This window comes from Vibrio sp. MOR3 (genome assembly GCF_001557775.1).
In the GTDB taxonomy this organism is placed as follows: Bacteria; Pseudomonadota; Gammaproteobacteria; order Enterobacterales; family Vibrionaceae; genus Vibrio; species Vibrio jasicida.
Window position 1 is genome coordinate 115344 of the sequence record NZ_LNRD01000001.1, and the last position, 56864, is coordinate 172207.

A 56864-nucleotide genomic window follows, 5' to 3' on the forward strand; every position below is an offset into this window, starting at 1 on the left:
TGCGTACGGCACTTAGCGCGATTAGGCTATAACACAACAGCTCCATACCTTCTTCTGAGATGTTTTTCACATCGCGTACGTAGTGCTCGCCCATTACGTGTTGCCAGAAGCTACCCATGCCGTACAGGCGAGAGAACACCAACAACAAGATCACTGAGCCGATAAGTAGCTTCATGTAAGGTGATTGTAGAATGGTTGCCATTTCGTTCACGGTGCCTTTACCACCTTGGTAAGCTTTCGCACAAGCCAGTGCCGCTAACGCAAGGGCAGGAAAGACCCAAGAACCGTGGTGGATCATGTCAAACCAGTAATCCATTTCACGGATCATCAATACCGCAAAAAAGCCTGAAATAAGTATCGCGGCATGTGAGACATGAGTCTCTTGTTTAGACATGCGGAAGAAAGACCAAGATGCAACCGCCAGCATGATCAATTGCAGTGTTTCAGTAATAGAGGTTTCGCCCAATGAAGAACCTAATAAAACGTAGTCCACTCGGATACTTAGGTTGACTAAAATACTGATGGCAACAATGGTGAGTGCACTTAGCATCGACTTATAGATGATGCGTTTTGATTCTTCTGTAATGACGTTCGTTTGTGCCGATTCGGCTTGCTTAACAGTATTTGTTTTCATCCTGACCACCCGCTCCGATAAAAATGTGGAAAAAACGTGAAATTTCGTGATGTGTGCAAGGGATTTTATTGACCACTTGGAAAGTAATGTCAGGGGAATGTCAGAATAAAACGCCGTTCGATATCGTATCGCTATGCGGTAAGGCTGGTGGATAAAGGGCTAAGTATCAGAATGTAGGGAAATTTACGGTAAACAAAAAGGAGCTTAACGCTCCTTTGTTGATAAAATTGTAATCTTAGATTGCGTAAATGTTAACTATTAGGGTCTGTTGACCTTTCGAGCTGATTTTTGCAGCGAATTGTTGGATATTTATACAAGGCAGAGACTTTGCTGTGTAGCTAGCCTACATGAGAAGTTGATAACGCAGTAGAAATGGCCAACAAACGCTGCCCAAAGGGTTCGGCTAAAATCGTTTTATGCTTCGTTAAGGAGTATTTGCTTAGAATGACTAGGCAGCATAATCCTTGCCTCGCCTAAAACGATTTTATCTCGAACAAAATTTAACCGCGAAAGATCAACAGACCCTATTACGACTCGCCATCTTCTTTGTGGTTGTTGCGGTAGTATTCCCACTGCTCAAAGCGCTCGTTTTCAGACAGTTGGCAGTAAGTTACGCGTTCACCATTTTCCGTTACTGTATCTAGCTCGCCGCCTTGCTGTACGCAGTATACCGCTGCTGGGTTTGCTGCTGATGTGTATTCATTTGAGCGAGTCGCACCTTCATAAGTTGAACAACCTGCCAACACCATCGCTGCTGCCACTGCCGTTACTAAAGTTGTCTTTTTCATTCTTGATCTCCGCATGGGATTAACGAGTAGTGTGTTGATTATAGGAGAGTTTCAGAAAAATATTGTCTTATGTTTGTTAAAAGCACGACGCTTGTAAGGGAATTCTGTGCAATTTTAGAATTTGCTCACTGTTCGCCTATATTTGTTTCAGACGTGCTCAAATTGAAACTTGGGAATGCGCATGAATTTCGGTAGTATGCGCGCAAAACATTCACAGCGGAATCTGCGATGAGACATTTGAAAACCACCACGCACCCAGATATCGAACATCTGGATGACAAAATCATCTTCCAACGCAATGCGGCGCGCGCCATTGTATTAGATGGTGAAGATGTCCTGCTTCTTTACACAGAGCGTTACCACGATTACACCCTGCCTGGCGGTGGCATCGATGACGGTGAGGATGTGATTGCAGGTTTGGTTCGTGAGTTGGAAGAAGAAACGGGTGCGAAGAACATTCACAACATCAAGCCTTACGGTATCTTCGAAGAATTTCGTCCTTGGTACAAAGACGATGCCGATGTGATGCACATGACGTCTTATTGCTACACGTGCAAAATTGACCGTGAGCTAGGTGAAACGGCTTATGAAGATTACGAAGTGAAGAACGGCATGCGCCCAGTTTGGATGAATGTTCACGACGCGATCGCGCACAATGAAAAGACGATGGCAGAAAGTCCGAAGAAAGGCATGAGCATTGAACGCGAAACCTTCTTGCTACAACTTATCGCAAAAGAGTTGTTGTAACCCTCCTCAGATCAAAATTGTAACTTCCAAGCAATAAAAAAAGTCCGAGCTCCCCCCCGGAACCCGGACTTATTCCAGACGCGCAAGCGAAGCGTCATCTCGATATTCTGTTTTTTGTATCAATCTGTGAAAACAATAGCGGCTTTATATTTGTTGTGTAAATAATTAATAGGTCTAACTATTGGTTTTCACTTTATTTGCACACATAATGTGATGGATATCTAGCCAATACACAAGTGCAAGTTGGTAAATTATCAGCAAACCACTGCTCTTTCTTATCTTTGAGATACATTACCGTAACTTTTATGCACGCGTTTGCATCGAGATCACGAGTTTGCAAATTGGCAGAACAGGATCTTGTAATTTTACGTGCTTCTGACATTGGTGGAATTTAGTGAGAGTGTTCACAATTCCACGAGTGGGGGTAATCGACTAAGGTCTATAAGCGGTTCGGCGTAGATGGAGGATTGGTTTGCAAACAAAAGTAATGGCTGGAAAGAATCGGTACGCAATTGCTGTATGTTTACCAAACGTTCCAATGCGTAAAAGCGATTAACGTATTGCTGAGTCTCTTTGGGCAAAGTAAGTGCCGTGAAATCTCGACTGTCTGCTTTTTTGATGGCTCGTGCAACGCGACCTTCTCCTGCATTGTATGCGGCCAGAGTGAGCGCAATATCTTGATCAAACTTGTTATACAGAAATTCCAAATATCTTATGGCGGCTTGAGTGCTGGCTTTAGTATCAAAGCGCTCATCTTGCTTATCGCTCACTTGCAAGCCAAAGCGCGTCGCTGTAGCAGGAATCAGTTGCCATAAACCGGCGGCATTGGCGTGTGATACTGCTTTCGGGTTGTAAGATGATTCCAGCATGGGCACTAACACCAAGTTGGCGGGCAAAGACTTTTGCTTTAGCTGTTTGAAAATATGATCGAGAAGCGGGCTAACGGAATCGAGACGTTGGCTAATTTGCGTTTGATATGGCGCGAGCACTTGATATTGCTGACTGATAGTGACTTCATGCGGCTTGGCCATCGTCATTGGAGACAAGCACATTGCGCACAAAACAAAAAAGCCCACAGCAATCGACCGGGATGGCGGTAGACTCTGCAGGCAAGGCGAGAATCGTTGTTTAGAACGAGCGCTCTTCATAAGTGTGTTGCACAGGTTGTTTGAGTTGACTGACTAACTCTTGGAACGCTGCAGAGCTTTGGCCATTGCTCTGATTGTCCTGTTGGCATTGTTTCACCAAGGATTCCAACAGCGTCCATTGTTTTCTCGCTTGCGTACCAATCTTGGCGGGCAAGGCATTGAAAATACGATTCACACTGGTCTCATTACAAGGCAATCCGAGCTTACGCATTAACTGGCTTCTTTCACTTGCAGAACGACCAAGCTGATTCAAAATCGGCATTTGTTTTTGAATGTTCTCGCTTAGCGCCTCACCATCGAACTTCAAATACAGTGCTTTTTGCTGTTGAATCAGCCCCAACAATTGCTGGTAGAGTTTGATGTCTTCGGAAATAGAACGAACAAACTGCTGAATATGCTGTGATGCCGCCGTTGCCATGCATGACTCCTAACGCGCTGCGTTACTCGTGACCGGTGTGAAATTGCATTACTGCTTTGGATAATGCTTTGGTATCTAGATTCAGTTCACCACGTGCCAACGCATTGCGAATTTGCTCAACCTTTGCCATGTCTACGTCTGGCAGGGATTTCATTTCTGCTTGAGCGCGATCGATCGCAGCTGTGTTCGCTTGAAATGCCGGTTCGTTAATTTTGCTCTGTGCAATGGTGTCGACTGGCTTTTTACTCGCCTGCTGGAATTTAGTTTGTGGGACATGACCGCCCGCGACTTTGTCGATTTTCATGCTGTTGTCCTCAATCATCATGTTCTAAATCGAATAGGCGACTAGGGTGTGATGAACATTAAATATTTATTTTTTGTACTCGAAGTTCACCTGCGCTGACGAGTGCCTAAATCGAAAAATGATAACCTGAGTCCAAAATCAAAATTGGGTATGCACCTGATTGAGCCCCGTTACGACAGCGCGTATCACCTTGCCAGAACTGATGTTTTCTACCTCAATCTGCTGACCTTTTTTACCTTGTTCTAAAGCGACCCCTTTGGTGCTGGCACTAAATCCATCTTTGCTGGCGATGATGATCACTTCGTTGCCTTTCTCGATCAATGGCGGCGAACTTAAGTTGGTTGGGTCAATGATTTGGCCTGCGCGAATGCGGCGGGTGGTTTCAAGGCCAATGGCTTGGTTTGCTTTTGTGAAGAAATCGTCTTGGCGCGAAATTGTGCGTGTTTCTGATTTTAAGTTTGAGGCTGAGAGGGTTTCGTTTCGGTCAATTGTGCTGGTGGCGACAAGCACAGGAAGCGTCACCGCCGATTTGATTGTGACATTGATGCGCCATGGAGAGCTCACCGCTTCACAACTGACAGCACGCTTTAAATTGCCAACAGGTAACGGGCGGTTATCGCGTCCTGTGATTGCCAAAGGGGCGTCACAAACCGGTAGATGATTGGCAGAACCTGGCACCCATATTTGATAATCGAGTTGGTAGTTTCCCCATTGACGTGAGTGTGCTACTTGCGCCACTTCTTGCTCAAACTGCTCGCCGACAATGGCTTCTAACTCGTCTGCGGTTAGGTTTTTTTCATTCGCTAAAGCACTGACTGAGCTTGCACTCAAAGCCAAACCGCAAAGCAGCATGATTGAGGAAAATCGACCTTTCCCCTTGGCTTGAATGGTTTCCGTAAACCGGAAGCGAGGCTTCCTTCCTTGTTTGTAATTCATTGATATATATAACTAAATTTTATGGCATGCATCTTGTTTTGATCTTGGCGTATTCGAGCCGACTTTAAGGAAAGATGCATGGCGATCACATTCGAAAATGCGTTAGGTGTACATCCAGAGGCACTCAATTTTCGCGTTCAGCGTACCAAAGTCCTCGCCAGTAACCTAGCAAATGTTGATACCCCTGGGTACTTGGCAAAGGACCTAAGTTTCACCACCGTGATGAACCAAATGTCAGCGGGCAGTGTGAACAAACCGGTGCCGAAGTTTCAGGTTGAGGCGCAATATTCGGTGCCTTACCAAAACAGCAAAGACGGCAACACTGTGGAACTGGGCGTTGAACAAGCCAAGTTCACGCAAAACAACATGGACTTTCAAACCAGCCTGACGTTTCTCAACATGAAATTCAGTGGCTTGGCGAAAGTGATTGAGGGACGTTAAACATGTCATTTACTGATATCTATTCGATCACTGGCTCGGCGATGACGGCGCAAACTGTTCGCCTGAACACGGTAGCCAGTAACCTTGCCAACGCCGATGCGGTGTCTGCCAATCCGGATGATGCCTACAAAGCACTCAAACCTGTGTTTGCCACTGTGTATCAGAAAACGCAGATGGCGACAGAAAACGGTGTTTATCCGAATGCGGAAGTGCGCATTGTAGATGTGGTGCAGAACGCGGGTCAGGCAGAAAAACGCTTCGAACCTAACAACCCGTTAGCGAACGACGAAGGCTACGTGTACTACCCAGACATTGATGTGGTGTCAGAGATGGCCGACATGATGTCCGCAACGCGCAGCTTTGAAACCAATGTGGAAGTGCTGACGAATGTGAAAAGCATGCAGCAAGGTCTGCTTCGACTAGGGCAGGGTAATTAATGAGTCTCGCACAATACACTGCGCTCTCTTCTGACGCACCAGTCGCAACGACCGCTAGTGGTGATACGGGCGGCATTTCAGCGAACCCGTCGGATATGAACAGTGCAACGTCACTACAAAACGAGTTTATCTCGCTCATGGTGGCGCAAATTCAAAACCAAGATCCGCTGAACCCGCTTGATGGTACTGAGTATGTCAGCCAGCTAGCGCAATTTTCGCAAGTTCAAAGTACAGAAAACATGTCGATGCTGATGCAAAACAGCATGGTATTGCTCGACAACATGCAGGTGCTTTCAACGGCAGGCTTGGTTGGTCAGACCGTGTACGTCTCTTCGAATGAATTTGAACTTGGTGAAGGCGTGCAAAGTGGCAAGGTCGAGCTAGAACACGGTTCGAACCAAGTGACGTTAGTCGTCAAAGATGAGTTCGGCCAATCAACCAAAGTGCCTTTAGGTGCACACGGTGCGGGTGACGTCGAATTCTCGATCAATCCAGAAGATCTTGGTTTGAAACCGGGTAAATACACCGTTGCGGTGGAAGTTCAAGAAGGGCAAAAGAGCCCAAATGTTTTGCTGGCAGGCACGGTTGAGCAGGTACGAATTCCTAGCTCAGGTGGCGCGGCACTGGTCAATGTTCAAGGCGTTGGCAACGTTCCTTTCTATCAAATCACTCAGTTTGGTGCTTAACCAAATAAGGAAATCAGAGGTTATTTATGAGTTTTAACATCGCACTTAGTGGTCTGGACGCGACCAACACAGAGTTAAACACCATCAGCCACAACATTGCCAACGCATCAACGTACGGCTTTAAAGGTGGCCGCACAGAATTTGCAGCGGTTTACAACGGCATGCAGCCTGGCGGCGTAGAAGTGGCGTCGATTTCTCAGAACTTCGATAAGAATGGTTCGGTGACAGGCACGGGCCGTGCAATGGACTTGGCGATCAACGGCAGCGGCTTCTTCGTGACGAAAGATCACATGGGTCAGATGCTTTACACTCGCGCCGGTGTGTTTGGCACTGATAAGAACAACTTTGTGACCGCAAATAACGGTGCCAAGTTGCAAGGTTACAGCGTAGACAACAATGCGAACCTTCAAACTGGCTCTGTTGGCGACATCAAAGTTTCTACCTCTTCACTTAACGCAAAAGCGACCGACAATCTGGACTTTGTGGCGAACTTTGATGCGAGCGCAACGGCAGTCGACCAAGCGATTTACCCATTCGATTCTTCCGATCCAAACTCATTCAACTCTTCTTACACCACGAAGGTGTACGACTCACTTGGCAACTCGCACACAGTCACTCAGTACTTCACGAAGACATCAGATAACGAATGGCAAGTGAACGTGGAAGTCGACGGTGCACCGACGACGCCAGCAACGGCTCAAACGGTTCAATTCAATACTGACGGCACGCTAGCTTCTCCAACAGGTTCTTTCAACGTTGCATTCCCAGCTGCGGGCGCAAACGCAATGAGCATTGATATCAGCTTGAACGGCAGCACTCAGTTTGGCGCTGCGTTTGGCGTGAGCACTAACAACCCGAACGGTTACACCTCAGGTGAGCTTGCGGGCGTTCGAGTGGAAGACAACGGCATGGTTTACGCCACATACACCAATGGTCAGTCTCAGTTGCAAGGTCAGGTTGTGCTTGCGGATTTTGCTAACACGCAAGGTCTATCGAAAGTGAGCGGCACGGCTTGGACACAAAGCTTTAGCTCAGGCGCGCCAATCATGGGTGTTCCGGGTACAGGCACATTGGGTGACTTAACACCGGGTGCACTAGAAGGCTCAAACGTTGACTTAACCAGCGAGCTGGTTGCGCTCATGACGGCGCAGCGTAACTACCAAGCGAACGCGAAAACCATTTCGACCAATGACAAGCTGACTCAAGCTCTGTTCAACGCGGTGTAATGGGAGAGTCGCATGGATAGCTTGTTATTTACTGCCACGTCGGGTGCGAGTCGAGTTCTTAAGGCTCAGCACGTACGTTCGAACAACTTATCGAATGCTGACACCGCAGGTTTCCGTGCCGATATGGAACGCGTTCGCAGCGTTGAGCTACAAGGTGCGGGCTTTGATGGCCGTACTATGGTGGTGACCAACTCAGCCGCAACGCGTTTTGATTCTGGCGACATCATGAAAACCGGTCGTCCTCTGGATGTGGCGATCATGGGCGAGGGCTACCTCACCGTTGAAACACCAATTGGCAATGAAGCTTACACCCGAGCGGGCAACATCAAAGTCGATACCTTTGGTGCAATGAGTATCAACGGTTTCCCTGTTGTCGGTGAAAACGGACCAATCGTTGTGCCTGATTTTCAGAAGATTGAAATCAGTGAACGTGGCCGTGTCTCTGTGATTCCTCCCGGTGGTGGTGCAGAAGTGGAAGTGGGCACCTTGAAGATGGTGAAACCGCCAATCAACCAGTTGCAAAAAGAGAGCGACAGCTTGCTGCATAGCGTAGATGGCGTGCCCTTCCCTGCGGATGAAACCGTGCAGCTTTCTCCAGAGCACATTGAGGGCAGTAACGTGTCTGCCATTGATGAGTTGCTGAGTGTGATGTCGCTGACACGTAACTTCGAAATGCAAGTCCGCATGATGAAAACAGCAGAAACCTTGGCGCAAGCCGGAAACAAATTGATGGCGGCGAGATAACCCTCTCACGTCCAAAGGAGATAACCAATGCATTCAGCATTATGGGTAAGTAAAACGGGCATGGCAGCTCAAGATACCAAAATGACTGCCATCTCTAACAACCTAGCGAACGTTAACACGGTCGGCTTTAAGCGTGACCGCGTGGTGTTTGAAGACTTGTTTTACAGCATTCAGCGTCAACCGGGCGCGCAAGTCGACCAAGTGAATGAACTGCCAAGCGGTGTTCAGCTTGGTTCTGGTGTTCGCGTAGTCGGTACGCAGAAAGTCTTCACCCAAGGCAACACACAAAACACCACTCAAGAGTTGGATTTAGCGGTGATGGGGCAAGGCTTCTTCCAGATCGAAAACTCTGACGGCCAGATCATGTACACGCGTAATGGTCAGTTCCACATCAACTCAGAGGGGTTGATGGTCAACAGCCAAGGTTTGCCACTAGAGCCGCAGATCCAAATCCCAGACAACGCGATTTCGTTCTCTGTGGGTGTGGATGGCACGGTAACAACCACATCGGCTGACGACCCAACGCCACAGCAGTTGGGTCAAATCACGCTGGCGAAGTTCATCAACCCAGCGGGTTTAGAAGCCGTTGGCGGTAACTTGTTCCGTGAGACAGAAGCAAGTGGCCCTGCGGATGAATTGATTGCAGGCGAAGACGGAGCGGGCAGCATCAAACAGGGCGCTTTAGAAGGCTCGAACGTGCAGGTAGTGGAGGAGATGGTCGACATGATCACTACTCAACGCGCGTACGAGATGAACGCCAAAGTAGTTTCTGCCGCAGACGACATGCTGAAGTTTGTCGCGCAATCGATGTAAGTAAGAAATTGGTGATGATGAAGGAAAAAGCAATGAAATGGCTTTCGAAGAGTTGGGCAGTTGCCGTCGTGTTGCTGGTGGGATGTGCAGGTCGTGATGAGTTTATTCCGCCAGAGCCAAACACAGACGAATACGCGCCGCCAGTGTTGGATTACACCTTGCCAGAGGCAAAGTCCGGTAGCCTTTATCGTCACCAATACACCATGACGTTATTTCAAGATCGCCGAGCCTACCGAGTCGGTGACGTTTTGACCGTGCAGCTCTCTGAAGAAACCTCTTCAAGCAAGAAGGCGGGCACACAGTTTGGCAAAAGCTCAACGGTAGACTTTGCCGCGCCAACCATTGGCACAAAAACCATAGATGAGTTGGGCGTAAGTATTGATGGCAGCCGCAACTTCGATGGCAGTGCGTCCAGCTCGCAAGGCAACAAGTTACAAGGGGCGATCACTGTAACGGTGCATGAGGTACTGCCAAATGGTGTGCTTCGCATTAGCGGTGAAAAGTGGCTCCGACTCAACCAAGGCGACGAATTTATTCGCCTAACAGGCATTGTGCGCGTTGATGACATCAACCGCAGCAACCAAGTGTCTTCTCAACGTATTGCGGATGCTCGCATTACCTACGCTGGTCGTGGTGCATTAGCCGACAGCAACGCCGCTGGGTGGCTGACTCAGTTCTTCAACAGCCCATGGGTACCATTCTAATGAAGCCAATCAACGCATTCTTTACTTCTTTCCTATTGGCTCTGACCTTGGGACTTCCTGCCACTTCACAAGCCGAAGTGGAAATTCCGATCATGGACTTGGTGGATGTGCAGGGCATCCGAGAAAACCAATTGGTCGGTTACGGTTTAGTAGTGGGCTTGGCCGGTCAAGGTGACCGTAACCAAGTGAAATTCACCGCTCAATCGATTACCAACATGCTGCGCCAATTTGGTGTTCAGATTGATGACAGCATGAACCCGAAATTACGTAACGTGGCGTCAGTGAGCGTTACTGCATCCGTTGACCCCATGGCGGGACCGGGGCAAACACTGGATGTAGTGGTTTCTTCTATAGGTGACGCAAAAAGCTTACGTGGCGGTACGTTACTGCTCACGCCACTGCGCGGTATCGATGGTGAAGTGTATGCCATTGCTCAAGGTAGCGTGGTTGTTGGCGGTCTGTCAGCCGAAGGCAGAAGCGGCTCAAAGGTTGAAGTGAACACGCCAACTGCGGGTCGCATTCCCAATGGAGCAACGCTAGAGCGAGAAATCGAAACCGACTTTAATCAGCGTGACGAAATCACGTTGAATCTGCGCAAGCCTAGCTTTACGACAGCGAAGAATATCGCCCGTGAAATCAACAATACTTTTGGTCCAAACGTAGCGAAAGCCATCAACAAAGCGCGCGTCGAAATGCGTGCGCCGATGGACACTCAACAGCGTGTCACCATGATGTCGATGTTGGAAGAAATGAGTGTGGAAGAAGGTCGTAAACCAGCTCGAATCGTCTTCAACTCCCGAACGGGCACGGTGGTGATTGGTAAGAACGTTAAGGTTGGTGAAGCGGCAGTAAGCCACGGCAACTTGACTGTTCGAATCTCCGAATCTCAACAAGTCAGCCAACCGAACGCGTTTGCTGATGGTGAAACCAAAGTCGTGGATCAAACCCAAATCGAAGTAAACGAAGAGCAAGCGCAAATGGTGATTTGGCCTCCGGGTACGGAACTGAACACCATCGTCAATGCTGTAAACAGTTTAGGCGCAACGCCAACGGATCTGATGTCGATCCTGCAAGCATTGAACGAAGCGGGCGCGCTGAATGCTGAGCTAGTGGTGATTTAAGGAGTCAGCGATGAAGTTAGATACGAGCGGCGATCAAGCACAACTCAATACCATGCTGTATCACGAAAACAGCGCCCTAGCGAGCATCAAGAAAAGCCGCGATCAAGAAGGTGCTCTTGAAGTGGTTGCGGGTCAATTCGAGGCGATGTTCCTACAAATGGTGCTACGCCAAATGCGCAGCAGCAGTGATGTATTGGCCGACAAAGACAGCCCGTTTGCTAGCCAACAACAAGGCGTGTTTCGCGATATGTACGATGGGCAATTGGCGATGGAATTGGCAAAAAAACAGAACTCCGGCATCGCCAATATGCTGATCCAGCAACTGAGCCCTTCAATGCGCGAAGTGGCGTTCGACCAATCACGCAATGTCTCTCCGGCGAACGATGGAAAAGTGGTCAGCCTTGAACGCACGTCACAACTTGAAAACGATGAAATCGCGATGAAGACCGACGCAGTTAATCCCACGCTACAAGCGGTCGCCTCTGTTAAACAAGTGCTCGGTGAAGCCGGAATGACGACCGCATTTACTCAGCCGCTGATCAGGAAAATGGAGCTGTAAATGAACCTTGTTAATATCGCCCTTTCAGGCTTAAACGCGAACCGTGTGGCGTTGGATGTGACCGCGCAAAACGTGGCAAACATCAACACGCCGGGATACAGCCGACAACAAGCGCTAACCGCGTCTGTTGGTGACGGTAAGTACAACAAGCTCAGCCCTGGCATGGGTGTTGAAGTGACGAGTATTCGCCGTGTCACAGACCAGTTCTTGGTGAAGCAAACGTGGTCTACCAACAGTTTAGCGGCGTATTCGGCGGGTTATACCACCGCTATGAGCCAGCTTGAGAACACGCTTGGCGCGGATGGATTCAGTGTTTCTGCGGGGTTAGATTCCCTCAATGCTGCGCTGAATGATGCCACAGTAAAACCAGAATCAATCCCATACCGTCAGCAGATCATTAATGAATCGGAAGCGCTGGCGCGTCGTTTCAATACGTTAACCGAGTCCCTTCATAATCAGCATAAAGACATGAGTGACCAGCGCACTGCGGCGTTGAACCATGCCAACAGCTTGATGGCGAACATTGCGGATGTGAACAAGCAGATCGTAGAGATGCAAGGCACAGGCGGCAATCCGGCTCAATTGATGGACACTCGCGATGTGCTGATTGGCGAGCTTTCTCAAATCGTTGAAATCAAAACTACCGACCAACCAGACGGAAGCATGCAGGTGACACTCGCTTCTGGTCAGCCTTTGGTAATGGGTTCGGATTATGGTCAGCTGACAGCGAAGCCAGATCCAAGCGACCCATACCTTGCGGATTTGAGTGTCGATTTCGCCTCGCAAAGCTTTGTCATTGACCATTCGGTAGGTGGCAAGTTAGGCGCGATTAACGATTATCAAACCGAAGTGCTTAAGCCAAACCAAGTCGCTTTGGATGACATGGCAAAAGCATTGGCGGATGAATACAACGCTGTGCTGGCAACAGGGAAAGATCTCAACGGCAATCCGGGCAAGCCATTGTTTAGCTACGATCCGGCAAACCCAGCAGCGAGCCTCACCATTACTGATATCAGCGCGGAAGAATTAGCGTTCTCCAGCGATGGCACTCCGGGTAATGCAGATGTGTTGAATGACCTAATTCAACTGAGCAATAAGCCGGTTTCAGTCACTGGCTATGGCTCACTGAGCTTAAACGATGCGTTCACCGCAATGGTCGGTGAAACGGCGATCAAAGCACGCCAAGCAGAAGCGGATTATGAAGCTAAAGCGGCAATGAACAAACAAGCGCATGCCGCGCGCGACAACGTCAGTGCGGTGAACAGCGATGAAGAAGCGGCGAATCTGATGACATTTGCTAACGCACATAACGCCAACATGAAAGTCATTAGCACCGCTAACCAGCTTTTCGACTCTGTATTGCAGTTATTCTAAAAGGAACCCGAGATGCGAATCAGTGACAGTCAATTTAGCCAAATGATGCTGCAAAGCCTGCAAACCAATAACGCAGGTTTGGGGCATGTTCTTCAACAAATGGCCACGGGTGACCGACTAACCAAGCTTTCTGACGATCCTATGGCGTCGATTAAGCTGCTGAACCTTGAGCGTGAAAACAGCGCGATCGGCCAGTACCAAAGTAATATTGCCAACCTGAAAACCACGCTTTCTGCTCAAGAAACCCATTTGGATTCGGTCAACGAGAGCTTGAAGAGTGTGCGTGATTTGGTGCTTTGGGGAGCGAACGGCACATTAACCGATGAAGACCGTAGCGGCATGATCATTGAGCTTAAAAGCTACCGTGACTCGATTGAATCTTCATTCAACGCCCAAGACGAGGAAGGCCACTACCTGTTTTCTGGCACTCAGACGGATACGCCCGCGGTGAGCAATGCTGGTGGTGCGTACCAAGTTGATGGCAACAGCGATAAGCGCGTGGTCACCGTCGCAAAGGGCGTGACCATGGATTCCAATATGACGGCGAAAGAGATTCTGGAGCTTGGCGGTGGCGATAACGTATTGAACCAAATCGATGCTTTGATTGCAGAATTTGAGAACCCGAGTCCGAACTTTCAAGCGGAAGTAGACGCTAGCTTATCTACCATTGATGATACCTTGGCGAACGTACTGGGGGCGATGACAGAAATTGGTGGCCGCCATAACAACCTCGACCTAATGGACAGCGCACACGGTGAAAACAAGTTGTTCGTTGATAAGGTGACCAGTGACTTATCGGCATTGGATTACGGTGAGGCGTCAGTACGTTTGAGCAACTACATGGCGGCGTTACAAGCAACGCAAGCTAGCTACGTGAAGATCAACGATCTCAACCTGTTTGATCGTATTTAAGGAAGTTTTGTATGGTGATGAGCACAGTAGAGGTAAGACCCCATAGCATACGCTTAGGTGGGCAAGAACAAGCCTCTATCATGCCAACCCGCTCAGCGGATTCGAGCAGTGCGATTAAGCCGCGTCCTACGCAAGTTCAGGCTGACACCGCGTCAGCCTATTCCGTTTCCGGTATTCAGCTTACTCAAGGCCAGCAACAAGCAACTGCGGTGCAAATCGCCTCTAAGTCGTTGCAAGTGATTGGTAAAGAGCTGACTCAAATCAAGCGAGGTTTGACCCAAGCTGTCAATCAAGGCGTGCAGAACGTTCCCGCTTTGCAAGAAGGGCTAGTACGTTCTAAAGCGTCGATTCAACAAGTGGTTGAACAGGCACGCTTTGACGGTCAGAAAGTGATTGATAACGAACTGCACCTCAAACTGGATAAAGCGGATATTCGCCGTTTCTCCATTCCCGGTTTGAACGTGCATCGTTTGAGTGAGAAAGCCGAGCAAATCCGTTTAGACTTTCCGCAAGGCCAATCGGTGATGATCCAATTTGATGGTCAAGCCGATGGTGCGCGCACCGTGAAAATGCTCGACCGCAGTTTGATTGCGATGGGCATGCGAGCGTCACTGGCAGAAGACGGCACCATTTTGTTTGAAGCGCGCGATACCGCATATCAACAAATGCAGCAAAAGGTGCTAGTGACGGGGGAAGGTCATCGTTTTCCTGCAGGACAAGCGAATGTTCTGAACCTAAAATCAGAACCGGATGGCATCGCTGAGTTGAGCTTTGATTTAGGCTCTCGTGATGGAATCAAGCAAACCATCGCCAAAGTGAATCAGCACATAAGACAAGTGCAAACCAGCTTGGAAGAAGCCAAAGCGTTTCACGGGGAGTTGAACTCGCAAATGCGTACTGTGCAGAGCCAATCCAAACAGTTAAGTGTTGCTGATGTGAATGCGAAACTCGATGGCTTTATGGCCACTTCCGGTCAGTTCAGCTCGACGTTCCAAGCGCTGAATGCACAAGCGAATGTTCGTCGTCATACTGTTGTGGCGCTGTTGAAATAACTCTTTATTTGAAATAGACCCAGTTGAAATAGCGCTTTAAGAACACTCCAAGATTCCCTTCTCAATTCACCAGTGGTTGCGTAACCCAGAAAAGAGTTGGGAATCACCTTTCTTATCTAAAACCTTATTCCACGTGCTCGACAGGTTCTGCGACCGAGCGATGGAGTTTTTGGAATAACCATCCTAATCCAATCAGTGATGCACCTAGGCCCAAGAAGCTGATCGCACGCCAGAAGCCATCCAATGAGCGGACATCCCACAGGAACACCTTAAGCGCGACGCACGCCAGTACGGCTAAGCCAATGCGTTGAATCGTCATTGCTTTGCGTGTGGCGCCAACCCAAGTCAGCAAGCCGCCGACAATCAAACCAGCAATCGAGTAAGTAAACAGCTCTGCCATGCCAGTCGGTTGCGCTAGCGTCATCGAGATAGGTTGCCAGAACTGGCGAATCGACATACCTAGCCAAATGGCTGCCAAGATAAGACCAAAGCTGGCGACCACAGAGCGTGGGATCTGCAACGTGTTCCAACGCTTGTAAGTAGTTACTAGCAACACAATCGCAGGCAACAACCAGCCAAGAGACAGCATATTGAACACAGGCATGGATTCAGCCGAAACATTATTGACCATCAACGGCGATTCGAGGCTATTGAGCAACATCATCAGCACAACAAAAGCGCCCCAAAGTAGGTAGCTGTAAGCTTGATAAACGCGCTCTAGTTGCTGTGCCAACTGGCTGCGATAGCTGTAAACCAACCCCATCACTAATGCTTGGTTAGCAAACACAATCACCGAAGTGAAATCGATGTAGCCAAGGTAGCCGTATTGTCCCGTCAGCCAGTAGTTGGTTTGGGTGAACACCGCCATCAAGAAAACGTGTAAGAACGCCCCTTCAAACCAATTGGCGAGTTCTGTATCTGAGCGATGTAACACAGTGCGAGCGTAAGCAAGAATCGCCAAAGAAGGCAGGTAACTGATCAGCACCCAAGCCCAGTGTCCAGCATTAACAGGCTGCCACTCTGGAATAAACGGTAACAGCGTTAGACGTACGACTAAGATGCCCATGGCGACTTTGACTGCCCAACTCGCTGGGCGGAATAGATTGGCTTGAGTCTGCAACGCCATAACCGCCACTTGAATCGAAATAGCGGTCGTGAGCCATGTGTCATTCAGCCAAACGAAAGCCGTTCCGGCAATGATGGCATGCATGATGGCGGAGCATTCCAGTGCCAGCGCTTTGAACCTTTGTCCAAGTAAGGCGTAGTAAACCGCAATTGCAGCGGTGAAGAACGTCCAACCTAGAACATGACCGCTCATGAACTCGTAGGTGTAGAGCAGGGTAATCAAAGTTATTGCAGGGGCAAGCACAAGGAAGAGGATACCTGTCAGTTGAGAGCGGTCACCTGCGAGTGTCTGTAATAATGTTCTCAGTGCAATCAACACGATACTAATGCCGAGCGCGAGCAGTACTGGCGTTTGTCCTTCAGTCATGTAGATAGATTCAAGCGCAATAGAAAGCAGCATGATCGCGGTAGAAGGCACCAATATCGATGGTAAATAGACTCTTAACGACCAAGTTTTACGAAGGGCGGGTAGCCAAATCATGACAGTAAAGAAGGCATAGAAGTAAATCATCTCAGCGGTATCAATGCTAGACATGCGAGCTAATGCCGACAGCACCAATAATGTCATCGCGAGAGCAATACCTGTCGGTGGATGTGTCCATCTGCCTTGGCAATGACGATAACGCGGTTTGAGTATCCAACCCATTCTTGGCACCGCAAACAGCAGGTACAAACTCAGAGAAAGGAAGATCGCAAACCATGAGAAAAGTTGCTCTATCGGCATGCTCTCAATCAGCAACAACATCCACAAAACATGCGGCACGGTAATTGATGGTGAAATCCAAGCGTGTCGGATCTTTTGCATCAGTAGCGTCGCGGCAACTGAAATTGCAGTGATGTAGCCAGCGAGTAAGTAATAGTTGGGCTCTGCACCGCCAATCCAAAGTGGTGCTGAATAACCACCGATTAAGCCGAGTACGGCCATCAAAGGGCCTTGGCGTAGAGAAAGCGCTAAGCTTGAAAATGCCGCGCCTGCCAAAATTACCAGTGATGCACTTGGCGATAAGAGTTGATAGAAGACAAACGCAAAGATCACCGTGCAGTAGATGCCAGTTAACCCTGTTCCGGTGATGGCGGCAGGGACGTATGTAAAGCCTTTCGCTCGTCCTGCTCGGTCTGGGGATTTCTGCTCGCGGCGATGGAACCATTCACCTGCTATCACGGTAGCAAGAGAGATGGAGAATGCGATGGTCACGCGCATGATTGGTGAAAACTCAATGTGGCTGCCAATCACTTGTACAAGATAACCACCACCAATCAACATGGCGAGTGCGCCAACCCAAACCAACCAGTTTTCTTGGATGTTGGTCAGCAGCTTATTGGCTTGTTTCTCAAATACGGATTCACTGCTTTGCGCCAGACCACCTATGTGTACTTCATCGAGTGAAGGGAGGCTCGGCTCGACGATTGGTGGTGATACTTCTTTGGCAGCTAGAGGCGCAGAGGTAGGCTCTGAAACCATTGTTGGCTTTGAATCTGATTTGATCGTCGGATCACTAGGTTGTGCGGGCTGTTCCGGCGGCGCTTGTTGTGGTTGAGAAGCGTGTTGCTCGGGTTCTGAAGTCGGTGGTGTGTCTCTCTCAAACCAACGCGCGCGCAGCTCTGCTAGTTCTTTATGAAGCTGAGACACTTCGTCTTCGAGCCTCGATATTCGACCGACTGCTTTCAACGTGATGAGCATGGCGAAAATCGCCAAGATAACCGCTAATGAGATAAACAACTGCTGCACTCCCTATCCGTTGTTTGAGAATCCTTAACTTTGAGCAACTTAGCTAAGCTTAGTTCACTGTGTGACAAGCTAACGCGATATACAACCGAGAACGATAGTTTTGAGATGGAGTCGCATATTTGGACGAACACTGGTAAAGCGTTCACCCTAAACTCATCTTTTTAAAGAGTTAAAAGCCTTTTTGAGAAAGACTTTTAAGATGTCGATTCATCTACAATATATCTTTTGGAACAACTGTCCTGAGTAGTACTCTGAGTCTTTTTATCATTGGTTCTTTATCATCAGGATTAAAGTCTTGGGTAATTCTCCAAGCATTCTCGGGCTTAATTTCCTCAGAAAAGGAATTATTCATTAACTGAGTAATTGTTGTTGAAGGAATGACGGTAATGCTCTCTGTATTTAAGTTTGCACTTCTTGGGTCAAAGTTATAGGTACCTATAACTGCTGTCTTGCCGTCAATCGTCATGCTTTTAGCATGGAGTGTGAAAATAGGCGTATGTTTCAACTTTTTATACATATGTTCAGTCATTACTTTCTGGCGAATTTTAGCGTCGGGTCTAAATTCATACAGACCAACACCTGTTTCCAGTAGAGCCTCACGATCTCTTTGATAGCCACTAAATGCCTCCAGATTGTCATTTGAGGCAAGGCTATTGGTAAGAATTTTGATGTCCACACCCTTATCGACCAAATGTTTAAGTAATGCTCTGTCTTGTTCTGTAGTAACTAAATATGGTGATTGAATATAGAGTGTCTCTTTTGCAGTCTTTGCTAGCTCGGCGAGCCTTTTTTGAGTTGGGCTACCTCCACCTAAAAAGGTACTTCTGTCATTTTTTCCTGGCTCATCGGATAGGTACTCGACGTCATCTAGCCATAAAAACCTTCCTTCTTGGTATAGCCGTTCAAATGTTTTGGGAACATTGGCTATTTCCCTTTGAATCTCTGGGTGGAAGTTTGCACTATCACAAGCGTAGATATGTATTGGTTGGTAATCAGGCTTTTCTTGGCCACTCTTTTGGCCAACAATATCTTCCACGGGCACACTAAGCTCATAATCCCAAAAGTCGTCAAAAGACTTTTTAATAGTATTTACTATTTGTCCTGCAAGAAAAACGTCACGATCGCGAAAGTTGAATTCGTGATCAAATCCAAAGTATTCATCAGCAATATTTCGACCGCCCGTGATGGCAAGTTGGTTATCAACAATAAAAACTTTATTGTGCATTCTCTGATTGAAGCCATGAAAGTCAAAAGCAAGGTTTCCGAGCTTTTGCACAATGTTCTTACCTAAATTGGCGTTTGGGTTATAAATTTTAATTTCAATATTTTCATGCGCAGCAAGAAATATGAGTTCCTCACCATCAGCTTCAAGCATAATATCGTCGACAAGAACACGTACTTTTACCCCACGTTCAGCGGCTTTTACCAAATAGTCAGTAGCGATCAACCCAACATTGTCAACGGAGAATATGAAGTATTGAATATCAATAGTTTTTTCTGCTCGCTCAGTCAACCACGCTCGTGACATCATTGCTTCTGCACCTTGTTCTAGAACATAAACACCAGTTTTTGAAGCCAGTTTTTGTTTAAAGGGTGTGAGATGGTGAGAAAGTGGTTTGGGTTCTTGCCCAGAGTTAACGCAATGACTCTGCTCCATAACAGCTGGTTGTGCAGTAGCTGCTTGAGAAATTATGAGGCTCAGCGCTAACCCCGCGCTTTTAGTCACATTTTGGATTGGATTTCTTCTTTTTTGCATCTTTTGAAAGCTCCGACAGTTTATTTTTAGATTTTTTAGTTACCTTTCCATCTGTTAACTACAAGAGAATTGTTTTTGAAAAGCAATTAGTTAGGGATAATATAACGAACAGATTTATTATGGTTCTAACCTGAAGAGTAACTTAAGTAAAAAATAAAATTCTTTTGATTTTTTAATGCTCTGCTTATAACGACGTTTTCCTTCAAATTTATTGATTTTAGTGGCCTTCTAGGCTCATACATTCCATTGTATTTTTATGTGTTAGTGAATATAGAACTAGAATTTTACATACAACGTCGAATAAATTTGAGATGGAGTCGCATATTTGGACGAACACTGGCAGCTTGTCTGCTCTACACTATATTCATAATAGATTTCAAAGTCTTAAATTGTGTAGAGCGTGAGCTCAACAAAATGACCATAAATATTAGGTGATAATTGATGCAAGTGGGCAACGAAGCGCTGGTGCTGTCAGCGGTTGGGGTTATTGGCTTAGGGTGCCAATGGTTAGCGTGGCGGATGCGTTTGCCGGCCATCTTATTCTTATTGTTGGCAGGTTTGATCGTTGGGCCATTCTTACAGTGGCTCAAACCCGATGAAATTCTCGGGGATTTACTCTTCCCCTTAGTCTCTCTCGCGGTGGCGGTGATTCTGTTTGAGGGCAGTTTAACCCTTAACTTTAAAGAGATTCGTGGGGTGAGCGGCTCGGTGTGGAGCATTGTCTCTGTTGGCGCGATCATCTCTTGGGTGGCCACCAGTGTGGCGACGCACTATTTCCTTGATTTTACTTGGGAGCTTGCGATTTTATTCGCCAGTTTAACCGTCGTGACAGGTCCAACGGTGATCGTGCCATTGCTGAGAACCGTGCGCCCAAGCTCCAAATTAGCCAATATCCTGCGCTGGGAAGGTATCTTGATCGACCCATTGGGCGCGTTGTTTGTGGTGATGGTGTACGAGTTCATTGTCTCGCACAATGCCGTTAACAGCGTCGAAGTGTTCGGTACCATCATTGCGGTGGGCTTGGTCCTCGGTGTTGCTTCTGGTGCTGCGGTGTCTACCGTTTTGCGTAGAGCTTGGCTGCCAGAATACCTTCAGCCCTTTGCGGTATTGATGGTCGTGCTCGGTGTGTTCTCGATTTCTAACCAAATGGAATCGGAAGCAGGTCTACTGACCGTTACTGTGATGGGCATGTGGCTGGCGAACGCCAAGGGCATCAATATTCAGCAAATCCTGCACTTTAAAGAGCACTTAACCATCTTGTTGATCACCGGGTTGTTCATCTTCCTAGCGGCACGCATCAGTCTTGATGATTTCGCGGCGCTTGGTAGCGGTGCGGTATTGCTGTTTGTTTTCATGCAGTTGGTATCGCGTCCACTTTCGATTTTCGCTTCAACTATTCGCAGTAACTTAACCTTCAAAGATAAGCTGTTCCTCTCGTGGGTTGCTCCGCGCGGTATCGTGGCGGCGTCCATCTCATCCCTGTTTGCTATCAAGCTGACGGAATATGGTATTTCAGAAGCCATGCTGTTGGTGCCAATGACCTTCATGGTGATCATTGGCACGGTGGTACTACAAAGTGCGACGGCGCGTCCTATGGCTAAAGCGTTGGATGTGGCTGAGCCTGCGCCAAGAGGTTTCCTATTGATTGGTGCAAACCGAGTGGCTCAAGAGATAGGTAAAGCGCTGGCGAGATACGATCGCAAAGTTCTGCTCACCGATTCAAACTGGGATTACATTAGCCAAGTTCGCATGTTGGGCTTAGACCATTACTACGGTAACCCGATCTCTAGCCATGCTGATGACAACCTGAATCTAATTGGCATTGGTCAAGTGGTGGCGCTAACGCCAGACCAACACTTCAATATCATGGCGTGTATGCAATTTGTCGGCGAGTTTGGCGAAGATAAAGTACATTGTCTGCAGAAAACCAAATCTAACGGCAATGAAAAACACTCAGTTGCGGAAGAGTATCACGGCAAATTATTGATGGGCGGCAACGTCAGTTACTCCCAAATGGCGAGTTTGCTGAGCCAAGGAGCTGAAATCAAACACACTAAGCTGAGTGAGAGTTTCACTTACCAAGATTACCTTGGGTACCACAAAGACAATTTGGTGATTCCGCTTTTCCATGTTGAAGAGAAAGGTAAAATTCAATTCTGTGATGATCCAGACCAGTTCATACCACCTACAACCAGCACGGTGGTGGCGCTTATTCAATCCGTCGAGGCTAAATAGCCTAAATGACATAGAGAACTGCCACTCTTGGCACATCGGAGTGGCAACATTGTTAATCGTTACCCAAGCTTAATAGAGCAGTGAGGCGCAGTGTTTTAAACGCAGCGCCTCGATATGCTTTCTTAGTCATAAAGCGAGAGCGCACAAGGCTCGATTCGGTAAATAAATTGTTCAATTTCCGAATTTTCGCATTGACGACAATGGCAAGGATCGCAATACTGCGCGACTGTTTTACTTTAGGGTGACATTATGGCTCCGCAATCTAATCGCAAAGACTTACATCTTGACGCTGTTTTACATCATGACATGAACATGAAAAGCAAAACGGCGGGCTTTGAGTCTATCGAATTCGAGCATTGCGCATTGCCTGAATGTGACTTTAACGCCATCGATCTTTCGAGCGAGTTTCTTGGCCATTCATTGACGCTGCCGTTCTTGATCAGTTCCATGACGGGTGGCGCAAAAGATGCAGAGATCATCAACTGTCGTCTGGCAGAAGCTGCCAGTGAAATGGGCATTGCGATGGGGGTTGGTTCGCAGCGAGTGAGCCTAGAAGACAGCCTACACTCAGGTTTAGGCAAAACCATTCGTGATCTCGCTAAAGGCGTGCCTTTGTATTCCAACTTGGGTGCCGCTCAACTGAGAGATAAACAACGTCTCGATAACGCTCAACGTGCAGTCGACTTTATCCAAGCGGACGCTTTATTTGTGCATCTCAACCCTATGCAAGAAGCCTTTCAGCAGAATGGTGACCATGATTGGATTGGTGTACTTAAATCGATTGAGCAGCTAAAACAGCGCGTTGATGTCCCGATGATCATCAAAGAGGTCGGCTTTGGCATCAGTGGTGCAGTAGCCAAGCAGCTTGTGGACGCGGGTGTGGATGCGATTGATGTTGCGGGCGCTGGTGGCACGAGTTGGTCTGCGGTTGAAGGTTACTGCCAAACAGACAACAAGATGCAGCGCGCTGCGGAGCTATTTCGTGACTGGGGCATTCCAACGGTTAAGTGTTTAGAGCAAATCCATGCTCAATACCCTAACTTACCTTTAATTGCCTCTGGTGGCGTGCATAACGGCTTGGAAGCGGCAAAAGCGATTCACCTAGGTGCTAACCTTGTTGGGCAAGCAGGTGCGGTATTAAAAGCTGCGACAATCAGCACGCAATCTGTCGTCGACCACTTTGAACAAATGGCATTAGAGTTACGTTTAGCGTGCTTTGGTACAGGTTCTGCGAATCTCCAAGCATTGACCCAAGCTCGTCGTCTTTAGCTTCAATTAGGCTTGAACCCTGTCTAGGTCTCGGAGCGTTTCTAAAACTTGAACCTACAAAACAGTTTTGGATTATTCGTCCTGATAGCGATAGCTCTGCAAGGTTTTTACTAGTGCTTGCAAAACCGGGCCCATACCTCGGGTTCGAGAAACTAAACATCCAACTGTCGTGAGCCAGCCATCAAATTCGTGCGCAACGGGTAGGGCAACTAGCTTACCGCTCTCAATCTCATTACTGACCACTCTTCCTGGCAATAATCCCCAACCAACGTTTTGACACGCTAAGTCGGTCAGCGTCTGATGCGAATTAGCAAACCATAACTGAGTGCTGATGGCGTAACTGAACCACAGCTCTTTCCTTTGTGCGCTGCGCAGTACCAGTTGGCGATGGGCTTTGAGCTCCGCATCATGAACCACCGATAGCTGTGCCAATGGGTGAGAAGGCGAAGCCACGGTGAGAAAACGAGTGTGCCCGAGGGTAAAGAAATCCATGTCCATTTTTAGCTCACCATCAGCCAACACGATACCGACTTGCGCTTTTCCTTTTCGAATCAACTCTTCTACATCAAATGTCGGTGCGGTAATGATATCGAACTGCGTAATAGGGAATTGGTCTGCCAAGCTGGCAAATTGCGCCAGTAGCGATTGGTTGATGAGAGATTCATCCACCGCAATCACTAGCTCGTGTTCGTAGGCTTGCTCTAAGGACTCGACTTTTTGGTCGAAGAATTTTTGTTGATGCAGAATGGACTGAGCGATGGGCAATAAGGCTTTACCGCTATCTGTGAGTGCCGGTGTGTTTTTCTCTCGATTGAACAGCTCTTGGTTAACTGCGATCTCAAGGTTAGCGACAGATTGGCTTACACCTGATTGCGCGCGCTTTAGCTTTCTTGCGGCTGCGGAGAAGGATCCTGTTTCGCACACGGTGACAAAGATTTTGAGTTGTTCAAAGCTGTACATTTCAATACCTAAAGAGGATTTGGATGACACTCATCCGGAAAGTATCGTTGTAAGCTATCACTATTCGTGATGGTTGTTAACTTTCTCTTCGTTATCTAGCTGTCATAATCCCCGCCACTTAACTTGTTCCATGTAAAGTTGTGAGGTTTTTATGGGAGCGTTAGAGCGTGTGTTTCACGCCGTATTATTTGAAGTATTGGCAATCAGTTTATCCATTATTGGTTTGGCACTGTTTACGGATCATGAAGTCAGTGCATTATCAGGAACCATGATAGTCGTCGCAACCATTGCGATGATTTGGAATTTCATCTTCAACTGGATATTTGATCGCTTTGCGACAGGGGCAAAAGAGAAACGCACGATCCGACTTCGAATCGTACACGTGGTGTTGTTTGAAGCGGGTTTGTTATTTGCCACCATTCCGGCGATGGCGTGGATGCTAGAAGTCAGCATGTGGGACGCGTTTGTCATGGACGTGGGCGTGACGATCTTCATCACCTTGTATGCGTTTGCCTTCAATTACATCTATGATCATGTTCGAGCGTATTTGGTTAAACGCCGAGTAACGATTTCGATGCAGTTAGGTTGAGTTGGCAGAAATTCGTCTCTTTTACGGAGAGAGAGTCGATAAATTGTCGCAGGCTTAACACGAACAGTGATATTTTGGGTATAGTTCATTCATCAATTGAAAGTGGAACCTAAATTTATGAAAAAACTGGTAATGCTACTGTTAGCAGCAACAGCGCTAACAGCATGTTCTGACGAAGTGGGTACAGAAGCTTGGTGTAAAGACATGCGTGAAAAGCCAAAGACAGAATGGACAACAGACAACGCGGTTGATTTCGCGAAGCACTGTGTTCTGCAAGATGGCATCGGTAGCGAGCAGTGGTGTAAAGACTTAAAAGAGAAGCCGAAAGGTGAATGGACGGCAAACGAAGCAACAGACTTTGCTAAGCACTGCGTGTTCTAAATTGACCGAACAAAAATGAGAAAGCCGAGCACTATGCTCGGCTTTCTTGTATCTGAAGGTCATCAACACCGGCACTAACATCGATATCTACGTCGGTGACCTTTTGTAGAGTCGGTTCGACGGCATTCTTATAAGTTCTCTTGGTGACGTTCTTTTGTAGCAAGAGGTTGTTTGGGTAAGTCGAAAAGTCGCCGTCTTCATGCTTTATCAAGGTGTGAAACAAACGAATGTCTGTGATCATCCCTTCAATTCCTGCACCATCATCAATACGAATGTTATCGCCTACACGGTAAGGGAAAACGAAGAAGATAAGAAAGCTGGCAGTGATGTTGCTCAGAATTGACCACTGAGCAATAAAGCTCACGCCTAGCACGGTAAACACAGAAGAAAGGAAGATAGAAAAATTCCCGTAGCCAATGCCACTCACGAGCAAAAAAGTGGCAAATAAGAAGACGAACAACAAAATGTTCACCGTTCTGGTAATGAATAATATTCTTGGTGGTTTGACTTTTTTATTCCGCGCTAACGTAGTGAGTGCTTTCGTCGCGATCTTACTGAAGATTTGATAAGCCAAAATGAAAATCAGACCGAGCAGTATGTCGTAGTCACTCAGGATTTGTAGAAATTGTTCAATTGATGACAGCATCACGTTCTCCTCTTTATAGGGCGAGTGTACGGTCAACCATCCGAAAAAGCGTCAAGTCTCTCTCAGCAAAAAATCATATCTCCCTCATGCCATTTTATAAGCCAAAGAAACCGTTTCTTTTGGTACGAATTTTTCACCTTTTCTGATTTTTATTCTATTTAAGGCTCTGAAATTAAGGTGTTTATTTGTTTTATATTTTCTTTATCTTTTTCTAAGTGCTTTGTGATGTGGTTATGAAACGGGTGAATACAATAGCCTTCCTCTGATTAACCACAACCTTGGAGAAAGTGATGACACTTATCGCGATCAAATTGCTTTACGTGTTCTACAAAGCAATGAAAAGACGCTACTCATAATCGCGTCATTAGGGAACAACTCACCCAAAGCACCTAAGAACGGAATACAGACTTCCCCATGTTAGAGAGGGGATTTGAGCGCAAGGTAGTGCCTGCTTAGGAGAGAGTGGATATTGAATAACTATTCTTTCGTACTTTGCACAGAGAACTTAAATAATGAATCTCGACTACTTTATCGCCTTCGGCACGTTACTCATGTTAGAACTCATTCTGGGTGTCGATAACATCGTCTTTATTACCATCATGACTGAGCGTCTTCCTGCTCATTTGCGCCAACGCGCACGTAATCTCGGTATCGGGTTAGCGGTGTTAAACCGCATTGCGCTGGTATTTTCGGTAGCTTGGTTACTGTCTTGGAAAGAACCGTTTGTCGAATACCAAGGGGTATCGCTCTCTTGTAATGATCTTATCTTTATTGTCGGTGGCGCATTCTTGTTGTTTAAAGGCATCAAAGAGCTTTGGGCGTGGGTCATGCCTATTGAAACGCCACCACATCAATTCTTTGCTGGGCAAGTTGGCACGGTAATATTGCAGATTATTGCGGTGGACGCGGTGTTTTCTCTCGATTCGTTGATTATCGCGGCGAGCCTAACGCAGGACATCACCATTCTTGCTGGTGTGATTATCTCTTCAAGCGTGATTCTGATGTTGATGGCGAATAAAGTACAGGCTGTGATTACTCGCCATCCTGGATTGAAAGTGCTCGCGCTGCTATTCCTCATTGTATTAGGTGCGCTGCTGATTGTTGAAGGGTTGGGGCTAAATATCGATAAGCACTACGTTTACAGTGCGCTCGCGTTTGGTTTGCTGCTTGAGCTATGTCATATCTTAATCAGCCGACAACCTTCTTCTCGACGTGTGGCAGGGCAGTACTTCTAAACTTTAATGCGAAGCTAACCACTATGGGTTAGCTTCGCTTTTAACGCTTTGCAATTCTTTAATCATGGTGTCCAAGTTGCTGTCAAAGAACAATGGACCCGCAAGTTTCAGTGCAATTGGCGATGACGTATTTTGTGTCGCTTGCAAATACAGCTCTTTTGCCCCGCTTGTGTGACCGCGAGCTTCTTCCGCTTTCGCTAGTAATAGATAAGTTAAGGACGTTTGCTGATTGTACGGAATCGACAACAGTATTTGTGATGCCTTATCCGGATTGTCTTCCGACAGCGCCAAGATTGCGTTGGCTTCACACACTCTTGGGTTATTCCCTCGCTTCAAAACTTCAGACAAGGAAGAGGAATATTCCTTGTTGAGTGCTTCAATCACTTGCTGCTTATTGGCTTCGTCTTTGGTAAACACCCTTAACACTTCACCGATGTAGCTTACCGAAATGGTGTAGGCATTATCTGGTGCGAGGGCTTTTGCTTGACGAAAATACGCCATCGCATTTTCATAGCCAGCGTTGTTGTACAAAGCGCCCGTCCCAGACATCAAAGCTTTTACTGCTTCAGGATCTTTAGGGAAGATTGACACATTGTGTTCCAACTCTTCTTCCGGCACCTCAATGTACATCGCGCGTAGCATGTCATCTATCATGGATGGGAAAGTTTGATGAAACCGTTCAAAGTTGGTCGAGTAACGACGATTCAAATGAGTCTGCCCTGAAACGCGATTGTGATACTGGAACAACAAACGCAGCTTTTTACCATCGCTGCTCTTGCTGGTGGAGATGTTGAACTCTACGGCGGCGAGTTTTCTGTGTTCTTTAGATTTGACCACACGAATATTGCTGTAAAACCCTATGTGTTCCATGAACTTAATGACGATACCGTACAGTTCTGGTCGTGCTTTCACATCCTCACTGACATTCAATACTGCATAACGAAATTCGTAATGGCTTAAGTGCCCGGTGTGAGAATCAGGGTTCGGCTTTGGGTCGTCTGCGCGAAACAGTAAAAATGCCGCCTGAATAAGAACAATCAAAGAAAGTGCGCCAATTAAGATGGGTTGTTTGCTCTTTTTAGGGCGAGATTCAACGGCCTCTACTGCGGGTTTCGAGGCTTCAGTTTGTGACTCTTCCTCTTCAATGACCTGATCTTCAGGTTTCTGTATCGCGATTTTTTCCAGTTTTACTTCGCCATCAAATCGATACCCACGCTTTGGTACGGTGACGATGTAGCTGCATTCCTGTTGGCTGTGTTTTTTCAGCACTTTTCTGAGTTCAAATACCGCTTGGGTGACCACTTGATCGGTCAATACACTGCCGCCCCAGACTTGCTCGATAAGTTCATCGCGCGTGTGAGTCAGTCCTGGATTCAGACATAGGAACTCAAGCAACTTTGAGAGACGGTTATCAATCGTAATGCATGAGTCAGCAAATTGTATTTGCCCCTCATTGGGCACAAAACGCCACTCATCTACGATAAAACTGATGTTTTTGTCAGGCATTCACACTCGCTCTTCTATTTTTTATTCATCTCATTGAGTAAATGTAGTCTCAATTAGATGATTTTGCTGACAATTTAAAGCGCGAGTAACGTGATTTTCTACACATTCCGTTATCGGAACGCCGATTTTTGCTCTCTACCTTTAATGCCTCCCCTTTTACCTAGGAAATCAACACTGAATGGAAGAAAAGTTCCAATTAATTTGTTTGTTTTACCCTCTATTTTGATGTTTAACTCTATGTATTTATTGGTTTTATATTTTGTTTATATGCTAGTGATGAAGTTTTATTAACTGCTGAGTTTTACGTTATGTCACCGCAGCGAAAACACAGGATGATGCATCCCACACCGCAAGTGAGGGGCGAGCTTCTTAAAAGAGAAAAGGCGCAACGTTCCCTGAAGTCACTTGCAATAAGGAAATAAAAAATCGATGCATGAGCATCAAGTACTGAAGGATTAGGGAATGTTAGTCAACCTTTTATATTGAGAGTTATTAAGAAATGAAACTGAACAAATTTATTCTTCCAATCGCTGCTATCTTCTTTGCTACACAAGCTGCTGCTAACCCATACATTGGTGCTAGCTACCTATATTCTGAATACCAAGTAAAGAACGAGAACACAGACTTTAGTGATCAAAACAGCGGTTACAACCTTTACATCGGTTACCAGTTTAACGACCTATTGTCGATTGAAGGTGGATATGCAGATTTCATCGATACGCACAAAGACTTCGAGCACATCTACTCTGATGCTTGGCTAGCAAGTGCGAAACTAACACTACCAATCACTATTTTCGACGTTTACGGTCGTGTCGGTATGGGTCACTTCCAAACGAACCTTGGTGATTCAAACGACATCTACTACGGCGTAGGTGCAGGTGTGGCATTGGGCCCAGCTCGCGTTGCACTTGAGTACACCATGTACGAAGCAAAAGTTGTTGAGAACAGCTACGCGCTAAGTGCAGAGTTCCGCTTCTAAAAAAAGCAACGACTTGTCCTAGTTGTTTTCCACTGCGCTTATGGAAGAGTGCGGTGGTTTTCTTCGTTCCATTTTTGCAAACCTGACTTACTTGTCTTTATTTCGTCGTGTTGGACTGGCATGGTGATTCGGTAACTGACATTCCAATAAAGAGAAGGACTTAACAATGGAAGTACTCAAAGGCTCATGTCTGTGTGGCAAGGTGAAACTCGAAGTCGCGGATGAATTCAAATACATGGGCAATTGTCATTGCTCTGAATGCCGCAAATTTACCGGATCCGATTACTCGTCAGCGGGTGGCGTTGCACTGGATAAACTGATTGTGATTGAGGGCGCGGAACACATCCAAACCTATCAGAAGAGCGCCAATACCGAACTCTCATTCTGCCGTCACTGCGGCTCTAGCCTTTACTCGAAGAAAAACAACGGTATCGTCAATGTGCGCTTGGGCACTCTTGATGATGTGCCTTCCCATAAGCCAAGCTTCCATATTTTTGTCGCATCCAAAGCCCCTTGGAATGACATTACTGATGACCTCAAGCAATTCGAAGCCGAACCCAAGCTATAAGCTGGTTTGAGGTTGAGTGCTGTACCAAACCAAAAAGCACTTAAAGTTGTGAGAGAGAGCCACTCAAATGAGTGGCTTTTTGCTTTTGAGTGACAGTAATATCCGACACTATACGACTAGTTAGCATCGACAGATTTTGGGAGAACATCAGTGAGCGAAGAATACAACCAAGCCATCTCTAAGCATTACGCGGCTTATCGTCCGCCGCTGCATCAAGTCATCCTACAAGCTAACTTAGGTACGTTCCCCCAGTTCCAGTTGGGGTTAGATATTGGGTGCGGTACAGGCGTATCAACACTGGCATTGGCTAAATACTGTCAGCAACTACATGGTGTGGATCCAAGCACGTCAATGATTGAGCAAACCAAACCATCAGCAGGAATTGAGTATCATGTCGGCGATGGTGAGCATGTGCCATTACCAGACAACAGTGTGGATGTCGTGACGTTTGCAGGCTCACTTTCTTACGCAAAGTCTGTGGCTTTGGTGGCTGAGCTTCAACGCGTCTGCCAATCTGCAGCGCACGTTGTGGTGTACGATTTTGAAGTGTTGCTCGAAAAGCCCCTCAAGCTGTTAGGCATAGAGATGGAACTGATGGAGTCCAACTATGACCATGCTATCAACTTCAGTGATTGTGACGCTTTCCAAGCGATGAAGGTTTACAAGGAGACCGTAGAGCTAGAAGTCAGCGCTGAAGAGCTGGCGCATGTGCTGTTTTCTTCTTCAAAGCGTTACACCAATTTGGTTGAAGCATTGACAGGAGATGACCCATTCGCAAACGCTGTTGAGGCTTTGAAGCAACTTAGTAAAAAACACGTTATTCAAGCCGATACCTATTTCGCGATGTACCAGATAAATGCGTGAAGCTCACGTCAATTAATGACTTACAAGGCCGCTATCACAGTGGCCTTTTTGTTCCGTGAAACTGTGAAATACGCTCCGTTTTTCTTTTGTGTGTGAATTTGCGGTCAGATTCTGAGTAACTGTTTCATCTGTAAGTAAATCCAAAGGAAAGTGCGGTCAAACTCTAATTTTGGAGGCAGGGGCTTGTGATAGGCTCACTTCAATTATGGGGCAGAATCACCATCAAATTAGCAAGCCTTTCTATTTGAGCACCGGGATGCTGCCTATTTCCAGATCTGCACTGTTACCTTAGGACCCCATTATGGCAAAAGCACTAAAAATCGAATCTGGTCGTTACCTGAATATGGACCAAGTTGTTACGTTCGAACTCAGCCATGATTCCATCAAAGTTACGTCGACGGTCGAGTCTTTTGCTCATGTTTATATCGGCATTGATGGTAAAACAGAATACGCCGATTGCTTTGTCTCGGTACAAGACTTTCACCGAATTAAGCGTGAACTGTGTGACTACATGGGCATCGACGAGCCAACGCTATTAATTGACTGATCACTCAAAAATGACAACAAAATCACAAGTACAGTATGCGGTGTTGCAACTTGTAGTCTAACTTTTAACAACCACTGGCTAGGGTGAGCAATAACACGGCGGCGAAGATCGTCCGTTCACCAAATACAATAAGGGACGTTATGTCTGATAAATACATCTCAATGATCCAGGACTTTTTTCATGTGTTCGAAGCACTGAATCAATACGTCTTGGATTCCTACGGTGAATTGGCAGCGTGGGAAACTCAATTGGTGAGGCTTGATATTGACCAAGGTGATAAAGAAAAGTCGTATGACGTCGCGCAAGTCGCGAGCATGCTTAACTTTTCGGAAGACGCAGTAAAATCATTCTTAGTGGTATACAGCTTCTTAAGTAATAACCTTTACGATCTCATTGGTAATCGTGAGTACGAAGATTGGGGTACGGACGGCAACAGCCTGCAAGTCGAGTATTCTGATCTGACGATCGAATCATTTGATGCGGACCAAATTGCTCCGCTGATGGAACGTCGCGTCTACTTCGAATGGACGTTTGATGCATTGCAACGTACCTACGATGAAATGATGGCAATCAGCCACGGAAGAATTGCCTGACAGGTTTAATGTTTACTTAAACGCCTGAGTAAACATTGAAGCAAATACAAAAGCCGCTCATTCGTAGCGGCTCTGTTTTTGGGGCTTTCAAACGTTTCTGTTTCCTCTTCTTACAACTCTTGAATTAAAATCTATCGGCTAATCACGTATTGTGATGATTAGCGATTTACTTGTTAGAAGAACAAATATGAAAAAGACAATCTCAACAATGGTTTTAGCAATGGCACTTGTCGGCTGTGACGACGCAAGCAAAGCCATTGACCAAGCACAAGAAGCCGCAAACAAAGCGATTGATACGGTTCAAGAGCAGATGGATTCAGTAGAAGAAGCGTTTAACCTAGACCAGTTTGGTGATGCTGCGGAATCTGCAGAAGAACTTGCGGCGTCGGTTGAAGAAGCAATGAATGTGGATTTCAGTGACCCTGAAGCGCTTATTGAAGCGAAAGAACACATTGCCAATGCGTACGCTTGTTTGGTGGAAGCGTCTTCTGAATCGACAGTGGATAAGGTGATGGACAAAGTGATGTCATCTATCGGCAGCGAAGAAACCAAATCTCTGATTGAAGAAGGTATTGAGAAAGCACAAGCAGCAAAAGAGTGCGTGATGTAATCGAACCGGAAAATGAAATACTCATGGCATGTGTCGTGGGTATTTTTCCTTTTGCCAATTATTCGGCCCTATCTTCTTCGTCCTGCATCTCACGAGTTCACTCAATGTTAGCCTTCCTTTGAATTTAAGTTTCTGTATCTGCAGATGTTATTTCTACATTTTTTACTTTTATTGGACTGTGAACTTTCGCTTTATAGATGCTTTTATTTAGATGAATACCGTTCACAACGGGATGATATCCTGTCGTCATAATTGAAAACTTAAGTTTTGTCGATTTTTCCTTATTTATTGCCCGCGTGAATATCAAAAAATTCTGTAATTTAAATATCGCCATAAAATCATATCTTTACGTACAAAGCGTCGTCGTCTAGTCACCTTAACGTCGTTCATGACGACATTCACCCAGCATTTTTCACCCATTGTAAATGATAATAATTTGCAATAGCGTTTATGAAAAATTCATATTTTGTGGACGAACTATGTTGGCGTTTAGGAAAACGACGTTCTCAACACTCTTGGTGTTGCTTGTCTCTCTCTATTCTTCATTTGCCCTTGCGATTGACTATGACAGTGCGGTGAATGACATTGCACAGCGCTTGGATAAAACAGCCCAGCTCTATGAACAGGGTGATAAAGATCAAGCAAAAACTACCGTGCAGATGGCGTATTTTGAGGTGTTTGAAAGTCTTGAAGGTCCGGTACGTATTAATTACTCGCAACAATACTCGTATCAACTAGAGGCGAAGTTTGGTGACATTCGAAAGTTGATTGTTGCCGGAAAACCCGTTGATGAAGTCGAAAAAGAAATCAACTGGCTGAAAAAAGAAATTCTGGGGTTACCGGAGATCTTGGCATCAGGTCATCAACTTAAAGCCGAAAACACTAACCTACATACCGAGGACATCTTGCCGTTTTGGCGTGAAGCGGTCACGAGTATCGACACCCAGCTAAATGCGGCTTTGACGGAATACCGCGAATCTGGTGAACAACCAGAAAGCGCAGCAGAAAAACAGCAGCGTGCATTCGATTTCGTGCAACAAGCGCAGTTCAAAGGGTACAAAAATACCGAGCTGGAAATTGCTATTCGGTTACATCGATCTGCTGAGCGCTCGGCAGAATACAACGCAGCGTTTCGTTCTATTGCCAAAATCACTAAGCAACCTTTTAACCAACAAAACTTGATTCGGTTTGGATATGAGTTATCGACCTTGGTTCAAGGGTTGAAAGACGAATTACCAGGTCTGCCAGCAACTCGTGATTTCCAAGTTCCTGATACTGCAAAAAATGCCGACGCAGAAGTTACTGCACGCGATTGGAACCCTGTCGTAAGTGAGATTATGACTGCAATTGATGGTGCTATTGATAGCTATAAAAATGGTGACAAGACAGCGGCAATTCTCGCGGTACAAGATGCTTACTTCGATCATTTTGAAGCATCAGGTATGGAAAATGCGGTGGGTTCGAGAGATAGCGCATTCAAATCAGAGCTTGAAGGCTACTTCACCCGTATTGTGAGCATGCTAAAGGCGGACCAAGCTCAGGCTGATATTGACCAGCAAGTACAAAAGCTAAAAGTAGGCTTGATGGATGCAGCAGGCAATCTATCTGAAGGCAACTTGAGCTGGTGGGCGATGCTGATCGCTAGCTTCACTATCATTTTCCGTGAAGGATTAGAGGCGCTGCTTATCGTTGCCGCTATCACCGCTTATCTGATCAAAAACGATGCCTCCGACAAGCTACATGTTGTTAAAAATTCGGTCGTTGTTGGTCTTATTGCCAGTGCGATCACCGCGGTACTGTTCCAGTGGCTATTTGAAAACTCTGGTGCAAGTCGAGAGTTACTTGAAGGCATCACCATGTTGATTGCTGTTGTGGTGCTGTTCTCTATGAGTTACTGGCTGCTTTCTAAAGTTGAAGCTGCTCAATGGAAGCGCTACCTCGAAAGCAAACTTGCCACGTCGATCACCACAGGCTCTCTCTTTGGCTTATGGCTGGCGAGCTTCCTAGCGGTTTACCGTGAAGGTGCAGAGACGGTCTTGTTCTACTTTGCTTTGGCGGCAGATACCAACTCTCAAACTATGGTTGCCCTAATTGCTGGTTTTGCGATTGGTGTGTTGGTGCTCGCGGTGATCTTCTTTGTCATGCGCTACAGCGTGGTCAAGCTCCCTCTCAAACCTTTCTTCATCTTTACTGGCGGATTCATGTATCTGATGGCGTTTGTCTTTGCGGGCAAAGGTGTTCTAGAGCTGATTGAAGGCAAGTTATTCCAACCAACATTAATTTCAGGCGCGCCAGAGTTTGCACCGTTGGGCATTTACCCATACATGGAAACTTTGCTGCCTCAGCTGGTGCTTATCGTGGCAGCAATCTTTGCGCTCATCGTAATGAAAGCAAGAAGTAAGCGAGAACTTGCACAGCAAGCTCGTTGTTAAACATGAACAAAATCTATCTAAAATCAAGCAAGTAAAGGACATTACTATGTTGAATAAAAAACTCATCGCTACCGCAGTGGCTGCTTCAGCTCTATCAGGTATGGCAATGGCAAATGATTTACCGTTCGTTGAGCACCCAGCCGGTGAACCTCTAGAAATGAATGGTATGGAGATCGCTGCTGTTTACCTTAAGCCTGTTACGATGGAGCCTCAAGGTATGATGCGTGCAGCTTCTAAGTCGGAAGTGCACCTAGAAGCAGACATCCATGCTCTTGCTGGTAACAAAAACGGCTTTGGTGCGGGTGAGTGGATCCCTTACCTAACCATTAACTACACGTTGAAAAACGTTGATACCGGTAAAGTACAAGAGGGGACATTCATGCCGATGGTGGCAGCAGATGGTCCGCACTATGGCTCAAACATCAACATGTTAGGTGTGGGTAACTACGAGCTTACATTCCACATCGATCCACCGTCAAAAGCGGGTCTGCTACGTCATACGGATGAAGAAACTGGCGTTGGTCGTTGGTTCAAGCCGTTTGATGCTCAATACAAATTTAAGTACGTAGGCATTAAGTAACCTTCCGTGGTGCAGCAACCAGACCACTGTTTGTGGTCTGGTTGTTCTGGTTTTTTGAGTGACTTATCTGTCTTATGCACTGTGCATGAATGGTCAGTGGTAATTATGAGCTTCTATCTTTCTTACGTTTTACTCGTTTTTTTGCTCCCAGCGATGCTATTTGGCGTGCTGTGGGCAACGCAATCTAACTCTTTGTATAAACACCAGATTGGATGGTTTGTACTTGCGGTGTTCTCTGGCTCAGCACTGTTCCATTTACTGCCATTCAGTCAGGTAAATGTACTCATTATCAACAGTGTTTATCTAGGCGTTATCTTCCTGTCGGTTTTACTTGGTGCCATATGGCGATTGCCTTCGACCTTATTGGTGTGCCTGCAAAGCGTAACGGTTTTTCTATGCAGTTTTGTTTGGGCAAAAGAAGCCAAGCTCACGATGTTGAGCACCACCAACGTAATTAACACCGAGCTGATTTTAAACATCAGTTCTGTGGTCCTAGGGTTTGTCTTGATTGCACTAATCAAGATCGCGGTCTCTTTGACGACCAAATCCCTATCTAAGATGGCTCGTAATGCACTTTGTTTACTCTTGTTAGTGCTGGCAGCGTTGCCACTCTCTGGCGAGATTATCTTGGCGTGTATGAAGCTAGGGATTCTTGGTCTCGATAAAGGCTTACTGTCTTACGTATCTAAAGTCACCAACTTCTCTTGGATTCTGTCTTACGCCGTACTGGCATTAGTTTCCGTTTGTGGGACTGTTTTTTTCTTTACTCAGATTCGACCACTAAAAGAGCAGGTGAAGCACACTGAATCTGCGATTGAACGACGCAAACATCAAGCGGCTTTGAATTCAGCCCAACGTAAAGTGCGTTTTAATATTGCGACTATCGCTACGATTCTGATTGCGCTGCTTTTCTGGGATCTTGTGGCTTCTCAACCGATTCGTCGTTCAGAAGCGCAGCGTATTGAAGTGGCAGCCGATGACGCTGTCCATGTCCCTATCTCTGAGCAATTAGTCGATGGAAAACTGCACCGATTTGAATGGGTAGCGAGCGATGGCAAAGTGGTGCGCTTTTTCATCATTGATCGTTTTGCCGGTGAAGAGAAGTTTGGCGTTGTATTTGATGCTTGCATGCTGTGTGGCGACGCAGGGTACGCGCAAGTTGGCGATCAAGTGGTGTGCTTGGCGTGTGGCGTACATATCTTCATTCCTTCGATTGGTAAGCCTGGTGGATGTAACCCAATCCCTATTCCTAAATGGACCGTTGCGAATCATGAAATCGTGATTTCGAAGTCGACCTTAGAAAGCGGTCTCAAATATTTCAGCGATGTGGTGGAAGTCATAGCGACAGATCCTGTCAATGGCGAGAAGATCAGCAATATGGAGGCTGAGCACAGCTATTCGTTCTCAGGAAAGACCTACTTCTTTACCTCTGAGCAATCTTATGACGCTTTCCGTGATGACCCATGGAAATACGCGGACGTTGAACCGCTAAATCCGTTAGGAGAGTAATCATGTTAATCAGAATGCTACGCCAGTCATGGCGACATGATACCAACCGAAAGTTACTCGCTGTCGTTACGGTTTTTCTAGCGGCGAGCCTAATCTCGGCGCTGCTGGCTATTTCAATCAATATCGGTAACAAGATGTCGATGGAGATGAAAAGCTACGGTGCCAACATTGAAATCTCTCCTGAAGGACAAGTAAAGCTGCCAGATATTTTAGCGAAGAACGTCAACAAGTTGGAAAAAGAAGACTTACTTGCAGAGAGTGAATTGCCCAACATCATGGACATCTTTTGGCGCAATAACATTATTGGTTTTGCTCCATTTGTACGTGGGCAAGTTAAAGCGCCTGAGTTCGATAAAACCGTCAATATTATCGGTACTTTTTTTGATAAGAACCTACCTGTTTCTGACGATGGCAAATACCGAACGGGTAATAAAACCATCTCGACGTATTGGCATGTCGATGGTCAATGGCCGGATGATGAAAAAGCTCAAGCCTTGGTAGGGCAGTTATTGGCGCAAAAGCTGGGTCTTAAATCTGGCGACAAGCTTGAGCTGCGCGGCATCGAAAACCGCACATTGTCAGTAAAGATAACGGGCTTGCTGGAAAATGGTACAACGGATGAGAACGCAGTATTACTGCCGCTGAACCTTGGGCAGCAACTACTGGGTTTGGAAGGACGAGTACAATCGGTAAAAGTTTCTGCATTGACGGTACCGGAAAACGCACTATCAAAAAAAGCACGTGAAGATTTGGAATCGCTCGATTCGGATGAGTATGACCTTTGGTTCTGCACGGCGTTTGTCTCCTCAATCTCTTTCCAATTAGAAGGCGCGATGAATAACGCAATGGTGAAGCCTTTGTGGCAGGTCGCCGCTTCAGAAGGCATGGTGATTCATAAGATCCAAAGCTTATTGTTTGTTGTGACGTTTGCCGCCTTGATCGCTTCGGCGATGGGGAGCGCCTCATTAATGACTAACGCGATATTGCAGCGAGCCAAAGAGATTGGTTTGATGAAGTCCCTTGGTGCTCACAATTGGCAAGTGTATGCGCTGTTCTACTCTGAATCGATGATTTGTGGCGTATTGGGCGGCTTACTTGGTTGCCTTGCCGGGTGGGGGCTATCCAAAGTAGTTGGTTATGCACTGTTTGGTTCATCCATCTCTTTTGATTGGATTATCGTTCCAGTGGTGCTGTTTATCTCGACCCTAATTACTGTGTTAGGTACTTACTTTCCTTCACGCAGAATTGCTTCTCTCTACCCAATTGAGGTGTTGTATGGCCGCAAATAAATCTTCCTCAATGCTGCTTACCTTAGTTTGGCGTTCATTGAGATTACGTGCGCAACGCGTTCTCGTTGTGTTTATGGCGTTAACGGTTGGCGCGGCGATCATTACTGCAATGGCAGGGGTCTACTTCGATATTAACCAGAAGATGAGTCATGAGCTACGAAACTACGGAGCGAACTTTTTTGTAGGACCGGACGCGACAGCGACATTAACGACAAAGCAATACGAACAGATCAAAGCCGAGGCACCTAAAGACAGTTTAATTGCTTCCAGCCCATATCTGTACGGCATGGTACAAGCCGAGCTAGAGAAAATTGTCTTAATGGGTATCGATTTTTCGCAGTTGAAAAAACTGGTTCCTTATTGGCAAGTGGAAGGTCGATGGATCGGTGTCTCTTTTGATGACCGGAATGTCATGATCGGTAAGAAACTGGCAGAGAAATTAGAACTCAAAGTTGGCTCTGACCTGACGGTCTACAACAAAAGTGAGCGTTATACGTTCAAGGTTAAGGGCATTATTGAGTCCGGTTCGGATGAAGATAACTACCTAATTGTAAACCTACCGTTCGTACAACAATGGTTGAACAAAGGTGATGAAATAAATTTTGCCATGTTCAGCTTAACGAATGATAAAGGTCAGGTGGGGCAGTTTGAATCGACCTTGAAACAGCAGTATCCAGACTTGCTTGTTCGCCCTATCCGAAAGGTGTCAGCATCGGAAGGTAAAGTACTCAATAAGATTAAGCTGTTAATGGGCATCGTCGCTTTGGTCATTTTAGTGCTGTCTACCTTATGCGTGAATACAACCATGACGTCGATGATTTCTGAGCGACGTTATGAGTTCGCACTACAAAAGTCTTTGGGCGCATCCAATCAATCCATTACTCGTCAGATTGTTGTTGAAACTCTTGCCATTACCTTTGCTGCAGTTATTGCAGGATTGCTAATCGGCTATGTGTTGGCGCAATTTCTTGGACACTCGGTGTTTAACGCCACCATTGATTTACGTTTCCCTGTGCTGGTTATCACTAGCTTACTTTCTTTCGCTGCGGCTTTAGTGGCTGCAACGCTTCCAACTATCAGAGCCATTCGTATCGATCCGGCTAAAGTGCTCAAAGGAGATTAACCATGTCAGATTACGCTATTAAGACCGAAGGCTTATGCAAGGTTTTTGACCAAGTTCATGCGTTGGACGACATCAATATTGAGGTCAAAAAAGGGGAGTTTGTTGCCATTATGGGGGCGTCGGGTTCAGGTAAAACGACCTTAATGAATATCCTCAGCTGTTTGGACAATCCGACCTCAGGGAAGGTGTTCCTCGATGGTGAGGAAGCGGATAGCCTAGATGAAGAAGGGCGACGAGCATTTCGAGCAGAGAAAATTGGTCTGGTCTTCCAGCAGTTTCATCTCATTCCTTATCTCACAGCTTTGGAGAACGTGATGCTTGCACAGCATTACCATAGCGTGCCTGATGAAGACGCAGCAAAGCGAGTGTTAGAACAAGTAGGGCTTGGGCACCGCTTTGATCACTTGCCGAGTCAGCTTTCTGGTGGTGAGCAGCAGCGTGTATGTATCGCTCGCGCGATTGTGAATGAAAGCCCTATCCTGTTTGCTGACGAACCAACTGGCAACTTGGACGGGGAGAACGAAAAAATCGTCCTCGATATTTTCCAAAAACTCCATGCGCAAAATCGAACCATCATTATGGTCACACATAACCCAAGCTTGGGTCAGTACACCGACCGAATCATTCGCCTCCAACACGGTAAGTACATTGGAGAGGAGGTGTTAGATGTGGCATAAACGCCGCTACGTGATCGTGCTGTTAGCCATGCTTGCGCTATTTGGTTGTAAAGATCAAAAAGCGCAAATCGGGCAACCGAGTCCTGATATTGCTGCAATGAACGCGGCACAACAAACGGTAAGCCTTGAAAGCTATCAAGGTAAGAAAATCGTTCTGGAATTTTGGTCTTCCACCTGCGGTGCATGCATTGCCATGATGAAGAAGTGGCAAGACGTATACGCACGTCGAAGCGATGAAGTTGCAGTGATAGCCATCAATATTGATGACTACGAGGTCGACTTAAATGAATACGCCACCAAGTATGGGTTTTCATTTCCGATGGTGAAAGATCAATTGGGCATCACTAAAGAACGTTTCTCTATTGGGGTGACTCCCACAACCTACCTCATTAATCGCGATGGAAAGCTGGTGGACATGCACATCGGCTATTCAGCGAGTATGGATCTGGACAAGGTCATCTCTCAACTTTAATTATTTTAGGAATCAACCAAATGTTACTTACAAAACTTCGCCCGTTTTTGGCGGCTCTGATTACTGTTTTTGCCATGATGTCTTCTGCCTGGGCGACTGAAAACTTACAAGAAAAAGTACAAATTGAATCACCAGTCATCTTTCAGTTAGCCAGTGGCGCAAAGGGAACGGGTTCAAAAATGACCATTCACAATAACTCAGACGAAGCTTTGGTCATCAATGGCTTCAAAGTGGATGAATTCGACAAGACCATGCTACACGGGACGAAGTATGAAGCGGGTAAGCGTAAAATGTTTATGGTGAAAAGCATCACTATTCCTGCACATAAAAAACTCGCGCTTACGCCAAATACGCACCATTTCATGATGTTTGGTCCAAAGCGTGAATTAGAGCTTGGTGAGTACCTGACAATGGTAGTAAACACCAATCAAGGTGACTTCAAAGTGATCGCGCAAGTGGTGCCTCGTAAGCTGAAATAAGGTGGCTCAATGAAAGTACGAATAGGTTTGGCGCTGGTCGCAGCAGCTTTGTTTAGTTTGAGTGGTTGTTCTGAACCCGAGCAAGCGAAGAAAGCGCCACCTAAATTGACGCAGCTGGATCAGCGTCTTACCCTCGCGGAATCGGCAGGGCTAATGGACAAGCGTATGCCGATGAAGAAGTTGATGGAGCAATATGTATCGGTTGAAGCCGTCGACCTTAATAGTGGCGAATATCGCGATGCCTCAATGAGTGTAGACGAGTCATTCTCTGCATTTCCCATCGACCCAAGTAATGCAATAAAGCTTTCTTCTCGTGATGATCTTGCTGGGATTAAAATGCGCGAAAACAGGTTGCCTGTGTATTTGATTAAAGATGATAACGGGCAAGTCTCTCGAATTGTTTTGCCAATCCGTGGTGAAGGTAAGTTTGGTTTGATTTATGGCTATTTAGCCCTCTATAGCGACAACTACCACATTGCGAGTCTGTCGTTTTACAAACATGGGGAGAGCGCAGGATTAGGGGCGGAGATCACCGATAACGCCAACTGGACAAAGCAGTTCAAAGACAAGCCTTTGTTCGACCATGGTCATCCATCAATTCGTATCGTGCAGGAAGGGCGCAATACACAAGATGCTTATTCTGTAGATGGGATCAGTGGGGCAACCTACACCAGCCAAGGCGTTGAACACGCGATTAATTTTTGGACTGGGGATCTTGGTTTCGGCGAGTTTTTACGCCAATACCGAAATTAAAAAATCTGACTATTCATAAGGCAATTTAAACTCTGCGCTCAAGGAGGAAAGGTGATGGCACTTAGAAGAGGTCAAGTTTCAGAAGAACAACTGATGTTGTTGATTGAGCTTACTAAAATTCGATCAACCGTATTAATAAAAGCGCTTCGAATACACTTAGTCGAAGGAAAAAGCCAGCGCTTAGCCACTGAAGCGGTGGGTATCAATCAGAGCTTTCTCAGCGTTCGTTTACGTAAGCTTCGAGATGTTGATTCGAAGGTACTCAAGTTAAGGAAGTTTTATTAAGTGCCAGCCGCTTTTTAGTGCCAACCCTACTTTTAGTAACTCTAGACCTTTTAATAGCAACAAGGTTTTTAGTAACAACATAGCTTTTAGGGCGCAACAAAAAGGGGATAGTGATATCCCCTTTGTTGTTTCTATGTACCGTCCTAAATAAGGTTGACACATTTCCAACATGAAATTGGAGAGTGTCATGAAATCAACGAGTAAACGAACCCAACGAGATTATTCTCTTGCCTTTAAATTGACGGTTGTTGACCAAGTAGAAAAAGGTGAAATGACCTATAAACAAGCTCAAGAGCGATACGGGATACAAGGCCGGTCTACTGTCTTAGTTTGGCTTCGTAAGCACGGTCAGTTAAATTGGTCTAAAGGAATAGAGAAACCAAACACAGTAGGTAATGGCATGCCTGATTCTCCTTCTACTCAAACTCCAGAACAACGGATAAAAGAACTCGAGCAACAACTTGAAGAAACTCAACTGAAAGCGGACTTCTTTGAGGCTGTCGTAAAAGTAATGGATAGGGATTTCGGTGTCCGAATCTCAAAGAAGCGCAAAGCCGAGTTATTAAGGAAAAAGCGGTCAAAAAGCTCACAGTAACTAAAGCTTGTCACTTCATCGGGATTACTCGGCAGGCGTTTTACAAACGTTGCGCGCTCGAGCTTCAGCGAACTAAGAAAGAGCAATCTGTCATTGGGTTCGTCAAAGAGCAAAGGATTCAACATCCTCGATTAGGAACTCGAAAGCTCAAGTACTTACTCAGTCAGAATAACATTTATATAGGGCGAGACTGTCTGTTTTCATTGCTAAAACAGCATCGCCTATTGGTCGTAAACCGAAGGGCTTATCATCGAACAACAAACAGCCATCATCGGTTCCATTGCCATCCAAACCGAATTAAAGAGGGCATGGTTCCAAATAAACCGGAGCAGTTGTGGGTTGCTGATATTACTTACTTGGCAACGCGAGCGGGAAATACTTATCTCAGCTTAATCACTGACGCCTACTCGAGGAAGATAGTTGGGTATCATCTCGATGATAATATGAAGACGCAAGTAGTTAAGAGCGCATTCCTGAAGGCTTTGAAAGAGCGGCTATATGAGGGCGAGCTTATTCATCACTCTGACCGAGGTATTCAATACTGTTCTGAGGAATATCAGTCACTACACAGGAAATATCACGTGACATGCTCTATGACTGATGGATACGACTGCTATCAAAATGCTCTAGCTGAAAGAGTAAATGGTATTTTAAAGATGGAGTGCTTGCTGACTAAGCCGAACGACTTGAATGAAGCTAAGAAAATGGTTGCTGAGTCGGTGAAACTCTATAATGAACAGAGACCACATACAGCTCTAAAATACAAAACGCCCGATGAAGTTCATCGAGCGTTTTAACTAAAAGTGTCAACCCATATCAGGACGGGTCACTATCTGTCGTTGTTTCTACGCTGTGCCTGCTCTACTCGCTTTTCAGCTCTTGCTGGAAGTAATCCATACAAAGCTGCTGAGCTTCCGGCTTAATACTGACTTGCTCGTTCTCTCGCAGCGACAAATACAGCTCTACGATCTTTTCAAATGCAGGAATCAGCGCTTCTCGCTCTGGCATTGCGACGGTTTGTTTTAGCTCCGCCGCAAACGCAGGCATGCGTGATTCAATCTTTCTCATGCCAGAGGGAGTCAATCCTTGTTGTTTCAGGGCTAATGGCGATATCGCAACAGAGCGCAGGAATGATAAAAATTCCGCGCCCTCAAAGTATTCCCCACGAGCAATCTTGGTTGCGCCGTAATGAACCCAAATCCAAAAGCGATCTTCAATCCACTGTGGATCCGGTTGTGGGTAATGAGGCTTCGCAGTTTCGAAGACTTGCGATAGCTGCCCGTCGCATTCCCAAAGCACTTTGGTGTCATCAACCCGAGTGGCTGCATCCGGCAAAGAGACAAATTTGAAATCGACATGAATCGCATCTGGCGCGTAGATTGCGATCACCAATCTTGGCTCTCCCACGTGTTCGCCAGTGAAAGCAGCGACTTGACCTTCTACTTGGTCGATAAGCGCAAAGCGCTCTGCCATTACCGAATCAAAATCTTCAGGATTGATGGCGATGACCAAATCTAAATCACTGTATTTGTCCATGGAGTCAGAGGCGTAAGAGCCACTTGCACCAATACCAAGAATGCGTGAGTCAGCAGTGAATACCGCAAGAATTTTAGTTAGAAGCTGTTCATGAGTTTGAGGAAGCGTGCTTGAGAATTTCATATTTTACCTATTAATCATGGTTGATATTAGAACCATCAGCAGAATGGTTAGTGCGGTAAAATTAGCGCAGCATTACAATATGGCGTGAAGCATCTTAAGACGCAACAAAAACCGCTCAAAATTGAACGGTTTTGATATGGACTGTTAATTACTTCAGCGAGTTATGGTGCATAAACTGCTCGTCGATGCCTTTCAGTTTTATGTCATCCATGATGAAGTTCACCGTATTCAGTAAGCGCTGTTCGCCTTTAGGGATCAAGTAGCCAAACTGACCTTTGGTGAACGGGTCTTCGCAGCGAACCGCTTCTAAACGCTCGTCCGTGACTTGGTAGAATAACCCTTCCGGAGTTTCTGTCACCATGACATCAACTTTGCCCGCCGCGACGGCTTTCGGTACGTCTAAGTTGTTTTCGTAGCGGGTGAAATGAGCTTGTTGCAGGTTTTTATCCGCAAAGGCTTCATTTGTACCACCGATATTGACGCCGACTCTAACCGAAGGGTCGTTAACTTTTTCGAGCGTATTGAATTGCGCTGCTTTGCCTTTTGCAACCAAGAAACACTTACCAAATGTCATATAGCCTTGTGTTTGCTCTGCGTTCAGTTGGCGTTGCATTTTACGTGTGATACCACCCATGGCGATGTCGTATTTGTCTTCATCAAGGTCATTGAGTAGATCTTTCCATGTGGTACGAACCATCTTCAATTTGACGCCTAGTTGCTCCGCAATGTGGTTGGCGACATCAATGTCATAACCAGAATAACTTTTGCCGTCATAGTAAGAAAACGGTTTGTAATCGCCCGTTGTTCCAACACGTAAGGTGCCTGATTTTTGTATGTCTTCCAGCTTATCGGCTTGGGCAACCCCGGAAAGTGCCAGTGCTACGGAAGCAAGTAAAAGTGTTGTTTTTTTCATTGTCGTTGTTTTATGTGTTGTGTTTGTTTGAACACTCAAAGTAACAGGAAGTATCAGAAAAAGAGATCAAACCAATAAGAAAAAACACCATATTGAAGAAAAAATAGCGACATTGAATGTGATTGCATTTGCCAATTTATACGTATGAAAAAGCAAAATTTTTCTTATGAATGGCAGAGTGTTATGAATCGAATTCACCCTAAAAAGTTACTTCGTAGCAAATGGACTGCGACAGAGCCGGTAAACAAAGAGAAGCACTTCATCATTTCAGAAATGGAGTTTGATGAAGAAGGCAACGTCGTGAGATGCGTGATTGAAGCGGTTATGACCAAGCGAGAAAGAGAGCTCGATTGGCAAGAGTTAAAAGATACCCAGCAATGGCGACAAGGATGGAAATAAGCAGGCGCGATAACAAAAACGAGATGGAGTTAGAAAAGTCATCAAAATCAATAGGCTCGTCTTAGAGACTTTGCTATTAATTGATGAGTGATTTTATTTACATTCTAAGGCAACACCATGATCGATTTCGAAAACTCATCCATATTCAAACTCAAGCCGATTGACACTTCAAAGGTGCGCGACGATTTCCACAAGTTCTTGATTGAAGGAGAAAGTATTTTTGCTGGCTTCAAGACCGTGCGTGACCAAGTGGTGTTCACCAATAAGCGCGTTATCGCAGCCAACGTGCAAGGGATTACAGGTTCAAAAGTGGACTACACTTCTCTGCCATACAGCAAAATTAACGCTTTCTCGGTTGAAACGTCTGGCACACTTGATCTGGATTGTGAAATTGAATTGTTCCTAAGTGAAGTCGGGCGAGTGCGGTTTGAGATCAGGGGCTCTTTTGACCTCGTATCGTTTAACAAAATGATCAGCGAGCACGTACTCGCTTAGACAATGGTTTAAGCGTTAATTCAGCCAAAGACAAGGAGTCATCATGGCGACACAAAAGCAAGGCAAGGAAGCATTAAGTAAACGCAGCAAGTCTCTGATATTTATCCTTGGTTTCTCTGCTGGGGTTATTTTCTATCTAATGATTCGATGAGTGTTGACGATAGATAACACGTTTTAAGGAAGCATTACATGCTTCCTTTTTTCATTCCTTTGATTTGTTATCTGAGCGAAATGTTGAAACCAGCAAGAGAGATAAATAGCCTTCTAAATTCAATTATTGATATGTGTACACTTGCTTAATGATTTGTTGCACGATATTTTCCCTATCAATGGATGAAAAATAGTGTTTTTCTCTAATTTGGAAAATGCGTTAATAATGAACATTATGGTTTTTGGCTGCTAGCGATATGAGGTGAGTTATCGATACCCAAGTTTACGATGTATTCTGTTCTGAACAAGCGCAAGGTAACCCTTGTGGCGTGGTGTTTTTGTCTCATTGGTTAAGTGATTCAGAGATGTTGTCGATTGCACAAAGTGTCGCACAACCTGTCACCTCATTTCTTAGTCATATCGATAACTGTTGGCGCATTCGTTGGTTTTCTTTGACCAGCGAGATCAACCTGTGTGGTCATGGCAGTATGGGGGCTGGTGCGGCCTTGATTGCTCGCCTAAAGCAGCGTTCTGTTAAGTTACACAGTGATTATGGCGACATTACTATCGTTAAGCATGGTTGCCAGTATCAAATGGCACTTCCATCATGGGAAGGTAAGCCAGTGCCGACGAGTTTGGATTTAAGCTTGTTAAATCTGGAGCCATCGGGAGTGCAGGCAGTTGATGTGTTTACTACTCGCGATCTTGTTGTGGTGTTGGAATCAGAACAGCAAGTGAAACGTTACCACCCCGATTTTACTTGCCTAAAACAAATCCGAGATTTCCATGCGGTGATGGTTACCGCTCAACGAGGCCCTAACGATTACGTATTGCGCTATTTTGCACCCAAAATTGGAATTGATGAGGATATTGCAACGGGCTCGGCACAATGCACGTTAGCGCCATATTGGTTTAAGAAGTTGGACGTCGACTCACTGAATGCTTCTCAGCTTTCAGAGAAGGGTGGCTTTTTCCAAATTGCGAAGCTAAGTGCAGATACGATCGTGATTTCTGCGTCGGTGCATCTGAGAGTTCAGTAAAGCTTCTCGTCAAATACATCGATACGTAAAACACATTTATGGTGTTTGCGAATCCCTTTGTTGTCGCGAAATGACAAGACAAGCGGTTTTGGTTTCTTTACCTTTCGACATTTAGACAAAGTGAAGGGCGAGGATGACGGTTGTATTTGAAGGTGTCCCTTTGGTTAGATCGGAGTGGGTGCATTATTTAGCGGAGCTCTATAAGCAGAGTGATGTCGATGTGCATCAGCTTATAAAAGTAACACAGGCGCCAGAAGATATTCAGATTACTGATGTTGAGTTTCTACCTGAAACCACGCTTAAAAATCTTATTTTAGCGTTTGGGAAATCTTGCTCACCAGAAACCTTTATTTACACCATCTGGGGGATGTGTCGTGATTTGTATGTGCCTAAAATTTTAGAACAGTTATCCCTGACTCCATCAATGACGGTAGCGGAAGGCATCGAAGAGTTTTGCCGTGTGATTCCCCTGTTCTCAAATAACACTTGTATTGGTCTTGAGCGTTACCACAATCATTTTTGGTTTGCTCGATACAAAGGTGGTGAAGCTGAATCATGGTACCAATATGCTGAGTTATTCAGTGTTATCTTCATGGATGAGTTGGTTGATGCGCTCTCGAACTCTAAGCAAAAAACGTTGAATGTGAGTCTAAAGTGCGCAGGGGTGGCACCGTTTTTTAACTGCTCTCAGCTTCAGCATATTCAGTTCTATACTAATCGTGCAGCTACAGGCATTCAGCTCGATGATGGCATCTTAAGCCAAACGGTTTGTATGCCCAGCAAAAGACAATCTGTTGTGAAAGCAGCTCTTAGTGAGATACCAACGTCTTTTCTTCCCTCTTTTCGATTAGCCATTCAGCCTTATACTTCTGTGGGACGGCTTTCTATTCTCGACGCGTCGCGTATTTTGGGGATCAATAAACGAACTTTGCAACGGCGCTTGTGTATGGCTGGCGTCACCTATAGCGATGTCATTGAAGAATTACTGTTGGAAAGAAGTTTACGCTTATTAAAAGATTCACATCTATCAATCACAACCATTGCGTCGTCATTGGGGTATACCGATACAGCAAACTTTACTCGATTTATTCGAAGAAAAATGGGAGTAACGCCGTCAGCTTATCGGAAGGCATCGTCTTTTCTTACGTCTTAGCGCATAAAGTGACATTTCGGTTAAAGAGAGAGTGCCGACGGAATAGTTCAGTTTGGTGGCACGAGGTGACAATTTATATTTCTCTCAATCCATAAGATTAGGAGTATCGAAACCAAAGAGAGAAGCAAACATGTCACATCGATTCCATGAATACCGTTCACCGCTTACCCAATCCTTTGAACACGCCATTGACTACTTAGAGTCATTAAATGAGCGACCTGTAGACAAGTGCATCACTTCTCAGGAGTTGAGACAAGCGATTGGTGGGCCACTCCCATTGACACCAACGCAGCCGTCAGTCGTTATCAATGAGATGGTTAAAAATGTTGATGCAGGTTTGATCGCAACGGGGGGACCACGTTTCTTTGGCTATGCCATTGGCAGCTCTTTCCCTGCTTCATTGGCGGCAGATTGGCTGGTGAGCGCATGGGACCAAAATGTACCGTATTACGTTGCTAGTCCAGCTTTGTCAGTGGTTGAAGAGACCGCCGCAGAATGGATGACCCAACTACTTGGCTTGGCGCCAAATTCGGGTATCGGCTTTACATCTGGTGCCCAAGAGGCGATTTATACAAGCCTTATTACCGCTCGTAATGCACTTTTAGAACGTGCAGGCTGGGATGTGGCAAGTCAAGGTATGTATGGTGCGCCGCGTATTAATGTTGTTGTGAGCGATCAAATTCATTCAACGATTAAACGTGCTCTTTCCATGATTGGAATCGGTTTGGAAAACATTGTTAAAGTTCCAACGGATGAAAACCTACGCATAATTCCAGATTCCCTGATGGAGACCATTACTGCACTTGAGGGGCCAACCCTAGTTTGCGCGCAAGCAGGCTGTATTGACTCAGGAGCTTTCGACCCTTTCCATGCACTTGCTGATGCCGTTGCTGCTCATGGTAATGCATGGTTGCATGTTGATGGCGCTATTGGGCTTTGGGCGGCAGCGAGTGCAAAACATCGTTATCTACTGGATGGTATCGATAGAGTTGATTCAATTGATACAGATGGTCATAAGTGGTTTAACATGCCCTATGACTCGGGAATGGTCATCGTGAAGAACGCAGGTTTGCTGGCTCAAGCGATGGGCGGCAGCAATATGGGTGACTACCTTAATGACGCGATGGATAAGCCAGATCGCAATGCGATCAACTTTGGGATTGGTGCTTCGCGTCGAGCTCGTGGTGTGCCTGTTTATGCTGCGTTTAAGTCATTAGGTAAGCAGGGGATCGAAGACCATGTTGACCGTTGTACTGCACTTGCACAATGTATGGCAGAAAAACTTTCAACAGTGGATGGCATCACTATCCTCAACGATGTGGTGTCGAATCGTTTTTCAGCACAGTTTGGTGAAGGAGGCGAGGAATATCGCAATGAGCTAACGGCCCGTGTTGTACATCGACTGCAACAAGAGGGAACTCTTTATCCATCGACTTCTGGTTATAAGGGGCTTAAGACCATGCTGTTTTCTGTACTAAGTTGCCATACTTCCAAGGAAGATATCGATTTGTCAGCAGAAAAGATCATCGAAGCTTACCTGACAGAGAAAGAACTAATGAGCACCAAATAACATGTTAATGGTTGACTGTTAGTCGCCGTATCAACGCAAACCCAGCGATAATGCTGGGTTTTTTATTTTGGGTGGATTCTGGTAGGCATGCAATGACAATTAATCCGTCTTTGGTTTCTTTATTCTTTTTAAATGACTTCTTCCATTCAATAAGGATTCCTATATGAAATCAAAACTACTTACTTTTCTCTTTGGATTGGTCGTTCTAAATGGATGCTCAAGTGCCACTCCCGTTGATAGCCACCTTATCAGTGCTTCTGGGGTAGATGTGGCTTTCTTAGTGAGCAAAAATACCGACCTGTTAGGGCAGTTAGAGTATTCAAAAGCCGATACAAAGAGTCATGCTGCTCTCAACCAAACTCAAACCGACATCAAGGTATTCAAAGACGAAGAAAATACCTTAACGCTTACTCAGGTGAGAAGCTGCAACAATTGTAATTACCACTTAGTGCATGAACACAAGAATAAGCTGTCCCCAATTGGCGAGGAGCGCCAACATACTTATATCGGTAGAAAAAAGCTGGCGAGCCTTTATTTAGAGCATCCGGTTTATGTGGACAAAATTCGCGCTTTTATCAGTGCCAACCCATCGGTAGCAGAAAATGAGGAAGCGTGTATTGACGTGATTGTGGCTTTTTCAAAAACGAGTCGTATTGATGTTGGAACGCTCACCAACTGTGCAGCGCCATTAGATAGTCACTCAGTTAAAAACGTACAAATGGTACCATTAAGTTGATGCTTCAATGCGACAGCATCTCAAGATTCACACCAAAAAGAAGAAATACAAAAAGCATACGAATGCCAATAGCGTTGCAGAGAGCACGGGATAAATGATGTAAGAGTCTTGCTTACTGGTGCGTTGGTAACAAAGCGAAACTAGCAAAATGTTATACACGACCAATAATAAGCTGATCATGGTGCCACTATTCAGATTAAGGCTTGGCAGTTGAGTTAGAAAGAATGCCAGCAACAGATAATCAAAAATGATCAGCCAAAGAAAGGCTTTTTTGAGCGAATCTTTTTGGGTTTTATTGGGCGCGCGTACAGGCATATCGAACTCAACTAAACAGTGATAGCAACAATTATTAGCAATGCAAACAGCAATCGAGATGAAAGGTCACACCATGTATTTGTTGTGACCTTTTTTGATTTTAGAGGTCTTGAATTTTCGCTTTTGGCGTTTCTGAGTCCACCGAATAGCGAATCACTTCTTGTCTGATCACGGGTTGGTTAAATTCTGCTTTTTGCTTGGCTTTCTGTAGTTCACTGTCTTCTTGATTACCGAAGAAGGTCTCTAGCACTTGCGCGGCTGGCGTGGTCAGAATAAATAACTCTATACGACGGTTTTCACTAGAATCGGGCTCGTCAGGATTAAGCAGCGCGCGATCCGACATGCCTGTCACTTGCATCACACGCTCATCCGGCATACCACCCTCGACTAAGGTGTTTCTCGCGACATCCGCTCGTGAAGCCGAAAGCGCCCAGTTAGATTGCTTTCCAAAGCGTTTTTTAAACGGAGTAGAATCGGTGTGTCCACTGATGATGACTGGGTTACTGATGCGCTCAAACACTGGAGCTAAAGCAAGTAATAAGTCTTCAAAGAAAGGCGTCAACTCGGCGCCACCTCGGCTGAACATATGCTGTTTGTAATCATCTTGCAGCACAATACGCAACCCTTGCGGTGTAATGGTGACATTCACGTTACCTTGCGCGCTGATTTGACCTACGACTTCATCAATTACTTTAGCCAGTAGAGCAAGTTGCTCTTGAGTGTCGAAATTGCCTGGGATAAGCGAGTCAATCTCTGGGCCATCGCCATCACCTTGGAAGAAGGAACTGACGACGTGGTTTGAGTTGTGTTTGCTTGGCACAGAAGAGTCCTGTGCCAAGTCGATAGGAGAGATACTTTGTGAGGTATCGAAAGGGTTACCGTAGCTCTTATCAAAAACGCTCGAACTATGAAGGTGCGCGACAATGGCTTTGCGCTCTTCCTTGTCGACCACTTGCATGACCCAAAGGACAAGAAACAGCGCCATCAACGCGATCATGAAGTCGGCAAACGCGACTTTCCACGCGCCACCATGAAACTCATCATGGTTATGTGCTTTCGCGCGTTTGAACACCACATGTTCTTGTTTTTGCATTATCCCTCCTGTTCAGCTAGCCACTTCTCCATTTGGTTGAAAGTTGGTTTGATGTCTAACTGAATGTGTTTACGGCCAGCGTCGATGGCGAGTAATGTTGGCTTCTTCGCGACGTAAGCAACCAAGGTGGCGCGCACGCATTCAAAAGCCGTCATGTTTCGTCTGACTCGCTGAGCCATGGCATTACTGAGTGGATCTAAACAACAGTAACAACCAAAAATACCAATGAACGTACCAACGAGGGCAGCGGCAACGTGATAACCAATCAGCGCAATGGAACCATCAATGGCTTGCATGGTGATGATGATGCCACCGACTGCGGCAAGAATACCGAATCCGGGAAGTGCTTCTGCAGTGCGCTGCATTGAGCGTGAAGGCAGTAACATCTCGGTTTGAATGGCTTCGATTTCTTGTTCTAGCAGTCCCTCTAATTCATGAGGCGACATTTGTCCCATTGCCATTAAACGTAAATTGTCGGTAATGAACGAAATAAGGCGATGATCGTTGCTCACTTTTGGGTACGCGAGGAAGATCGAACTTTGTTCCGGTGATTCAATGTGTGAATCTAGGAATTTAAAACCACGACTGCGTGCGGTTTCTAGCAGGTTATTCAGTAGTGCCATCAGCTCCATGTAGTACTCGTATTCCTGACGCGGGCCAGAAATCGTTGCACGCACTTGCTGACGCATTTCTTTTAACACTTGAGGCGGGTTACCGATGATCAGAGAGCCAGCTGCGGCTCCGATGATGATCAGAAACTCGGCCGGTTGCCAAATCGCACCAAGTTTACCTCCTGCCCACATGTATCCACCAAAGACACACAACAGGACGGTAATGGCTCCAAAAAACTTTTGCATCTTTGACTCCTAAGAGGACATTAATTGATTGAGTTGTTTAAGCGCTTGTTTGTGCAACTGACAGATGCGAGGTGGCGTCAGATCGAGCACGAGCGCGATTTCATGTAGGTTGAGTTCGTGTTGATAAAACAGAGTCAGTAGCAACTGGTCGCGCTTCGACATTTTGCTAAGTGCGCAATCTAAGCTACGACGAATATGTTCATGTTCCATCCCGTCGTATTGACCGCCGAAGTGGCTGTCTCCCCCTGTTTCCATTAATTGATCAAGGCTCTGCATTTCGCCCGCCAGCGCTGCATTTTGGCGGTTGTAGAAGTCTTGCTCATCAGTGCCGAGTGCTTTAATGATCTCGGCATCGGTAGGCATTCTGCCAAGTTCACGGGTTAGGTCACGTGTGACGTCGTTTAGTTCGTGTGCTTGTTGACGGGTCTTACGTGAGCGCCAATCTAAGCGGCGAAGCTCGTCTAAAATAGCGCCACGAACCCGACAAACGGCAAAAGCGGGGAAGTGTGTGTCATCCACACCCCCATAACGACGTCCTGCTTCGACGAGCGCAATTAGGCCAATTTGCTGCATGTCTTCAATGCTGCAATGCGAAGTAGCATGAACGCGGAGTTGGTTTACGACGCGTTTCACCATGATTTGATGGCGTTGCAGCAGTGCGTTTTCGTCAATCTGGCGAGACGGTGTATTCACTTCCTCCGTCGCGGTATAACTTTCCTGTAAGTTCATCTCCAACATAGTCGTGCTCCGTTATTGCACAACGTATTTGGTTAATAGAACATCATCGATATCACGTACGATGTCAGTTTTCGCAAACGCTAAGAGTAAGGTCTCTTTGACTTCGTTTTGCAGAATATCGATAGACCCCGCCTGCTGTAGCTCATCAAAGGTTTTATCGCTGAACAGCTTGAGCAATGAGTTTTGTACCATTGGCATGTAGTTATCGATGTTCTTAATGCGCTCTGGACGACGTGTTTCTACGGCCAGTTCCAGCATTACAAAGTGCGTCTGCTTTTTACCTTTGATAGTCAGCACCACTTTGTCCAATGGGTGAAAACTCGGTCCGTTGCTGGTCGGTTCTTCTGCTGTTAAGAACGCGAGTGGAGAACCCTCCAAAAAAGCGCTGACGCCTGATTCCGATGAGGCGGATTCTGAACTTTTATTTATGTACCAAATACCACCAACCACCGTGGCGGCCGAAACGAGGGCACTGGTGATGATCATGGCGATAAACAGGGCGATCATTTGTTGTTTGGTCATAACCTTTTTCCTCGATGATTAATTAGGCTTGAGTGTTCAGCCAATGCTCTGAATAGTTTGTTGTTGTATTTGATTGAAAAGTGCCGGATTCACTAGCCGCAAAAATAGTGGTGTCTTCTTGTGGGCTCTCATGGTCATGACGGTCTTGACCTTGATCCGAACCGACATTGACATCCACATGAACAAAGTTCTGCTCTTGAAGCTCAGCACGTAAACGCTCGGATACTTGCATTAATGCTTCACGCGTAGCGGCTGTGTTGGCGTTAATTTGCACGCTCAAACGATCCCCTTCGACACGAACCAATAAATCCAATTTACCGAGATCTGGTGGGTCTAAGCGGATTTTGGCTTCTTGCAAGTTTTGCTGCGCTTGTAAGGTCACACGATCGTGTAAAACCTGCATCATTTGCTCACCCCATTTACTAGAGTTGGTATCAACACGTACGGCCGCCCACTCCGCGCCTTGAGCTTGAGTAGCTGCCAGTGGTGAGGTTGGGTTCGAATGCGGCGCTGTTGCTGTTTGCGCTTGTGAGTTGGCCGCTAGCACTTGCCCTTGAGCTGGTTGATTAAGTAGAGTTTGCAAGTCCGAAGCTGATACCTTTAATACGCTCGTGGCACTGGCTTTAGGGGGGCTTTGGTTCTCCTGCACAGTGGTGTTAAGCATTGGGTTTACTTGGTTTCCGACATTTGTGCCTTGAGACGCATTACCTGCCGATACTTGCGCAAGTTGATTTGTTTCGCCTTGCTTAACCGCGGTTTTGCTCATTCCTTGGATTAGGGTTTGCGCTTGAGTGGCGAGATCCATGGTGGCAGGAACCGCAATCAACAATGCTTCAGCTGAGGTCACTTCAGCGTTGAGTTCCGATGTTTCAGCTTTTGGCTGGGTCGCTTGCGTCGGTAAGGCTTGCGCATTTAAACGGAACCCCGCAACAACAAGAGGTGCGTTGGTTTGGTGCTGTTGGTTTACCGCGGTTGAACTGGGGTGCGAAAAGCCTTGCTCTGAACGCGCTTGTGAGATTTTCCCTGCTGACGACTGAGAAGGCCCACTTGCAGGCATTGAATTGGTTACCATCATTGCGTGAGCTCCATCGTCATCGCGAGCTGATAAGCCATCGCTCGTTCTTGTTGATCATTCACCTTGCTCATCTCTTGTTTTAATTCGCTGGTGGCTTTTTCTAGAGCGGTGAAAGCGCACGCATGCACCGCTTTTGCCCGCTGAATTTCAGGAGCGAGTTTTGGATCTTTAAGATACGGCTTATGACTGATCAGCAGTTCACGTAACTGTAGGTCGTAGCGTTTCAGTGCTGGCCAATCGGCCGTTTTTGTGGCGATTTGGATCAGTTTTGATAAGTGGCGAAATCGCTCTGGCGACACTTTATGCTTGCTGTCCAAAATTCACCCATCCTTCTCGAATGTTGCCCATTACTCGCTCGACATTGTCTAAACGGGTTGCGTCGTTTTGCACGCTGGTGTAATACAGCTCAACTTGGCAGAAGTCATACAGTTGGCGTAGGTTCTCTGCAATTTCGCCGCCATTTTCTTCATCTAGGGCACTGCTTAAACCAATTAAGATGTTCATGCATTTGTTGATGCCTGTGCCTTTTTCTGCCAGACGATTGGCCGCGAGATGGCCTCGAACACGTTCAACTTCATCAAGCAGACCATCAATTAACATCACCACCAGTTGGTGTGGGTTGGCGGATGCGGCTTGCGCATCCAGATCGACTTGTTGGTATGAGTCGTAGCCAGAATCCATGAGCATAATTATTTCTCCTAAAGGCTTAACCAAACATCGACATGGTTTGGTTCATTTGCGTCATTAAGGTGTTCATTTGGGTAAATTGGGAGAGGTAGCGGTTGTACGACATCTCGTATTTACGCTCTAGCGTAGTTTGCTTGTCCTCGATGCGGTCTAAGTTGGCTTGCAGGGCGTCTTTACGTGAATTAAAGGTGCCAGATGAGAATTTTAGGAAAGGTTCCGCCATATCATCGAGCGAATCCAACAAGGCTCCGTCGCTATTAAACATCGCCTCTAATCCAGCACTGTTGTTCTTCTGTGCTTCGGTAAACTTATCTTGGTCCACTTTCATTTTTCCGCTGCGGTCAAGGGTGATGCCGATTTCATTCAGTCGCATTCCACCATGTTCTCCGCGCACCAAATTAGTTAACTGGCTTTCAATTGAGCGTAGTGTTGGGTCACTGGCGAGCACGCCACGAGCTTTGTCTTCACCGCCGATTTGAGTGTATTCATCAAGCGTCGAAACCAGAGAGTTGTAGGCTTCAACAAACTTATTGAGTTGTTCTTTTGTGCCTTCGCTGTCAGCGCCAATCCCCAGCCCTACTGCCGCTTCACCTGAGGTTTGTGCTTTCGTGACCGTGATGTCGACGCCATCA

The 56864-nt window shown here is 46.1% G+C and carries 63 protein-coding genes (2 of these 63 cut by a window edge); 41 read left to right on the top strand and 22 right to left on the bottom strand.

The window, feature by feature from the left end:
* On the bottom strand, positions 1-634 hold the 5' portion of the coding sequence (locus tag ATB76_RS00555) for a hypothetical protein (protein ID WP_038868264.1). Its footprint begins 26 nt before the window's first position; 634 of the gene's 660 nt are visible here — the first part of the coding sequence; its start codon is at positions 632-634; its stop codon lies off the left edge, out of view.
* Positions 635-1161: 527 nt separating this feature from the next.
* On the bottom strand, positions 1162-1422 hold the full coding sequence (locus tag ATB76_RS00560) for a DUF333 domain-containing protein (RefSeq protein WP_038876511.1): 261 nt from the start codon (positions 1420-1422) through the stop codon (positions 1162-1164).
* A gap of 228 nt (positions 1423-1650) precedes the next feature.
* On the opposite strand from ATB76_RS00560, the gene ATB76_RS00565 reads away from it, so the two are divergent.
* Complete coding sequence (locus ATB76_RS00565) at positions 1651-2169, top strand: NUDIX hydrolase (protein WP_005443683.1); 519 nt, start codon at positions 1651-1653, stop codon at positions 2167-2169.
* Positions 2170-2573: 404 nt separating this feature from the next.
* On the opposite strand, the gene ATB76_RS00570 is transcribed toward ATB76_RS00565, so the two are convergent.
* From ATB76_RS00570 to flgA, 4 genes are all read right to left on the bottom strand, one after another.
* Entirely contained in the window at positions 2574-3251 is a 678-nt protein-coding gene (locus ATB76_RS00570; RefSeq protein WP_061034743.1) for a lytic transglycosylase domain-containing protein, read from the bottom strand.
* 46 nt (positions 3252-3297) lie between these two features.
* A complete protein-coding gene (flgN, locus tag ATB76_RS00575; protein WP_009705036.1) occupies positions 3298-3735 on the bottom strand; it encodes a flagellar export chaperone FlgN in 438 nt (145 codons plus the stop codon).
* Between the two features lie 22 nt (positions 3736-3757).
* Complete coding sequence (gene flgM / locus ATB76_RS00580; RefSeq protein ID WP_027726655.1) at positions 3758-4039, bottom strand: flagellar biosynthesis anti-sigma factor FlgM; 282 nt, start codon at positions 4037-4039, stop codon at positions 3758-3760.
* Between the two features lie 138 nt (positions 4040-4177).
* Positions 4178-4975 carry a flagellar basal body P-ring formation chaperone FlgA gene (gene flgA / locus ATB76_RS00585; RefSeq protein WP_081094879.1) on the bottom strand — a complete coding sequence of 266 codons (798 nt, stop codon included), beginning with the start codon at positions 4973-4975 and terminating at the stop codon, positions 4178-4180.
* Between the two features lie 78 nt (positions 4976-5053).
* Here flgA and flgB point away from each other — a divergent pair, with 78 nt between their 5' ends.
* The 12 genes from flgB to ATB76_RS00645 are packed head-to-tail and all read left to right on the top strand — an operon-like array spanning position 5054 to position 15044.
* Positions 5054-5416: a flagellar basal body rod protein FlgB gene (flgB, locus tag ATB76_RS00590; protein ID WP_005432433.1), complete on the top strand. Its 363-nt coding sequence runs from the start codon at positions 5054-5056 to the stop codon at positions 5414-5416.
* A 2-nt stretch (positions 5417-5418) separates the two neighbouring features.
* Positions 5419-5853: a flagellar basal body rod protein FlgC gene (gene flgC, locus ATB76_RS00595; RefSeq protein ID WP_005432431.1), complete on the top strand. Its 435-nt coding sequence runs from the start codon at positions 5419-5421 to the stop codon at positions 5851-5853.
* Positions 5853-6539 (top strand): flagellar hook assembly protein FlgD, encoded by a 687-nt coding sequence (flgD, locus tag ATB76_RS00600; RefSeq protein ID WP_061034386.1) that lies wholly within the window; start codon positions 5853-5855, stop codon positions 6537-6539. Before flgC ends, flgD begins: the two co-directional genes overlap by 1 nt.
* A gap of 26 nt (positions 6540-6565) precedes the next feature.
* Positions 6566-7765 carry a flagellar hook protein FlgE gene (gene flgE, locus ATB76_RS00605; RefSeq protein ID WP_005535960.1) on the top strand — a complete coding sequence of 400 codons (1200 nt, stop codon included), beginning with the start codon at positions 6566-6568 and terminating at the stop codon, positions 7763-7765.
* Positions 7766-7777: 12 nt separating this feature from the next.
* On the top strand, positions 7778-8509 hold the full coding sequence (gene flgF, locus ATB76_RS00610) for a flagellar basal-body rod protein FlgF (RefSeq protein WP_005435899.1): 732 nt from the start codon (positions 7778-7780) through the stop codon (positions 8507-8509).
* Between the two features lie 27 nt (positions 8510-8536).
* Complete coding sequence (gene flgG / locus ATB76_RS00615) at positions 8537-9322, top strand: flagellar basal-body rod protein FlgG (RefSeq protein WP_005432423.1); 786 nt, start codon at positions 8537-8539, stop codon at positions 9320-9322.
* A 32-nt stretch (positions 9323-9354) separates the two neighbouring features.
* Positions 9355-10026 carry a flagellar basal body L-ring protein FlgH gene (gene flgH / locus ATB76_RS00620; RefSeq protein WP_039975823.1) on the top strand — a complete coding sequence of 224 codons (672 nt, stop codon included), beginning with the start codon at positions 9355-9357 and terminating at the stop codon, positions 10024-10026.
* A complete protein-coding gene (locus tag ATB76_RS00625) occupies positions 10026-11147 on the top strand; it encodes a flagellar basal body P-ring protein FlgI (protein WP_038895878.1) in 1122 nt (373 codons plus the stop codon). The genes flgH and ATB76_RS00625 overlap by 1 nt, the downstream gene beginning before the upstream one ends.
* 10 nt (positions 11148-11157) lie before the next feature.
* On the top strand, positions 11158-11706 hold the full coding sequence (locus ATB76_RS00630; RefSeq protein ID WP_061034387.1) for a rod-binding protein: 549 nt from the start codon (positions 11158-11160) through the stop codon (positions 11704-11706).
* Positions 11707-13080 carry a flagellar hook-associated protein FlgK gene (gene flgK / locus ATB76_RS00635; protein ID WP_042599912.1) on the top strand — a complete coding sequence of 458 codons (1374 nt, stop codon included), beginning with the start codon at positions 11707-11709 and terminating at the stop codon, positions 13078-13080. It abuts the gene before it with no gap.
* Positions 13081-13092: 12 nt separating this feature from the next.
* A complete protein-coding gene (gene flgL / locus ATB76_RS00640) occupies positions 13093-13992 on the top strand; it encodes a flagellar hook-associated protein FlgL (RefSeq protein WP_042599911.1) in 900 nt (299 codons plus the stop codon).
* Between the two features lie 11 nt (positions 13993-14003).
* Entirely contained in the window at positions 14004-15044 is a 1041-nt protein-coding gene (locus tag ATB76_RS00645; RefSeq protein ID WP_042599909.1) for a flagellin, read from the top strand.
* Between the two features lie 124 nt (positions 15045-15168).
* Here the strand turns inward: ATB76_RS00645 and ATB76_RS00650 are convergent, their stop codons facing one another.
* Both ATB76_RS00650 and ATB76_RS00655 read right to left on the bottom strand, forming a co-directional pair.
* A complete protein-coding gene (locus ATB76_RS00650; RefSeq protein ID WP_061034388.1) occupies positions 15169-17898 on the bottom strand; it encodes a DUF2339 domain-containing protein in 2730 nt (909 codons plus the stop codon).
* 211 nt (positions 17899-18109) lie between these two features.
* Positions 18110-19654 (bottom strand): phospholipase D family protein, encoded by a 1545-nt coding sequence (locus ATB76_RS00655; RefSeq protein ID WP_061034389.1) that lies wholly within the window; start codon positions 19652-19654, stop codon positions 18110-18112.
* A 441-nt stretch (positions 19655-20095) separates the two neighbouring features.
* On the opposite strand from ATB76_RS00655, the gene ATB76_RS00660 reads away from it, so the two are divergent.
* Both ATB76_RS00660 and fni read left to right on the top strand, forming a co-directional pair.
* The gene (locus ATB76_RS00660) at positions 20096-21889 is read left to right on the top strand and encodes a sodium:proton antiporter (protein ID WP_061034390.1); all 1794 of its coding nucleotides are present in this window, start codon (positions 20096-20098) and stop codon (positions 21887-21889) included.
* A gap of 249 nt (positions 21890-22138) precedes the next feature.
* On the top strand, positions 22139-23158 hold the full coding sequence (gene fni, locus ATB76_RS00665; RefSeq protein ID WP_061034391.1) for a type 2 isopentenyl-diphosphate Delta-isomerase: 1020 nt from the start codon (positions 22139-22141) through the stop codon (positions 23156-23158).
* Between the two features lie 72 nt (positions 23159-23230).
* Here the strand turns inward: fni and ATB76_RS00670 are convergent, their stop codons facing one another.
* Complete coding sequence (locus ATB76_RS00670; protein ID WP_061034392.1) at positions 23231-24118, bottom strand: LysR family transcriptional regulator; 888 nt, start codon at positions 24116-24118, stop codon at positions 23231-23233.
* A gap of 151 nt (positions 24119-24269) precedes the next feature.
* Between ATB76_RS00670 and ATB76_RS00675 the strand changes: the two genes are divergently transcribed.
* Both ATB76_RS00675 and ATB76_RS00680 read left to right on the top strand, forming a co-directional pair.
* On the top strand, positions 24270-24707 hold the full coding sequence (locus tag ATB76_RS00675) for a PACE efflux transporter (protein WP_061034393.1): 438 nt from the start codon (positions 24270-24272) through the stop codon (positions 24705-24707).
* A 117-nt stretch (positions 24708-24824) separates the two neighbouring features.
* Positions 24825-25088: a DUF3012 domain-containing protein gene (locus ATB76_RS00680; protein ID WP_061034394.1), complete on the top strand. Its 264-nt coding sequence runs from the start codon at positions 24825-24827 to the stop codon at positions 25086-25088.
* Positions 25089-25119: 31 nt separating this feature from the next.
* On the opposite strand, the gene ATB76_RS00685 is transcribed toward ATB76_RS00680, so the two are convergent.
* Positions 25120-25734 carry a mechanosensitive ion channel family protein gene (locus ATB76_RS00685; protein WP_061034395.1) on the bottom strand — a complete coding sequence of 205 codons (615 nt, stop codon included), beginning with the start codon at positions 25732-25734 and terminating at the stop codon, positions 25120-25122.
* A gap of 512 nt (positions 25735-26246) precedes the next feature.
* Here ATB76_RS00685 and ATB76_RS00690 point away from each other — a divergent pair.
* Positions 26247-26969, top strand: a complete 723-nt coding sequence (locus tag ATB76_RS00690) for a TerC family protein (protein WP_061034396.1) — start codon at positions 26247-26249, stop codon at positions 26967-26969.
* Positions 26970-26990: 21 nt separating this feature from the next.
* Here the strand turns inward: ATB76_RS00690 and ATB76_RS00695 are convergent, their stop codons facing one another.
* Positions 26991-28475 carry a winged helix-turn-helix domain-containing protein gene (locus tag ATB76_RS00695; protein WP_061034397.1) on the bottom strand — a complete coding sequence of 495 codons (1485 nt, stop codon included), beginning with the start codon at positions 28473-28475 and terminating at the stop codon, positions 26991-26993.
* A gap of 499 nt (positions 28476-28974) precedes the next feature.
* On the opposite strand from ATB76_RS00695, the gene ATB76_RS00700 reads away from it, so the two are divergent.
* From ATB76_RS00700 to ATB76_RS00790, 17 genes are all read left to right on the top strand, one after another.
* Positions 28975-29454: a porin gene (locus tag ATB76_RS00700; RefSeq protein ID WP_061034398.1), complete on the top strand. Its 480-nt coding sequence runs from the start codon at positions 28975-28977 to the stop codon at positions 29452-29454.
* A 166-nt stretch (positions 29455-29620) separates the two neighbouring features.
* Complete coding sequence (locus tag ATB76_RS00705; RefSeq protein ID WP_061034399.1) at positions 29621-30022, top strand: GFA family protein; 402 nt, start codon at positions 29621-29623, stop codon at positions 30020-30022.
* A 150-nt stretch (positions 30023-30172) separates the two neighbouring features.
* Complete coding sequence (locus ATB76_RS00710) at positions 30173-30886, top strand: class I SAM-dependent methyltransferase (RefSeq protein WP_061034400.1); 714 nt, start codon at positions 30173-30175, stop codon at positions 30884-30886.
* Positions 30887-31187: 301 nt separating this feature from the next.
* Positions 31188-31433 carry a hypothetical protein gene (locus ATB76_RS00715; RefSeq protein ID WP_038876461.1) on the top strand — a complete coding sequence of 82 codons (246 nt, stop codon included), beginning with the start codon at positions 31188-31190 and terminating at the stop codon, positions 31431-31433.
* A gap of 140 nt (positions 31434-31573) precedes the next feature.
* Entirely contained in the window at positions 31574-32026 is a 453-nt protein-coding gene (locus tag ATB76_RS00720; protein WP_009705016.1) for a hypothetical protein, read from the top strand.
* 187 nt (positions 32027-32213) lie between these two features.
* Entirely contained in the window at positions 32214-32636 is a 423-nt protein-coding gene (locus tag ATB76_RS00725; RefSeq protein WP_009705015.1) for a hypothetical protein, read from the top strand.
* Positions 32637-33115: 479 nt separating this feature from the next.
* The gene (locus tag ATB76_RS00735) at positions 33116-35068 is read left to right on the top strand and encodes an FTR1 family protein (RefSeq protein WP_061034401.1); all 1953 of its coding nucleotides are present in this window, start codon (positions 33116-33118) and stop codon (positions 35066-35068) included.
* A 46-nt stretch (positions 35069-35114) separates the two neighbouring features.
* Positions 35115-35648: an iron transporter gene (locus ATB76_RS00740; protein ID WP_017188589.1), complete on the top strand. Its 534-nt coding sequence runs from the start codon at positions 35115-35117 to the stop codon at positions 35646-35648.
* A 105-nt stretch (positions 35649-35753) separates the two neighbouring features.
* The gene (locus ATB76_RS00745) at positions 35754-37157 is read left to right on the top strand and encodes a Fe-S-containing protein (protein WP_061034744.1); all 1404 of its coding nucleotides are present in this window, start codon (positions 35754-35756) and stop codon (positions 37155-37157) included.
* A 2-nt stretch (positions 37158-37159) separates the two neighbouring features.
* Complete coding sequence (locus tag ATB76_RS00750) at positions 37160-38446, top strand: ABC transporter permease (protein ID WP_061034402.1); 1287 nt, start codon at positions 37160-37162, stop codon at positions 38444-38446.
* Positions 38433-39569 carry an FtsX-like permease family protein gene (locus tag ATB76_RS00755; RefSeq protein ID WP_042599890.1) on the top strand — a complete coding sequence of 379 codons (1137 nt, stop codon included), beginning with the start codon at positions 38433-38435 and terminating at the stop codon, positions 39567-39569. The genes ATB76_RS00750 and ATB76_RS00755 overlap by 14 nt, the downstream gene beginning before the upstream one ends.
* A gap of 2 nt (positions 39570-39571) precedes the next feature.
* A complete protein-coding gene (locus tag ATB76_RS00760) occupies positions 39572-40246 on the top strand; it encodes an ABC transporter ATP-binding protein (RefSeq protein ID WP_042599888.1) in 675 nt (224 codons plus the stop codon).
* Positions 40236-40718 (top strand): TlpA disulfide reductase family protein, encoded by a 483-nt coding sequence (locus tag ATB76_RS00765; RefSeq protein ID WP_042599887.1) that lies wholly within the window; start codon positions 40236-40238, stop codon positions 40716-40718. Before ATB76_RS00760 ends, ATB76_RS00765 begins: the two co-directional genes overlap by 11 nt.
* A gap of 20 nt (positions 40719-40738) precedes the next feature.
* Positions 40739-41197, top strand: a complete 459-nt coding sequence (locus ATB76_RS00770; protein ID WP_042599886.1) for a copper chaperone PCu(A)C — start codon at positions 40739-40741, stop codon at positions 41195-41197.
* A 9-nt stretch (positions 41198-41206) separates the two neighbouring features.
* Positions 41207-41950, top strand: a complete 744-nt coding sequence (gene nqrC, locus ATB76_RS00775; RefSeq protein WP_042599885.1) for an NADH:ubiquinone reductase (Na(+)-transporting) subunit C — start codon at positions 41207-41209, stop codon at positions 41948-41950.
* A 54-nt stretch (positions 41951-42004) separates the two neighbouring features.
* A complete protein-coding gene (locus ATB76_RS00780; protein WP_042599884.1) occupies positions 42005-42235 on the top strand; it encodes a PapB/FocB family fimbrial expression transcriptional regulator in 231 nt (76 codons plus the stop codon).
* Positions 42236-42422: 187 nt separating this feature from the next.
* Positions 42423-43627 (top strand): IS3 family transposase gene (locus ATB76_RS00790; protein ID WP_104026061.1). Its coding sequence is split into 2 segments (ribosomal slippage): positions 42423-42810 and positions 42810-43627, totalling 1206 coding nucleotides; the frame shifts between segments, so codons are not numbered across the junction.
* A gap of 64 nt (positions 43628-43691) precedes the next feature.
* Here the strand turns inward: ATB76_RS00790 and ATB76_RS00795 are convergent.
* On the bottom strand, positions 43692-44489 hold the full coding sequence (locus ATB76_RS00795; protein WP_061034405.1) for an aminoglycoside 6-adenylyltransferase: 798 nt from the start codon (positions 44487-44489) through the stop codon (positions 43692-43694).
* Positions 44490-44637: 148 nt separating this feature from the next.
* Positions 44638-45402, bottom strand: a complete 765-nt coding sequence (locus tag ATB76_RS00800; RefSeq protein ID WP_042601243.1) for a transporter substrate-binding domain-containing protein — start codon at positions 45400-45402, stop codon at positions 44638-44640.
* 183 nt (positions 45403-45585) lie between these two features.
* Between ATB76_RS00800 and ATB76_RS00805 the strand changes: the two genes are divergently transcribed.
* From ATB76_RS00805 to ATB76_RS00830, 6 genes are all read left to right on the top strand, one after another.
* On the top strand, positions 45586-45801 hold the full coding sequence (locus ATB76_RS00805) for a TIGR02450 family Trp-rich protein (protein ID WP_042601245.1): 216 nt from the start codon (positions 45586-45588) through the stop codon (positions 45799-45801).
* Between the two features lie 117 nt (positions 45802-45918).
* Positions 45919-46296, top strand: coding sequence for a PH domain-containing protein (locus ATB76_RS00810; protein WP_042601242.1), 378 nt, complete (start codon positions 45919-45921; stop codon positions 46294-46296).
* Between the two features lie 419 nt (positions 46297-46715).
* Complete coding sequence (locus tag ATB76_RS00815) at positions 46716-47486, top strand: PhzF family phenazine biosynthesis protein (RefSeq protein WP_039975799.1); 771 nt, start codon at positions 46716-46718, stop codon at positions 47484-47486.
* A gap of 133 nt (positions 47487-47619) precedes the next feature.
* Positions 47620-48639, top strand: coding sequence for an AraC family transcriptional regulator (locus ATB76_RS00820; protein ID WP_042601241.1), 1020 nt, complete (start codon positions 47620-47622; stop codon positions 48637-48639).
* A gap of 130 nt (positions 48640-48769) precedes the next feature.
* A complete protein-coding gene (locus ATB76_RS00825) occupies positions 48770-50209 on the top strand; it encodes a pyridoxal-dependent decarboxylase (protein WP_038876448.1) in 1440 nt (479 codons plus the stop codon).
* A gap of 163 nt (positions 50210-50372) precedes the next feature.
* A complete protein-coding gene (locus tag ATB76_RS00830; protein ID WP_061034406.1) occupies positions 50373-50945 on the top strand; it encodes a hypothetical protein in 573 nt (190 codons plus the stop codon).
* Positions 50946-50972: 27 nt separating this feature from the next.
* Here the strand turns inward: ATB76_RS00830 and ATB76_RS00835 are convergent, their stop codons facing one another.
* The 9 genes from ATB76_RS00835 to fliD form a co-directional block, all read right to left on the bottom strand.
* On the bottom strand, positions 50973-51260 hold the full coding sequence (locus ATB76_RS00835) for a hypothetical protein (protein WP_038868338.1): 288 nt from the start codon (positions 51258-51260) through the stop codon (positions 50973-50975).
* Between the two features lie 100 nt (positions 51261-51360).
* On the bottom strand, positions 51361-52353 hold the full coding sequence (locus tag ATB76_RS00840) for a flagellar motor protein MotB (protein ID WP_038868340.1): 993 nt from the start codon (positions 52351-52353) through the stop codon (positions 51361-51363).
* Complete coding sequence (gene motA / locus ATB76_RS00845) at positions 52353-53210, bottom strand: flagellar motor stator protein MotA (protein WP_038876444.1); 858 nt, start codon at positions 53208-53210, stop codon at positions 52353-52355. Before motA ends, ATB76_RS00840 begins: the two co-directional genes overlap by 1 nt.
* Positions 53211-53219: 9 nt before the next feature.
* A complete protein-coding gene (locus ATB76_RS00850; protein ID WP_061034407.1) occupies positions 53220-53948 on the bottom strand; it encodes a FliA/WhiG family RNA polymerase sigma factor in 729 nt (242 codons plus the stop codon).
* A 12-nt stretch (positions 53949-53960) separates the two neighbouring features.
* Entirely contained in the window at positions 53961-54470 is a 510-nt protein-coding gene (locus ATB76_RS00855; RefSeq protein ID WP_061034408.1) for a flagellar basal body-associated FliL family protein, read from the bottom strand.
* Positions 54471-54492: 22 nt separating this feature from the next.
* Positions 54493-55545, bottom strand: a complete 1053-nt coding sequence (locus tag ATB76_RS00860; protein ID WP_061034409.1) for a flagellar hook-length control protein FliK — start codon at positions 55543-55545, stop codon at positions 54493-54495.
* Entirely contained in the window at positions 55542-55862 is a 321-nt protein-coding gene (locus ATB76_RS00865; RefSeq protein ID WP_038876435.1) for a hypothetical protein, read from the bottom strand. The genes ATB76_RS00860 and ATB76_RS00865 overlap by 4 nt, the downstream gene beginning before the upstream one ends.
* Complete coding sequence (fliS, locus tag ATB76_RS00870) at positions 55846-56232, bottom strand: flagellar export chaperone FliS (RefSeq protein WP_038876432.1); 387 nt, start codon at positions 56230-56232, stop codon at positions 55846-55848. The genes ATB76_RS00865 and fliS overlap by 17 nt, the downstream gene beginning before the upstream one ends.
* Before the next feature lie 19 nt (positions 56233-56251).
* Positions 56252-56864: the end of a flagellar filament capping protein FliD gene (fliD, locus tag ATB76_RS00875; protein ID WP_061034410.1), read on the bottom strand. 725 nt of this gene lie beyond the right edge of the window; only the last 613 of its 1338 coding nucleotides appear in the window; its start codon lies beyond the right edge, outside the window — the gene reads right to left on this strand; its stop codon occupies positions 56252-56254.

Bases quoted from the DNA above. Each gene is read 5' to 3' on its own strand.
- ATB76_RS00560 (WP_038876511.1), bottom strand. From the start codon at position 1,422: ATGAAAAAGACAACTTTAGTAACGGCAGTGGCAGCAGCGATGGTGTTG.
- ATB76_RS00565 (WP_005443683.1), top strand. From the start codon at position 1,651: ATGAGACATTTGAAAACCACCACGCACCCAGATATCGAACATCTGGAT.
- flgN (WP_009705036.1), bottom strand. From the start codon at position 3,735: ATGGCAACGGCGGCATCACAGCATATTCAGCAGTTTGTTCGTTCTATT.
- flgM (WP_027726655.1), bottom strand. From the start codon at position 4,039: ATGAAAATCGACAAAGTCGCGGGCGGTCATGTCCCACAAACTAAATTC.
- flgA (WP_081094879.1), bottom strand. From the start codon at position 4,975: ATGAATTACAAACAAGGAAGGAAGCCTCGCTTCCGGTTTACGGAAACC.
- flgB (WP_005432433.1), top strand. From the start codon at position 5,054: ATGGCGATCACATTCGAAAATGCGTTAGGTGTACATCCAGAGGCACTC.
- flgC (WP_005432431.1), top strand. From the start codon at position 5,419: ATGTCATTTACTGATATCTATTCGATCACTGGCTCGGCGATGACGGCG.
- flgD (WP_061034386.1), top strand. From the start codon at position 5,853: ATGAGTCTCGCACAATACACTGCGCTCTCTTCTGACGCACCAGTCGCA.
- flgE (WP_005535960.1), top strand. From the start codon at position 6,566: ATGAGTTTTAACATCGCACTTAGTGGTCTGGACGCGACCAACACAGAG.
- flgF (WP_005435899.1), top strand. From the start codon at position 7,778: ATGGATAGCTTGTTATTTACTGCCACGTCGGGTGCGAGTCGAGTTCTT.
- flgG (WP_005432423.1), top strand. From the start codon at position 8,537: ATGCATTCAGCATTATGGGTAAGTAAAACGGGCATGGCAGCTCAAGAT.
- flgH (WP_039975823.1), top strand. From the start codon at position 9,355: ATGAAATGGCTTTCGAAGAGTTGGGCAGTTGCCGTCGTGTTGCTGGTG.
- ATB76_RS00625 (WP_038895878.1), top strand. From the start codon at position 10,026: ATGAAGCCAATCAACGCATTCTTTACTTCTTTCCTATTGGCTCTGACC.
- ATB76_RS00630 (WP_061034387.1), top strand. From the start codon at position 11,158: ATGAAGTTAGATACGAGCGGCGATCAAGCACAACTCAATACCATGCTG.
- flgK (WP_042599912.1), top strand. From the start codon at position 11,707: ATGAACCTTGTTAATATCGCCCTTTCAGGCTTAAACGCGAACCGTGTG.
- flgL (WP_042599911.1), top strand. From the start codon at position 13,093: ATGCGAATCAGTGACAGTCAATTTAGCCAAATGATGCTGCAAAGCCTG.
- ATB76_RS00645 (WP_042599909.1), top strand. From the start codon at position 14,004: ATGGTGATGAGCACAGTAGAGGTAAGACCCCATAGCATACGCTTAGGT.
- ATB76_RS00655 (WP_061034389.1), bottom strand. From the start codon at position 19,654: ATGCAAAAAAGAAGAAATCCAATCCAAAATGTGACTAAAAGCGCGGGG.
- ATB76_RS00660 (WP_061034390.1), top strand. From the start codon at position 20,096: ATGCAAGTGGGCAACGAAGCGCTGGTGCTGTCAGCGGTTGGGGTTATT.
- fni (WP_061034391.1), top strand. From the start codon at position 22,139: ATGGCTCCGCAATCTAATCGCAAAGACTTACATCTTGACGCTGTTTTA.
- ATB76_RS00670 (WP_061034392.1), bottom strand. From the start codon at position 24,118: ATGTACAGCTTTGAACAACTCAAAATCTTTGTCACCGTGTGCGAAACA.
- ATB76_RS00675 (WP_061034393.1), top strand. From the start codon at position 24,270: ATGGGAGCGTTAGAGCGTGTGTTTCACGCCGTATTATTTGAAGTATTG.
- ATB76_RS00680 (WP_061034394.1), top strand. From the start codon at position 24,825: ATGAAAAAACTGGTAATGCTACTGTTAGCAGCAACAGCGCTAACAGCA.
- ATB76_RS00685 (WP_061034395.1), bottom strand. From the start codon at position 25,734: ATGCTGTCATCAATTGAACAATTTCTACAAATCCTGAGTGACTACGAC.
- ATB76_RS00690 (WP_061034396.1), top strand. From the start codon at position 26,247: ATGAATCTCGACTACTTTATCGCCTTCGGCACGTTACTCATGTTAGAA.
- ATB76_RS00695 (WP_061034397.1), bottom strand. From the start codon at position 28,475: ATGCCTGACAAAAACATCAGTTTTATCGTAGATGAGTGGCGTTTTGTG.
- ATB76_RS00700 (WP_061034398.1), top strand. From the start codon at position 28,975: ATGAAACTGAACAAATTTATTCTTCCAATCGCTGCTATCTTCTTTGCT.
- ATB76_RS00705 (WP_061034399.1), top strand. From the start codon at position 29,621: ATGGAAGTACTCAAAGGCTCATGTCTGTGTGGCAAGGTGAAACTCGAA.
- ATB76_RS00715 (WP_038876461.1), top strand. From the start codon at position 31,188: ATGGCAAAAGCACTAAAAATCGAATCTGGTCGTTACCTGAATATGGAC.
- ATB76_RS00720 (WP_009705016.1), top strand. From the start codon at position 31,574: ATGTCTGATAAATACATCTCAATGATCCAGGACTTTTTTCATGTGTTC.
- ATB76_RS00725 (WP_009705015.1), top strand. From the start codon at position 32,214: ATGAAAAAGACAATCTCAACAATGGTTTTAGCAATGGCACTTGTCGGC.
- ATB76_RS00735 (WP_061034401.1), top strand. From the start codon at position 33,116: ATGTTGGCGTTTAGGAAAACGACGTTCTCAACACTCTTGGTGTTGCTT.
- ATB76_RS00740 (WP_017188589.1), top strand. From the start codon at position 35,115: ATGTTGAATAAAAAACTCATCGCTACCGCAGTGGCTGCTTCAGCTCTA.
- ATB76_RS00745 (WP_061034744.1), top strand. From the start codon at position 35,754: ATGAGCTTCTATCTTTCTTACGTTTTACTCGTTTTTTTGCTCCCAGCG.
- ATB76_RS00750 (WP_061034402.1), top strand. From the start codon at position 37,160: ATGTTAATCAGAATGCTACGCCAGTCATGGCGACATGATACCAACCGA.
- ATB76_RS00755 (WP_042599890.1), top strand. From the start codon at position 38,433: ATGGCCGCAAATAAATCTTCCTCAATGCTGCTTACCTTAGTTTGGCGT.
- ATB76_RS00760 (WP_042599888.1), top strand. From the start codon at position 39,572: ATGTCAGATTACGCTATTAAGACCGAAGGCTTATGCAAGGTTTTTGAC.
- ATB76_RS00765 (WP_042599887.1), top strand. From the start codon at position 40,236: ATGTGGCATAAACGCCGCTACGTGATCGTGCTGTTAGCCATGCTTGCG.
- ATB76_RS00770 (WP_042599886.1), top strand. From the start codon at position 40,739: ATGTTACTTACAAAACTTCGCCCGTTTTTGGCGGCTCTGATTACTGTT.
- nqrC (WP_042599885.1), top strand. From the start codon at position 41,207: ATGAAAGTACGAATAGGTTTGGCGCTGGTCGCAGCAGCTTTGTTTAGT.
- ATB76_RS00780 (WP_042599884.1), top strand. From the start codon at position 42,005: ATGGCACTTAGAAGAGGTCAAGTTTCAGAAGAACAACTGATGTTGTTG.
- ATB76_RS00795 (WP_061034405.1), bottom strand. From the start codon at position 44,489: ATGAAATTCTCAAGCACGCTTCCTCAAACTCATGAACAGCTTCTAACT.
- ATB76_RS00800 (WP_042601243.1), bottom strand. From the start codon at position 45,402: ATGAAAAAAACAACACTTTTACTTGCTTCCGTAGCACTGGCACTTTCC.
- ATB76_RS00805 (WP_042601245.1), top strand. From the start codon at position 45,586: ATGAATCGAATTCACCCTAAAAAGTTACTTCGTAGCAAATGGACTGCG.
- ATB76_RS00810 (WP_042601242.1), top strand. From the start codon at position 45,919: ATGATCGATTTCGAAAACTCATCCATATTCAAACTCAAGCCGATTGAC.
- ATB76_RS00820 (WP_042601241.1), top strand. From the start codon at position 47,620: ATGACGGTTGTATTTGAAGGTGTCCCTTTGGTTAGATCGGAGTGGGTG.
- ATB76_RS00825 (WP_038876448.1), top strand. From the start codon at position 48,770: ATGTCACATCGATTCCATGAATACCGTTCACCGCTTACCCAATCCTTT.
- ATB76_RS00830 (WP_061034406.1), top strand. From the start codon at position 50,373: ATGAAATCAAAACTACTTACTTTTCTCTTTGGATTGGTCGTTCTAAAT.
- ATB76_RS00835 (WP_038868338.1), bottom strand. From the start codon at position 51,260: ATGCCTGTACGCGCGCCCAATAAAACCCAAAAAGATTCGCTCAAAAAA.
- ATB76_RS00840 (WP_038868340.1), bottom strand. From the start codon at position 52,353: ATGCAAAAACAAGAACATGTGGTGTTCAAACGCGCGAAAGCACATAAC.
- motA (WP_038876444.1), bottom strand. From the start codon at position 53,210: ATGCAAAAGTTTTTTGGAGCCATTACCGTCCTGTTGTGTGTCTTTGGT.
- ATB76_RS00850 (WP_061034407.1), bottom strand. From the start codon at position 53,948: ATGTTGGAGATGAACTTACAGGAAAGTTATACCGCGACGGAGGAAGTG.
- ATB76_RS00855 (WP_061034408.1), bottom strand. From the start codon at position 54,470: ATGACCAAACAACAAATGATCGCCCTGTTTATCGCCATGATCATCACC.
- ATB76_RS00860 (WP_061034409.1), bottom strand. From the start codon at position 55,545: ATGATGGTAACCAATTCAATGCCTGCAAGTGGGCCTTCTCAGTCGTCA.
- fliS (WP_038876432.1), bottom strand. From the start codon at position 56,232: ATGCTCATGGATTCTGGCTACGACTCATACCAACAAGTCGATCTGGAT.